The sequence below is a fragment of the Streptomyces ruber genome, assembly GCF_014648075.1.
Lineage (GTDB): Bacteria > Actinomycetota > Actinomycetes > Streptomycetales > Streptomycetaceae > Streptomyces > Streptomyces ruber.
This window is the reverse complement of sequence record NZ_BMQK01000008.1, coordinates 1-57,671: the sequence shown is the minus strand read 5'-3', so window position 1 is coordinate 57,671 and position 57,671 is coordinate 1. Positions and strand designations below refer to the sequence as shown.

General features: G+C 71.5%; 47 protein-coding genes and 1 pseudogene. 24 read left to right on the top strand and 24 right to left on the bottom strand.

Going from position 1 to position 57,671, the window contains the following annotated elements:
- Positions 1–39: 39 nt before the first annotated feature.
- Positions 40–927, bottom strand: coding sequence for a 3-methyl-2-oxobutanoate hydroxymethyltransferase (panB, locus tag IEZ04_RS18705; RefSeq protein WP_189218046.1), 888 nt, complete (start codon positions 925–927; stop codon positions 40–42).
- Between the two features lie 201 nt (positions 928–1,128).
- Here panB and IEZ04_RS18700 point away from each other — a divergent pair, with 201 nt between their 5' ends.
- The 5 genes from IEZ04_RS18700 to IEZ04_RS18680 all read left to right on the top strand — a co-directional run bounded on the left by IEZ04_RS18700 (position 1,129) and on the right by IEZ04_RS18680 (position 7,371).
- The gene (locus IEZ04_RS18700; RefSeq protein ID WP_189218045.1) at positions 1,129–2,712 is read left to right on the top strand and encodes an MFS transporter; all 1,584 of its coding nucleotides are present in this window, start codon (positions 1,129–1,131) and stop codon (positions 2,710–2,712) included.
- A 259-nt stretch (positions 2,713–2,971) separates the two neighbouring features.
- Positions 2,972–4,003 (top strand): endonuclease/exonuclease/phosphatase family protein, encoded by a 1,032-nt coding sequence (locus IEZ04_RS18695; RefSeq protein ID WP_189218044.1) that lies wholly within the window; start codon positions 2,972–2,974, stop codon positions 4,001–4,003.
- Positions 4,004–4,237: 234 nt separating this feature from the next.
- Positions 4,238–5,482 (top strand): MFS transporter, encoded by a 1,245-nt coding sequence (locus IEZ04_RS18690; RefSeq protein ID WP_189218043.1) that lies wholly within the window; start codon positions 4,238–4,240, stop codon positions 5,480–5,482.
- Between the two features lie 348 nt (positions 5,483–5,830).
- The gene (locus IEZ04_RS18685) at positions 5,831–6,595 is read left to right on the top strand and encodes a GAF and ANTAR domain-containing protein (protein WP_229821112.1); all 765 of its coding nucleotides are present in this window, start codon (positions 5,831–5,833) and stop codon (positions 6,593–6,595) included.
- Complete coding sequence (locus IEZ04_RS18680) at positions 6,595–7,371, top strand: ANTAR domain-containing protein (RefSeq protein WP_229821111.1); 777 nt, start codon at positions 6,595–6,597, stop codon at positions 7,369–7,371. Before IEZ04_RS18685 ends, IEZ04_RS18680 begins: the two co-directional genes overlap by 1 nt.
- A gap of 54 nt (positions 7,372–7,425) precedes the next feature.
- Here IEZ04_RS18680 and IEZ04_RS18675 read toward each other — a convergent pair whose 3' ends face one another.
- The 4 genes from IEZ04_RS18675 to IEZ04_RS18660 all read right to left on the bottom strand — a co-directional run bounded on the left by IEZ04_RS18675 (position 7,426) and on the right by IEZ04_RS18660 (position 11,445).
- A complete protein-coding gene (locus IEZ04_RS18675; RefSeq protein WP_189218041.1) occupies positions 7,426–8,106 on the bottom strand; it encodes a GAF domain-containing protein in 681 nt (226 codons plus the stop codon).
- Between the two features lie 174 nt (positions 8,107–8,280).
- Positions 8,281–10,035: an NAD+ synthase gene (locus IEZ04_RS18670; RefSeq protein ID WP_189218040.1), complete on the bottom strand. Its 1,755-nt coding sequence runs from the start codon at positions 10,033–10,035 to the stop codon at positions 8,281–8,283.
- 92 nt (positions 10,036–10,127) lie between these two features.
- Positions 10,128–10,751, bottom strand: coding sequence for a DUF305 domain-containing protein (locus IEZ04_RS18665; protein WP_189218039.1), 624 nt, complete (start codon positions 10,749–10,751; stop codon positions 10,128–10,130).
- A 16-nt stretch (positions 10,752–10,767) separates the two neighbouring features.
- On the bottom strand, positions 10,768–11,445 hold the full coding sequence (locus IEZ04_RS18660) for a thioredoxin-like domain-containing protein (RefSeq protein ID WP_189218038.1): 678 nt from the start codon (positions 11,443–11,445) through the stop codon (positions 10,768–10,770).
- Positions 11,446–11,670: 225 nt separating this feature from the next.
- On the opposite strand from IEZ04_RS18660, the gene IEZ04_RS18655 reads away from it, so the two are divergent.
- On the top strand, positions 11,671–12,177 hold the full coding sequence (locus IEZ04_RS18655; RefSeq protein WP_189218037.1) for an RrF2 family transcriptional regulator: 507 nt from the start codon (positions 11,671–11,673) through the stop codon (positions 12,175–12,177).
- Between the two features lie 106 nt (positions 12,178–12,283).
- On the opposite strand, the gene IEZ04_RS18650 is transcribed toward IEZ04_RS18655, so the two are convergent.
- Positions 12,284–13,483 carry a globin domain-containing protein gene (locus IEZ04_RS18650; protein WP_189218036.1) on the bottom strand — a complete coding sequence of 400 codons (1,200 nt, stop codon included), beginning with the start codon at positions 13,481–13,483 and terminating at the stop codon, positions 12,284–12,286.
- 329 nt (positions 13,484–13,812) lie between these two features.
- Here IEZ04_RS18650 and glnA2 point away from each other — a divergent pair, with 329 nt between their 5' ends.
- Entirely contained in the window at positions 13,813–15,174 is a 1,362-nt protein-coding gene (gene glnA2 / locus IEZ04_RS18645) for a gamma-glutamylpolyamine synthetase GlnA2 (RefSeq protein ID WP_189218035.1), read from the top strand.
- 151 nt (positions 15,175–15,325) lie between these two features.
- On the opposite strand, the gene IEZ04_RS18640 is transcribed toward glnA2, so the two are convergent.
- Positions 15,326–15,607, bottom strand: a complete 282-nt coding sequence (locus tag IEZ04_RS18640) for a hypothetical protein (protein WP_189218034.1) — start codon at positions 15,605–15,607, stop codon at positions 15,326–15,328.
- Between the two features lie 486 nt (positions 15,608–16,093).
- A complete protein-coding gene (locus tag IEZ04_RS18635; RefSeq protein WP_189218033.1) occupies positions 16,094–16,705 on the bottom strand; it encodes an ATP-binding protein in 612 nt (203 codons plus the stop codon).
- 143 nt (positions 16,706–16,848) lie between these two features.
- On the opposite strand from IEZ04_RS18635, the gene IEZ04_RS18630 reads away from it, so the two are divergent.
- From IEZ04_RS18630 to IEZ04_RS18615, 4 genes are all read left to right on the top strand, one after another.
- A complete protein-coding gene (locus IEZ04_RS18630; protein WP_189218032.1) occupies positions 16,849–17,715 on the top strand; it encodes a helix-turn-helix domain-containing protein in 867 nt (288 codons plus the stop codon).
- Complete coding sequence (locus tag IEZ04_RS18625) at positions 17,712–17,933, top strand: DUF397 domain-containing protein (RefSeq protein WP_189218031.1); 222 nt, start codon at positions 17,712–17,714, stop codon at positions 17,931–17,933. The genes IEZ04_RS18630 and IEZ04_RS18625 overlap by 4 nt, the downstream gene beginning before the upstream one ends.
- A gap of 60 nt (positions 17,934–17,993) precedes the next feature.
- On the top strand, positions 17,994–18,170 hold the full coding sequence (locus tag IEZ04_RS18620; RefSeq protein ID WP_373296331.1) for a PIN domain-containing protein: 177 nt from the start codon (positions 17,994–17,996) through the stop codon (positions 18,168–18,170).
- Positions 18,171–18,325: 155 nt separating this feature from the next.
- Positions 18,326–21,328: a bifunctional [glutamine synthetase] adenylyltransferase/[glutamine synthetase]-adenylyl-L-tyrosine phosphorylase gene (locus tag IEZ04_RS18615; RefSeq protein WP_189218030.1), complete on the top strand. Its 3,003-nt coding sequence runs from the start codon at positions 18,326–18,328 to the stop codon at positions 21,326–21,328.
- Here IEZ04_RS18615 and IEZ04_RS18610 read toward each other — a convergent pair.
- Positions 21,279–22,211, bottom strand: coding sequence for a phosphatase PAP2 family protein (locus IEZ04_RS18610; RefSeq protein WP_189218029.1), 933 nt, complete (start codon positions 22,209–22,211; stop codon positions 21,279–21,281). The genes IEZ04_RS18615 and IEZ04_RS18610 overlap by 50 nt on opposite strands.
- Before the next feature lie 133 nt (positions 22,212–22,344).
- A complete protein-coding gene (locus tag IEZ04_RS18605) occupies positions 22,345–23,379 on the bottom strand; it encodes a LacI family DNA-binding transcriptional regulator (protein WP_268245675.1) in 1,035 nt (344 codons plus the stop codon).
- Between the two features lie 450 nt (positions 23,380–23,829).
- On the opposite strand from IEZ04_RS18605, the gene IEZ04_RS18600 reads away from it, so the two are divergent.
- The 8 genes from IEZ04_RS18600 to IEZ04_RS18565 all read left to right on the top strand — a co-directional run bounded on the left by IEZ04_RS18600 (position 23,830) and on the right by IEZ04_RS18565 (position 38,495).
- Positions 23,830–25,098 (top strand): extracellular solute-binding protein, encoded by a 1,269-nt coding sequence (locus IEZ04_RS18600; protein WP_189218027.1) that lies wholly within the window; start codon positions 23,830–23,832, stop codon positions 25,096–25,098.
- Between the two features lie 116 nt (positions 25,099–25,214).
- Positions 25,215–26,219 carry a carbohydrate ABC transporter permease gene (locus IEZ04_RS18595; protein WP_189218026.1) on the top strand — a complete coding sequence of 335 codons (1,005 nt, stop codon included), beginning with the start codon at positions 25,215–25,217 and terminating at the stop codon, positions 26,217–26,219.
- 13 nt (positions 26,220–26,232) lie between these two features.
- Positions 26,233–27,141, top strand: coding sequence for a sugar ABC transporter permease (locus IEZ04_RS18590; protein WP_189218025.1), 909 nt, complete (start codon positions 26,233–26,235; stop codon positions 27,139–27,141).
- Between the two features lie 225 nt (positions 27,142–27,366).
- Entirely contained in the window at positions 27,367–29,079 is a 1,713-nt protein-coding gene (locus IEZ04_RS18585; RefSeq protein ID WP_189218024.1) for a glycoside hydrolase family 13 protein, read from the top strand.
- A gap of 263 nt (positions 29,080–29,342) precedes the next feature.
- Entirely contained in the window at positions 29,343–30,743 is a 1,401-nt protein-coding gene (locus IEZ04_RS18580) for an alpha-amylase (protein WP_189218023.1), read from the top strand.
- Positions 30,744–30,949: 206 nt separating this feature from the next.
- Positions 30,950–36,364: a pullulanase-type alpha-1,6-glucosidase gene (pulA, locus tag IEZ04_RS18575; protein WP_189218022.1), complete on the top strand. Its 5,415-nt coding sequence runs from the start codon at positions 30,950–30,952 to the stop codon at positions 36,362–36,364.
- Positions 36,365–36,430: 66 nt separating this feature from the next.
- The gene (locus tag IEZ04_RS18570) at positions 36,431–38,071 is read left to right on the top strand and encodes a fused response regulator/phosphatase (RefSeq protein ID WP_229821110.1); all 1,641 of its coding nucleotides are present in this window, start codon (positions 36,431–36,433) and stop codon (positions 38,069–38,071) included.
- A 67-nt stretch (positions 38,072–38,138) separates the two neighbouring features.
- Entirely contained in the window at positions 38,139–38,495 is a 357-nt protein-coding gene (locus tag IEZ04_RS18565; protein WP_189218021.1) for a 5-carboxymethyl-2-hydroxymuconate Delta-isomerase, read from the top strand.
- Between the two features lie 62 nt (positions 38,496–38,557).
- Here the strand turns inward: IEZ04_RS18565 and IEZ04_RS18560 are convergent, their stop codons facing one another.
- Positions 38,558–39,259, bottom strand: a complete 702-nt coding sequence (locus IEZ04_RS18560; RefSeq protein WP_189218020.1) for a TetR/AcrR family transcriptional regulator — start codon at positions 39,257–39,259, stop codon at positions 38,558–38,560.
- Between the two features lie 216 nt (positions 39,260–39,475).
- Here IEZ04_RS18560 and IEZ04_RS18555 point away from each other — a divergent pair, with 216 nt between their 5' ends.
- Positions 39,476–39,880: a hypothetical protein gene (locus IEZ04_RS18555; protein WP_189218019.1), complete on the top strand. Its 405-nt coding sequence runs from the start codon at positions 39,476–39,478 to the stop codon at positions 39,878–39,880.
- A gap of 77 nt (positions 39,881–39,957) precedes the next feature.
- Here the strand turns inward: IEZ04_RS18555 and IEZ04_RS18550 are convergent, their stop codons facing one another.
- The 7 genes and pseudogenes from IEZ04_RS18550 to IEZ04_RS18520 all read right to left on the bottom strand — a co-directional run bounded on the left by IEZ04_RS18550 (position 39,958) and on the right by IEZ04_RS18520 (position 47,369).
- The gene (locus IEZ04_RS18550) at positions 39,958–41,496 is read right to left on the bottom strand and encodes a DUF1996 domain-containing protein (protein ID WP_189218018.1); all 1,539 of its coding nucleotides are present in this window, start codon (positions 41,494–41,496) and stop codon (positions 39,958–39,960) included.
- Between the two features lie 189 nt (positions 41,497–41,685).
- Positions 41,686–42,339 carry a response regulator gene (locus IEZ04_RS18545; protein WP_189218017.1) on the bottom strand — a complete coding sequence of 218 codons (654 nt, stop codon included), beginning with the start codon at positions 42,337–42,339 and terminating at the stop codon, positions 41,686–41,688.
- Positions 42,330–43,613 carry a sensor histidine kinase gene (locus tag IEZ04_RS18540; protein ID WP_189218016.1) on the bottom strand — a complete coding sequence of 428 codons (1,284 nt, stop codon included), beginning with the start codon at positions 43,611–43,613 and terminating at the stop codon, positions 42,330–42,332. The genes IEZ04_RS18545 and IEZ04_RS18540 overlap by 10 nt, the downstream gene beginning before the upstream one ends.
- 112 nt (positions 43,614–43,725) lie before the next feature.
- Positions 43,726–44,698 (bottom strand): annotated as a pseudogene (locus tag IEZ04_RS18535) (NAD-dependent epimerase/dehydratase family protein); the annotation flags it as partial.
- 64 nt (positions 44,699–44,762) lie between these two features.
- A complete protein-coding gene (locus IEZ04_RS18530; protein ID WP_189218015.1) occupies positions 44,763–45,362 on the bottom strand; it encodes a winged helix-turn-helix domain-containing protein in 600 nt (199 codons plus the stop codon).
- 386 nt (positions 45,363–45,748) lie between these two features.
- On the bottom strand, positions 45,749–46,777 hold the full coding sequence (gene glnII, locus IEZ04_RS18525) for a glutamine synthetase (RefSeq protein WP_189218014.1): 1,029 nt from the start codon (positions 46,775–46,777) through the stop codon (positions 45,749–45,751).
- Positions 46,778–47,009: 232 nt separating this feature from the next.
- Positions 47,010–47,369 (bottom strand): ArsC/Spx/MgsR family protein, encoded by a 360-nt coding sequence (locus tag IEZ04_RS18520; protein WP_189218013.1) that lies wholly within the window; start codon positions 47,367–47,369, stop codon positions 47,010–47,012.
- A 162-nt stretch (positions 47,370–47,531) separates the two neighbouring features.
- On the opposite strand from IEZ04_RS18520, the gene IEZ04_RS18515 reads away from it, so the two are divergent.
- A complete protein-coding gene (locus tag IEZ04_RS18515; protein ID WP_189218012.1) occupies positions 47,532–47,840 on the top strand; it encodes a hypothetical protein in 309 nt (102 codons plus the stop codon).
- Positions 47,841–48,184: 344 nt separating this feature from the next.
- Positions 48,185–48,535, top strand: coding sequence for a hypothetical protein (locus IEZ04_RS18510; RefSeq protein WP_189218011.1), 351 nt, complete (start codon positions 48,185–48,187; stop codon positions 48,533–48,535).
- A 118-nt stretch (positions 48,536–48,653) separates the two neighbouring features.
- Here IEZ04_RS18510 and glnA read toward each other — a convergent pair whose 3' ends face one another.
- Complete coding sequence (gene glnA / locus IEZ04_RS18505) at positions 48,654–50,063, bottom strand: type I glutamate--ammonia ligase (protein ID WP_189218010.1); 1,410 nt, start codon at positions 50,061–50,063, stop codon at positions 48,654–48,656.
- Between the two features lie 197 nt (positions 50,064–50,260).
- Here glnA and IEZ04_RS18500 point away from each other — a divergent pair, with 197 nt between their 5' ends.
- Positions 50,261–50,728: an RDD family protein gene (locus IEZ04_RS18500; RefSeq protein ID WP_189218009.1), complete on the top strand. Its 468-nt coding sequence runs from the start codon at positions 50,261–50,263 to the stop codon at positions 50,726–50,728.
- 117 nt (positions 50,729–50,845) lie between these two features.
- Here the strand turns inward: IEZ04_RS18500 and IEZ04_RS18495 are convergent, their stop codons facing one another.
- From IEZ04_RS18495 to lipB, 4 genes are all read right to left on the bottom strand, one after another.
- A complete protein-coding gene (locus IEZ04_RS18495) occupies positions 50,846–51,547 on the bottom strand; it encodes a DUF4191 domain-containing protein (RefSeq protein WP_189218008.1) in 702 nt (233 codons plus the stop codon).
- A 46-nt stretch (positions 51,548–51,593) separates the two neighbouring features.
- Positions 51,594–51,800 carry an SCO2195 family GlnR-regulated protein gene (locus tag IEZ04_RS18490; protein ID WP_189218007.1) on the bottom strand — a complete coding sequence of 69 codons (207 nt, stop codon included), beginning with the start codon at positions 51,798–51,800 and terminating at the stop codon, positions 51,594–51,596.
- Between the two features lie 311 nt (positions 51,801–52,111).
- On the bottom strand, positions 52,112–53,077 hold the full coding sequence (gene lipA, locus IEZ04_RS18485) for a lipoyl synthase (RefSeq protein WP_189218006.1): 966 nt from the start codon (positions 53,075–53,077) through the stop codon (positions 52,112–52,114).
- Between the two features lie 145 nt (positions 53,078–53,222).
- Positions 53,223–54,020 (bottom strand): lipoyl(octanoyl) transferase LipB, encoded by a 798-nt coding sequence (lipB, locus tag IEZ04_RS18480; RefSeq protein WP_189218005.1) that lies wholly within the window; start codon positions 54,018–54,020, stop codon positions 53,223–53,225.
- 298 nt (positions 54,021–54,318) lie between these two features.
- Here lipB and IEZ04_RS18475 point away from each other — a divergent pair, with 298 nt between their 5' ends.
- The gene (locus IEZ04_RS18475; RefSeq protein ID WP_189218004.1) at positions 54,319–55,797 is read left to right on the top strand and encodes an NsdA family TPR-like regulatory protein; all 1,479 of its coding nucleotides are present in this window, start codon (positions 54,319–54,321) and stop codon (positions 55,795–55,797) included.
- A gap of 149 nt (positions 55,798–55,946) precedes the next feature.
- On the opposite strand, the gene IEZ04_RS18470 is transcribed toward IEZ04_RS18475, so the two are convergent.
- Positions 55,947–57,365 (bottom strand): NAD(P)/FAD-dependent oxidoreductase, encoded by a 1,419-nt coding sequence (locus tag IEZ04_RS18470; protein WP_189218003.1) that lies wholly within the window; start codon positions 57,363–57,365, stop codon positions 55,947–55,949.
- Positions 57,366–57,671 lie beyond the last annotated feature (306 nt).

Sequence of the window (57,671 nt, the reverse complement as noted above, 5' to 3'; positions counted from 1 at the left end):
GCCGGGCGGGCCGACGGGCTGCGGGGTGCCGTCACCGGCTCAGTGCACGGAGTGCTCCTCCTGCGGGAACGTGCCGCCGACGACGTCCTCGGCGAAGGCCCGGGCCGCGCCGGTCATGACCTCGCGGAGGTCCGCGTACTTCTTGACGAACTTCGGCACCCGGCCGGAGGTCAGCCCCAGCATGTCGGTCCAGACCAGGACCTGGGCGTCCGTGCCGGGACCGGCGCCGATCCCCACCGTCGGGATGTGCAGCGTGCGGGTGACCTCGGCGGCCAGCTCCGCCGGGACCAGTTCGAGGACGACCGCGAACGCGCCCGCGTCCTGGACCGCCTTCGCGTCCCGCAGCAGCTGCTGCGCCGCCTCCTCGCCGCGGCCCTGCACGCGGTAGCCCATCGCGTTGACCGACTGCGGGGTCAGGCCGATGTGGGCCATCACCGGGATGCCGGCCTCCACGAGGAGCTGGATCTGCCCGTGGGAACGCTCGCCGCCCTCCAGCTTGACGGCGCCCGCCCCGGCCTCCTTGACCAGGCGCGTCGCCGAGCGCAGCGCCTGCACGGGGCCCTCCTGGTACGAGCCGAACGGCAGGTCGGCGACGATCAGGGCGCGCCTGGTGCCCCGTACGACCGCCGAGGACAGCATGGTCATCTCGTCGAGGGTGACGGGCACGGTGGTGTCGTACCCGAGGTGGCAGTTGCCCGCCGAGTCGCCGACGAGCATGACCGGGATGCCGGCCTCGTCGAAGACGGACGCGGTCATCGCGTCGTACGCGGTGAGCATGGGCCACTTCTCGCCGCGCTCCTTGGCGGCGGCGATGTCGCGGACGGTGATGCGGCGGGTGCTCTTTCCCCCGTACAGCGCCTTGCTGCTGTCGGAGGGCTTGAGCGAGGGCTCTGCGGGCTGCTTCTGGGCAGCCGGAAGCTGCGTCATCGAAATGGCTCCTTCTGTCATCTCGAGGCGCCCTGACGGCGTCCCCGGACCGCCTTCCATGGTGGCACCTCGCCCCACGCGCGACCAGACCGGGGGAGAGGACGTGCATCACCGCGAGCCCGGCCGGGCAGCCCTTCCAAGAGGCCGTAAAGGCTGATATACGAGACGGTGCCGTATCGGAATCACTCCTAGATTGGCGCCATGACGACAACCGCTGGTGCCGCCGGGCGGCGTGGTCCCGAGACGGTGCGCCGGCGCCGTTGGGTCATCCTCGGTGTGCTGATGCTCAGCCTGCTGATCGTGGTGCTCGACAACTCGATCCTCAACGTCGCCGTCAAGACGATCTCGACCCCCGCGCCGACCGGCCTCGGAGCCACCCAGAGCCAGCTCGAATGGGCGATCAACGCCTACACGCTCGTCTTCGCCGGACTGCTGTTCACCGCCGGGCTGCTCGGCGACCGGCTGGGGCGCAAGCGGACGCTGATCGCCGGGCTGGTGGTGTTCGGCGCCGGCTCCGCGCTGGCCGCCCGCTCCGGCTCACCGGAACAGCTCATCGCCTTCCGCGCGGTGATGGGGCTGGGCGCCGCCTTCGTGATGCCCGCCACGCTCGCCGTCCTGATGAACGTGTTCGAGCGGGACGAGCAGCCGAAGGCCATCGGCATCTGGGCGGGCGGCGTGGGGCTCGGCATCGCCATCGGGCCGATCACGGGCGGGGTGCTCCTCGACCACTTCTGGTGGGGCTCGGTCTTCCTCGTCAACGTGCCGATCGTGGTCGTCGCCCTGGCCCTGATGGTGTGGCTGGTGCCCGACTCCCGAGACCCGGCCCCGGGGCGCGTCGACCCCCTCGGAGTGGCGCTGTCCGTCATCGGGCTCGTCCTGCTGGTGTACGGGATCATCGAGGGCGGCCAGTACGGCGACTTCACCCGGGCGGACGCGCTGCTGCCGATCGCCGGCGGACTGGTGGTGCTCGCCCTGTTCGTCCTGCACGAGAAGCACAGCGACCATCCCTCCATCGACGTCGCGTACTTCCGGAACAAGGTCTTCTCGGCGGCGATCGGCGCCATCGCGCTCGTCTTCTTCGCCCTGATGGGCGTGACCTTCTTCACCGTCTTCTACACCCAGAGCGTGCGCGGCTTCACGCCCCTGCAGACCGGGCTGCTGCTGCTGCCGCTGGCCCTCGCGCAACTGGTCTTCGCGCCGCGGGCCCGGCTGGTCGTGCGCCGGTTCGGCACCCGGACGGTGTGCACGGCCGGCCTGGTGGTCGTCGCGGCGGCGCTGGCCGCGTTCACCACGTTCGACGCGGACACGCCGGTCTGGGTGCTGGAGGTGGTCTTCTTCTGCATGGGCACCGGGATGGCCCACATCATGACCCCGGTGAGCGTCCTCGTGATGCAGACCCTGCCGCGGGAGAAGGCCGGCTCCGCGTCCGCGCTCAGCAACACCTTCCGCCAGGTCGGCGGCGCCCTCGGCATCGCGGTCCTCGGCTCGGTGCTGTCGGCGGCCTACCGCTCGGCCGTCGAGGGCGACCTGCCGCCCGCCGCCCGGCACGAGGCGGCCGAGTCCATCGAGGCCACCCTCGCCTACGCGGCCCGGCTCGGCGCCCGGGGCGAGGACCTGATCGGCCCCGCCCACGCCGCCTTCCTGCACGCCATGCACGTCACCGCGGTGTGCGGCGCGGGCGTGGCCCTGCTGGGCGCGGTGGTGGTGGCGCTGTTCCTGCCGGGAAGGACGCACCCGCCGTCCCGGGAGCGGGAGGAGGGCGAGCCGGCGTCGGCGTCGAGCTGATCGGCGACCTCCTCGGGCGGAGGGCCTGCGGCCGAGGAGGTCGCCGATCAGCACGGCGGGGCGGGCCGGTGAAAGGCCGTGCCGTGTGCGGGTTTCGTCACAGCGCGTGTGTTGCCGCCGCCGTCCTGGAACTCCTGACGTCGGCTTGTTCGTCCTCGTGCGAGTACGGCCGCCACCGGACGGCGGGGACGACGACGATCATCCCCTAGGGTCTTGTGGCGCGGGGACGATGTGCACGGCAGTTTGTGAGGCGACAGGTATGGCGCAGGCGTACGTGACGGAGTCGGACAGCGACGGCGCGGGGACGGGCCGCCAGGGATCCCGGCTGCGGCGCCTGCTGAACGGCTGGCGCCGCGACCGCCGCATCTGGCGCCGCGGCATCCTGACCGCCCTCGTCGCGGTGGTCCTCGCGCTGGTGATGGCGCTGCACGCGCACATCCCCAACCGGTACGGGAACCTGGGAAGTCTGACGGAGACGTTCCTCCCCTGGCTGGGCCTGCTCGTCCCGCCGCTGCTGCTCCTGGCGCTGCTCCGCCGGTCCGCGACCGCGCTGATCGCCGTGGTGCTGCCCACGGCCGTCTGGCTGAACATGTTCGGCGGGCTGCTCACCGACAAGTCCGGCACCGGCGGCGACCTGACGGTCATGACGCACAACGTCAACGCGGACAACACCGACCCCTCCGGCACGGCCCGTGCGGTGGCCGCGTCCGGCGTGGACGTGGTGGCGCTGGAGGAGCTGACGGAGACGGCGGTGCCGGTGTACGAGAAGGGCCTCGCGTCGGCGTACCCGTACCACGAGGTGGTCGGCACCGTCGGGCTGTGGAGCAAGTACCCGCTGAGCGGCACCGAGGCCGTCGACATCCGGCTGGGCTGGAAGCGCGCCATGCGCTCGACGGTGGCGGCGCCCGGCGGCGATGTCGCCGTGTACGTCGCCCACCTGCCCTCGGTACGGGTCAAGCTGGAGGCCGGGTTCACCGCGCGGCAGCGCGACAAGAGCGCGGGCGCCCTCGGCGAGGCCATCGCGGACGAGCCGATCGAGAGGGTCGTCCTGCTCGGCGACCTCAACGGCACCATGAACGACCGCGCGCTGAACGACGTCACCGCACAGATGCGCTCCACGCAGGGCGCGGCGGGCAGCGGGATGGGGTTCAGCTGGCCGGCGTCGTTCCCGATGGCCCGCATCGACCAGATCATGGTCAGGGGCGTGGAGCCGGTCGACTCCTGGACGCTGCCGGAGACGGGCAGCGACCACCTGCCGGTCGCGGCACGGGTGCGGCTCGCCGGTTCCTGACCCTCTTCTCCCTTCGGGATACGTCCTCTCCTTCGGGATACGTCCTCTCCTTCGGGATACGTCCTCTCCTTCGGGATACGTCCTCTCCTCCGGGTGCGCCATCTCTTTCGGTTGCGTCACCACATATGCTCGCAACCGCCGCGCAACCTGCTGGAATAGTCGACCGGGCAGGGTTTGTTCCGTACGTGAACATAAGCTGTACGGACGCCCCTGCTCGTGAAAGGCCCACTTCCCATGCCCCTGGCCCTGCTCGCGCTCGCCGTGGGTGCCTTCGGTATCGGCACGACCGAGTTCGTCATGATGGGTCTGCTGCCGGACGTCGCCGACGATCTGGGCATCTCCATCCCCTCCGCCGGGCACCTGGTGTCGGCGTACGCGCTCGGCGTCGTGGTCGGAGCCCCGCTGCTCGCCGCCGTGACGGCGCGGATGTCCCGCCGTACGGTGCTGATCGCGCTCATGGTGCTCTTCGTCGTCGGCAACGGGCTCTCCGCGCTCGCCCCCGACGACCACTGGCTGCTGGCCGCCCGGCTGCTGAGCGGCCTGCCGCACGGCGCGTTCTTCGGGGTGGGCGCCGTCGTCGCCACGAGCCTGGTCGCGCCCGAGCGCCGGGCCCGCTCCGTCTCGCTGATGTTCCTCGGCCTGACCGTCGCGAACATCGTGGGCGTACCCGCGGCGACGCTCATGGGCCAGCACCTCGGCTGGCGCGCCACGTTCGTCGGCGTGAGCGTCATCGGACTGGCCGCCATCGCCTCCCTCGCCCTGCTCATCCCGCGCGACAACGCGCACGCCGCGCCCGCCGGCGGCCTCCGCGGCGAACTGGCCGCCCTGCGCTCCCTGCCCGTCTGGCTGGCCTTCGGCACGACGATCGCGGGCTTCGCCGCCCTCTTCGCCGCGTACAGCTACATCACGCCCATGCTCACCGACGCCGCCGGCTTCGCGGAGACCAGCGTCACGCTGCTGCTGGCCCTGTTCGGCGTCGGCGCCACGGCGGGCAACCTGCTGGGCGGGCGGCTCGCGGACCGCGCGATGCGGGCCACCCTGTTCGGCGGGCTCGCCGCGCTGATGGTGGTGCTGGCCCTGTTCCCGCTGTTGATGCGCACCGGGGTGACGGCCGCGCTCGCGGTGCTCCTGCTCGGCACGGCGTCCTTCGCCACGAGCTCCCCGCTCCAGCTGATGGTCATGGAGAAGGCGTCGGCCGCCCCGTCCCTGGCCTCCTCCGCCAACCAGGCCGCCTTCAACCTCGCCAACGCGGGCGGCGCCTGGATCGGCGGGATCGTCCTGGCCGCCGGCCACGGTGCCACCTCCCCGGCGGTGGCCGGTGCGGGGCTCGCCGTGCTGGGCCTGGTCGTCGCGGCGGTGGCGTACGCGGTGGACGTGCGGCGCGGTGACGCCGTAGGGGCCGGTGCGGGCCGTCTGGTCGCGGCGCACGTCCCGGGGACGGGGGCGGAGGCCGGGACGAAGGCCGAGGCGCGGCACTGACGAGCGCCTCCGCGCCGGACACGGCGGCCTGAGAGGAACGCCGGCCTGGGAGGAACGCCGGCCTGGGAGGAACGCCGGCCTGGGAGGAACGCCGGCCTGGGAGGAACGCCGGCCTGGGAGGAACGCCGGCCTGAGAGGAACGCCGGCCTGAGAGGAACGCCGGCCTGAGAGGAACGCCGACTTGAGCGGCCTGAGCGGAACCCCGACCTGAGAAGGACCCCGACGCGGGGCACCCGACCGAGGTGTACAGCACCCGGTCAGGTGTCCCGCTCTCCTCGTTCCGGGCCGCGCGCCCGGGCCCTCCCCGAGGGATAGGCTGCCGTGCGGGGCGTCCCCGGCGGAGCGGCCGTGACGCGGCCGCACGGCAGCAGGGAGCGGGTGGAGCCGGTGAGCACCAGCGCGAGGATGGCCGTGGTGCTCGACGGACTGCGCCCCCGCGGCGGCACCGAACTCATCGGCGGCGACCCCGCGGCCTGCGCCGAGGCGCTCGGGGTCGACGGACTCGCCGTCTCGCTGGTGTGTGACGGGGGCGTCGGCGAACCGGTGTGGGCGACCCCCGGACCGAGCCTGCGCCTGGAGGACCTCCAGTTCACGCTCGGCCAGGGCCCCGGGGCCGACACGCTCGACTCCGCCGGCCATGTGCTGGAGCCGGACCTGGACCGGGTGGACCCGGACCGGTGGCCGGCGCTGCTGCCGGAACTGCGCGCCCTCCGCGTCAGGGCGGTCTTCTGCTTCCCGCTCCTGGTCGGCCGGGTCCGCCTGGGCGTCCTGACGCTGCACCGCCGGACCCCGGGCCCGCTCACCGACACGGCGATGGACGACGCGCTGATCCTGGTCGGCGCGCTGGTGTCCATGGTGCTGGACAACGCCGTCGGCGACACGGCGACGCGGGAAGGTCCGTCGGTCCTCTACCGGGCGGCGGTGCACCAGGCCACGGGGATGGTCAGCGTGCAGGCGGGCGTACCGCTGCCGCAGGCGATGCTGCTGCTGCGGGCCCACGCCTACCGGTGCGGCAGGCCGGTTCTCGAGGTGGCGGACGACGTGGTGGCGAGGCGGCTGCATTTTCGAGACTCTGGGGCACAGCCGGACGCGTTCGGCGGGAAGGGGAGATGATGGCCGCGGTCCAACAGGAGGGCGTGCTGCGCGCCTTCCTCGACACCGTCGACACCCTGGTCGAGGACGACTTCGATCTGATCGACGTTCTGCACCGGCTGTGTGCGCGCAGCGTCGAGTTCCTCGACGTCGCCGCGGTCGGCATCATGCTGGCCGACCCGCACGGCGACCTGCACATGCTGGCGGCCTCGGACGAGAGCGAGCGGATGCTGGCCCTGTTCGGGGCGCAGAGCCGGCAGGGCCCGTGCCCGGTGAGCTACCGCTCCGGGCAGCCCTGCCTCGACGTCGACCTGGCCTCCGACCACAAGACCGGGGAGCTGGCCGCGTTCGCCGCGCGGGCCCGGGAGATGGGCTTCGTGACGGCGCACGCGCTGCCGATGCGGCTGCGCCGGCGCACCGTCGGCGCGCTCGGCGTCCTGCACACCGCCCCCGGACCCCTGACCAGCCGCGGCACCCGGCTCGGCCAGACCCTCGCCGACGTGGCCACCATCGCCATCCTCCAGCACCGCACCATCGAGCACGGCAACGTCGAACGCGCCCAGCTGCAGAACGCGTTGACCAGCCGGATCGTGATCGAGCAGGCCAAGGGCATCCTCGCGGAGCGCTGGCAGGTGCGGGTGGACGAGGCGTTCCGGACGATGCGCTCCTACGCCCGCAGCCATCACGCCCGTCTGGACGAGGTGTCCCGGCAGGTCATCGACGGCGGCATCGACACCGAGCGGTTACGGGCGGGCGCGGCGGGCAAGGCGGGCAAGGCGGGCCGAACGGGCCGCTGAGGCCACGCCCTCCTGAGCCGAGCCGGGGTTCTCCCGCACCCGGCCAGGGAACGTTCACCCGAGGTACAGAGCCAGCACGTCCTCCGTCACCTGGGGCAGCGCCCGCCCGCTCCCCAGGGCCCGGGCGCGCAGCCGGGCCAGCGCCTCGTCCACCGTGATGCCGAGGGACTGCGCCAGCACGCCCGCCGCCTGGTGCGTCCGCTGCCAGTGGCGGCCCACCAGGGAGCCGGGCCGCCAGACCGGTACGGGCTTGCCGGTGAGCAGCACGAGCGCCGCCGCGCGCACCGCCTGCTGCGCGGCCGACCTCGTCTCCTCGTCGGGCGGTCCCGGCACGGACCGCAGCATGTCGACCGCCCCCAGTGACGTCCCGCCGTCCACCAGCGGGAACGCGTAGACCGCCGCCACCGTCGGCAACTGCTCCCGGGCAAGGCTCCCGAACAGCGGCCACTCGGTCAGCTTCGCCCGCAGATCCTCCACGAACACCGGCCGGCCGGTCTCCGAGGCCGTCAGACACGGCCCCTCCTCCAGCTCGAACTGCAGCTCCTCCAGGCGCACGGCGGCCGAGTTCGTCGCGTGCAGCATCTGCCGGTCCGGCGTGTGGGTCAGCACCGACAGGGTGACCGCGTCCACCGGCAGCTCCTCGCACAGCACCTCCGCCACCCGCCTGGGCACCCCGTCGTCCCGGCCCCTGCGCTCGGCCGCGACCGCGAGCACCGACAGTGCGGTATACGACACGTCGCCCATAAGGGCTCCCCGGGTCAGGTGCCCGCCGGACTCGGCGCACACGCGGCGTCCGGGTGTCCTGCGCAACCGCTCCCAAACCGCACGCGCACGACGAAGGCCGCCGGCTCCGTCGTACCCGGCCGGGCACGACGGAGCCGGCGGCCTGTCCTCACTCCGTCCGCGGGCTCACGCCTGCTCGCGCCACCGGTTCGTGATCGGCAGCCGCCGGTCCTTGCCGAAGCCCTTCGCCGAGATCTTCGTGCCCGGCGGGTACTGGCGCCGCTTGTACTCGGCCGTGTCCACCATCCGCAGCGTCTTCGCCACCAGCTCGCGGTCGAACCCGGCCGCCACGATCGACTCGAAGCCCTCGTCCCGGTCGACGTACCGCTCCAGGATCGCGTCGAGCACCGGGTAGTCCGGCAGCGAGTCCGTGTCCACCTGGCCGGGGCGCAGCTCGGCGCTCGGCGGCTTGGTGATGGAGTTCTCCGGGATCGGCGGGGTCTTGCCGCGCTCGGCCGCCGCCCGGTTGCGCCACTTCGCCAGCCGGAAGATCGACGTCTTGTACACGTCCTTGATCGGACCGTACGCGCCCACCGAGTCGCCGTACAGCGTCGAGTACCCGACCGCCAGCTCGGACTTGTTGCCCGGCGCGAGCACGATGTGCCCCTCCTGGTTGGAGATCGCCATCAGCGTGGTGCCGCGCAGCCGGGACTGGAGGTTCTCCTCGGCGAGCCCCGTCAGGCCGAGCGCGCCCATGTACGCGTCGAACATCGGCTCGATCGCCACGGTGCGGTAGTTCAGCCCGGTCCGGCGGGCGAGCTCCGCCGCGTCGTCCTTGGAGTGCTCGGAGGAGTACTTCGACGGCATGGAGACGCCGTACACGTTCTGCGCGCCCAGCGCGTCGCAGGCTATCGCCGCGACCAGCGCGGAGTCGATGCCGCCCGACAGGCCGACCAGGACGGAGCGGAAACCGTTCTTCGCCGCGTACGCCCGCAGGCCGACGACCAGCGCCGAGTACACCTCCTCGTCGTCGTCCAGGCGCTCGGCGTACCCGCCGGCCAGCTCCGGCTCGTAGGCGGGCAGCGGCTCCTCGGAGATCACCAGACGGTCGATGCGCAGTCCGTCGTCGACGGTCCCGGTGGGCGCGTCGGCCGCGGCGGCGGGCAGCTCCAGGTCCAGGACCACACAGCCCTCCTCGAACTGCGGAGCGCGCGCCACCACTTCGCCGTCCCTGTCCACGACGATGGAGTCACCGTCGAAGACCAGCTCGTCCTGCCCGCCGATCATGGCGAGGTAGGCGGTGGTGCAGCCCGCCTCCTGGGCGCGCTTGCGGACCAGCTCCAGCCGGGTGTCGTCCTTGTCGCGCTCGTACGGCGAGGCGTTGATCGACAGCAGCAGCCCGGCACCGGCGGAGCGGGCGGCCGGCACGCGTCCGCCGTCCTGCCACAGGTCCTCGCAGATGGCGAGGGCCACGTCGACGCCGTGGACACGCACGACGGGCATCGTGTCGCCCGGCACGAAGTAGCGGAACTCGTCGAACACGCCGTAGTTCGGCAGGTGGTGCTTGGCGAACTTCAGCGCCACCCGCCCCCGGTGCAGCACCGCGGCGGCGTTCTGCGGGGCGCCCGCGGGCTGGCCGTACTTCGGCGTGGCGGACTCGGAGTGGTCGAGGTAGCCGACGATCACCGGCAGATCCCCGAAGCCCTCGTCGGCGAGGCGCGCCGCCAGGGCCGTCAGTGCCGCACGGGAGGCCTCGACGAAGGACGAGCGCAGGGCCAGGTCCTCGACGGGATACCCGGTCAGCACCATCTCCGGGAACGCCACCAGGTGGGCTCCCTGCTCGGCGGAGTGCCGGGTCCAGCGGAGGACCGCCTCCGCGTTCCCGGCGAGATCGCCGACGGTCGAGTCGATCTGATTCAGGGCGAGGCGTAGTTGAGGCACGCATCCAGTGTAATCGTCAGAGCGACGCGATGGCGTGCCGCGCCTCCCTCAGCGGGGCTCCGCGCCTCCCTCAGCGGGGCTCCGCGCCTCCCTCAGCGGGGCTCCGCGCCCCGCTCCGCCAGCATGTCCGCCATCAGCTGGATCTCCGACTCCTGGCCCTGCACCATGCCCTGCGCGAGGCGCTTCTCCGCGCCGACCGTGCACTTGGCGACGCAGCCCTCGGCCATGTGGACGCCGCCCTTGTGGTGGGCGGTCATCAGCTGGAGGAAGAAGATCTCGGCCTGCTTCCCGTTCAGCTCGCCGAGCTTCTTCATCTCGGTGTCGGTCGCCATGCCGGGCATCAGCGCGCCGTCCTCGCCGGCCGGCATGTCGCCCATGCCCATCCAGGTCATGGGTGCGTCGGACGACACCTTCGGCAGCCCCCACAGGTCGAGCCAGCCCAGCATCATGCCGCGCTGGTTGGCCTGCGTCTGCGCGATGTCGTAGGCGAGCCGCCGCACGTCCTCGTCGTCCGTGCGGTCGCGCACGATGTACGACATCTCGACGGCCTGCTGGTGGTGGACCGACATGTCCCGGGCGAAGCCCGCGTCCGCGGAGTCGGCGGTGGGCGCCTTCGCGGCGGGGTCGTCGCCGTCGGCGACCGCGTACGTGACCGCTCCCGCCGCGACGAGCACCGCCGCGGCTCCGCCGGCGATCCAGCCGGCGTTCTGCCCCATGCTCCCCACCACCGCGTCAGGCCGTCTCGGAGATGCCGTTGGTGCAGGCCGCGCCCGGCTCGGGGGTCTGCTCGCCCTGCACGTACGTCTCGAAGAACGTGGCGACGTCCGGGTCGCTCGCGCTCTTCACCGTGCGCTGGTGGCCCCACGCGGACAGCACCAGCGGGTCCTTCTGGCCGTCGACCGGGCTCATCAGGCTGTACGGGGTGCTCCTGACCTTCTCGGCCAGCGCCTTGACGTCGGCCTCGGACGCCTGGCTGTTGTACGTCACCCAGACCGCGCCGTGCTCCAATGAGTGCACGGCGTGCTCGTTCTTTATCGCTTCGGTGTAGACGTCGCCGTTGCAGTTCTGCCAGACCGGGTTGTGGTCGCCGCCGACCGGGGGCGTCACCGGGTAGTCCACCGTCTTGTTCACGTGGTTCTGGCTCAGCGTGCCCTGCCATGTGCGTACGCCGTCGTCACCGGTGACGAACTGGCCCGACGCGTCCTTGCCCTCGCTCGCCGTCGTGTCGCCGCCCCCGTCGTCCGACTGGGAGCGGACCAGGAACGTCCCGCCGACGGCGAGACCGGCGACCACGACGACGCTCAAGCCGATCGTGAGGAACCGGTTGCGGCGCTCACGGGAGCGCTCGGCACGGCGCATCTCCTCCACACGCGCCTTGCGCGCCTCGGAGCTGTTCTTGGCGGAGCCCATGCTGAGTCCTTCGGGAGCGATGGGACGGTGGGGTCAGCTGATCGTAGTGTCAAGGGGAGGGAAAAGGGCAGGGCGGGCGCAGGAACGGCCGAGCGAAACCGGACATCCGCCGGTCCTCCGCCGCCGGCACGGCATGGGAACGTGACGTGTACGCGGCGTGCACATGGCGGGCAAGTGCCCCCCGGGTATTTGGATCCGCGGAAGGGCGTTACTTACGCTGCGGGTATGCGGCTGCTGCGTTCCACCGACCTCGCCCTGCGCGTCCTAATGCGGCTCGCCGTCCCGGGCGGGTCCGCGCCCGCGCCCTCGCCCACCCCCACGACCCGCGAGGTCGCGGCGGACATGAAGGTCCCGTACACGCACACCGCCAAGGTCGTGGCCGAGCTCCAGCACATGGGCCTGGTCGACGCGCGGCGCGGCCGGGGCGGCGGCCTCGCGCTCACCGAGAAGGGCCGTACCGCGTCGGTCGGCCAGGTCGTGCGCGCCTTCGAGGGCGACGGCGACGTGGTGGACTGCGAAGGAACGGTGGCCTGCCCGCTGGCCGGCGGGTGCCGGCTGCGCGGAGCGCTGCGGCGGGCCCAGGAGGCGTTCTTCGCCACGCTGGACCCGCTGACGGTGACGGACGTGGTGGCGACGCCGACCGGCGCGCTGCTGCTGGGGCTCTCCGGCGCGCCGGGGGCGGCGGGACCGGACCGTGGAGCCGGGGACCGGCCGGACCCGGTCCTCGACTAGTCCCGCATCGGCCCCCGACTGGTCCTGCACCAGTGCTCGACCAGCACTGGGCCAGCACCGGGCCAACCCTGGCCCAGCACCGGGCCGACCCTGGCCCAGCCCTGGGCTAGTCCTGGGCGGCGGCGAGCCAGAGATCCGGCCCGAACACCTCGTAGTGGATGTCGGCCGGCGCCACGCCCTTGCCGATGAGCTGCGCCCGTACCGCGCGCATGAAGGGCAGCGGACCGCACAGGTACGCGCGCGTGCCCGCCGGGACGTCCAGTCCGGCCAGGTCGACCAGGCCCGTGCGGTCGGCCGGGTGACCCGGCTCCGGGTGCTCGTACCAGAAGTGCACGGCGGCGTCCGGGAGCTTCGCCGCGAACCTCTCCTGGTCGGCGCGCAGGGCGTGCCCGGCGGGGGAGCGGTCGCCGTGCACGACGGTGACCGGGGCGGTGTGCCCGCTCAGCGCGAGCTGCTCCAGCATGGCGATCATCGGGGTGACCCCGATGCCCGCGGAGGCGAGCAGCAGCGGCGCGTCCGTGTCCCGGTCGAGCACCAGGTCGCCGTACGGGGCGGACAGCAGCAGCCGGTCGCCGACCCGCACGCGCGCGTGGAGGTGGTTCGAGACCTCGCCGAGGGGCCCCGCCCCCTCGTGGACCCGCTTGACGGCGATCCGGCGCACCGACGGGCCAGGCGCGTCGACGAGGCTGTACTGGCGGATCTGCCGGGCCCCGTCCTCCAGCGTGACCTGTACGGACACGTACTGGCCGGGCAGGTGGGCGGGGACGGTCCCGCCGTCGGCCGGACGCAGTTCGAGCACGATCACGTCGGCCGTCTCCTCGATGCGGCCGACGACCTCCCACGGCCTCCCGCCCAGGTGGTCGGCGCTCTCCTCGTACAGCCGCTGCTCGATCGACGTCAGGGCGTTCGCCATCAGCCAGTAGACCTCGTCCCAGGCGGCGGCGACCTCGGGGGTCACGGCCTCGCCGAGGACCTCGGCGATGGCGGCGAAGAGGTGCACGCGGACCAGTTCGTACTGCTCCGGGGCGACGCCCAGCGAGGCGTGCTTGTGGGCGATGCGGCGCAGCATCGCGTCCGGCCGGTCGTCCGGGTGCTCGACGAGGTGCGTGGCGAAGGCGGCGATGGAGCCCGCGAGGGCCTGGCGCTGGGTGCCGGCCGCCTGGTTGCCGCGGTTGAACAGGTCGCGCAGCAGCTCGGGACGGGCGTCGAACAGCCGGGCGTAGAAGCGCTCGGTGATCTCGCCGATGGCGGCGCCCACGGCGGGGAGTGTGGCGCGCACGGTGGCGGCGGACTGTTCGGACAGCATCGGCGTCTCCTCGGGCTCGGCGTCTCGGCATGCTCCGGGACCCTCAGCAAGCTAGTGAAACTTGCATCTGAGATGCAAATTAAATGGATGTATTTCGGATAGTGCGGAGGAACCGTGGCGACCGGCCATTACCCGGCGGTGAGGGAGCGGGCAAGATGGGCACCGGAGTCGTACATCCGGCGTACGCGGGATGTACGAACCGGGATCGCCGGGCCGATCAAGGTCCGCAACGCGCATGAAATGGTGTTGTGGTGGGATGCTCAGGTGCCGGACCTCTCCCGTGAACCGGGACAGGCGGTCTGACCAGCAAGGATGGGTGGAAGCTAGACATGGACAAGCAGCAGGAGTTCGTGCTCCGCACTCTGGAGGAGCGCGACATCCGGTTCGTACGCCTGTGGTTCACGGACGTGCTGGGCTTCCTCAAGTCCGTGGCCGTGGCCCCTGCTGAGCTGGAACAGGCCTTCGACGAAGGCATGGGCTTCGACGGCTCCGCCATCGAGGGCTTCGCCCGTGTCTACGAGTCCGACATGATCGCCAAGCCGGACCCGTCGACCTTCCAGGTCCTCCCGTGGCGCGCGGAGGCCCCGGGCACGGCCCGCATGTTCTGCGACATTCTGATGCCCGACGGCTCCCCGTCCTTCGCGGATCCGCGCTACGTCCTGAAGCGCGCCCTTGCCAAGGCCTCCGACCTGGGCTTCACCTTCTACACCCACCCCGAGATCGAGTTCTTCCTCCTCAAGGACAAGCCGGTCGACGGAACCCGCCCCACCCCCGCCGACAACTCCGGCTACTTCGACCACACCCCGCACAACGTGGGCATGGACTTCCGTCGCCAGGCGATCACCATGCTGGAGTCGATGGGCATCTCGGTCGAGTTCTCCCACCACGAGGGCGCCCCCGGCCAGCAGGAGATCGACCTGCGCTACGCCGACGCCCTCTCCACGGCCGACAACGTCATGACGTTCCGCCTGATCATGAAGCAGGTGGCGCTGGAGCAGGGTGTCCAGGCGACCTTCATGCCGAAGCCGTTCTCGGAGTACCCGGGCAGCGGCATGCACACCCACCTCTCCCTCTTCGAGGGCGACCGGAACGCGTTCTACGAGTCCGGCGCCGAGTACCAGCTCTCCAAGGTCGGCCGCTCCTTCATCGCGGGCCTGCTGAAGCACGCGGCGGAGATCTCCGCGGTCACCAACCAGTGGGTCAACTCCTACAAGCGCATCTGGGGCGGCTCCGAGCGCACCGCGGGCGCCGGCGGCGAGGCCCCCTCGTACATCTGCTGGGGCCACAACAACCGCTCCGCCCTGGTCCGCGTTCCCATGTACAAGCCCGGCAAGACGGGCTCGGCCCGGGTCGAGGTCCGCTCACTCGACTCCGGCGCGAACCCGTACCTCGCCTACGCCGTCCTCCTCGCCGCCGGCCTCAAGGGCATCGAGGAGGGCTACGAACTTCCGCCGGGCGCCGAGGACGACGTCTGGGCCCTCTCGGACGCCGAACGCCGCGCACTGGGCATCGAGCCCCTCCCGCAGAACCTCGGCGAGGCCCTGACCCTGATGGAACGCAGCGACCTCGTGGCCGAGACCCTCGGCGAGCACGTCTTCGACTTCTTCCTGCGCAACAAGCGGCAGGAGTGGGAGGAGTACCGGTCCGAGGTGACCGCGTTCGAGCTGCGGAAGAACCTGCCGGTGCTGTAGGGGCGGGACGCCTCCCCATCGGGCGACGGGGCTGACGGTCCTTGGCTGTCGGCCCCGTCGGTGTCTCGTCACCCTCGGGCCGTCTCCGGGCCCTCCGGCCTCTCGCGTATGAGCTGTAGCTGCACGCCGAGGTCAACGCCCGTTCTCGCTCTCAGGCCGCGCGGCGGGCTTCCGTCAGCCGCTGTTGCACGTTCAGGACCAGATGCTGCAGGCGTCCCGGTCGCACTGCCTCGCGTGCCATCCACTCGTCCAGTCGAGGCCGCAGGACCTGTGCCATCCACAGCCCGTGCCGACGCAGAGCTGAGCGGCTGACCGAGATCTCCTCCTGAATCTCCCGACGGAGGTCATCGGTCCAGCCGTCATCGATGTCGCGCTGTTCCAACGGTCGCCCGAGAGCGGCCACCGCTTCATCGAGCACGGTGAGCAGATCCATGGCTCCTCCGACGTTCACAGGGCAGGGCCGGCACCAACCCACCAGCGCGGAAGTACAGCACTGGCCGGCAACACCGGAAGCCGACCCGCTCATCGAGCAGGTGGGCAGCAGGGTGGCTGATCAACAGCCGCCCCCAGAATAGAAGCGCCCCTGTGGCACATCTCAAACGGAGGGGGCACTGCCGAGGGAGCGCGCCCTGCACTCGCGGAATGAGTTGGTCGGCGGCCCTGCTCGCGCTGTTGGGTACTTTGATCGGCGCTTCGGTCACCTTGCTGGCAGACAGGGCTCGATGGCGCCGTGACCTGACCCTTCTTTCGTATCAGGCGCGACGTGAGAGCTACGCGCTTTACCTCGCGTCGCTTCACGCCGGTAGCGAGGGCTTAAGGGCGATCATGCTTGATGGAAGTCCTGCGGCGGGTCGTCGGGCTGATGCAGGGGAAGCCTTCCGATCGGCCGGCGTCTGTCAGGCTCGCGAGCACGTGTCGCTCATAGCTCCCCAGGACGTGATGCGTGAAGCGAGCCAGGCTCTCCACCGACTGAGGGAGCTGCGCGACCTCGCATCGCAGGGCCTCTCCGTCGAATCGAGCGGGTACCAGCATGCCCTCGCCATGTACGACGAAGCGTTGACCCAGCTACGCGCGGCCATGCGAAACGATGTAGGCAGCGCATCGGTCCGCTCCGCACCTGCTTGCCGATGGCCGACTGCCGTACGTGCCACCCGGGCGCGAGCAGGTCGACCAACCGAAGTCCTCGCCCGCCCTCCGCGTCCGTGCTGTCCAGCGGCGTCTCCCGACGCCTGGGTACGATGCCGGGATTCGGGTCGTGCACGTTCACCACGACGCCGTACGACGTCACATACACCTCCACCACGAGCGGTACATGATTCCCGCAAGCCCGCACGGAGTTGCCGACCAATTCGGAGAGGACGAGCACGGCGGAATCGACGACATCGGCAGCGAGGCCCTGAGCGAGCAGGTCGGTGCGCGCCAGTTTCCTCACGGCCCGCAGGTTGGGAGACGAAGCGCAGAAGTGCACGGCGAAGCCCTGCGGATAGGGACGCAGGTAGTCGCCGGCAATCGGGGTGGGGGGACATGACATCTCCTCGACGGTGGGGCGTGGGCACGACCCCACTTTCCTCCGCTCGCACGCTTTTCTCCCTCAGGTAGAAAAATTTCGACCCGGACGAGTGAAGTACTCGCCACGGTGTGCGACAGGCACGTCGGCCCTGCCAGACTCCGGTCATGCCCAACTCGCCTCTCGTGCCGACCATTCGACGCCGCCGCCTGGGCGCATGTCTGCGAGGCTTTCGCAGCGAAGCCGGCTTGACGCTGGACAGCGCCGCAGGAGCCATGGGCTGGAAGGCGCCGAAGCTTTCGAAGATCGAAAGCGCCACCCAGTCGATCAGACCGAGCGAGGTCGGCGCCCTCCTGAGCGTGTACGGAATCGAGGACGCTCAGGTGAAAGAGGCACTGGGCGCCCTAGCGCAGGACGCGGGCAAGAAGGGCTGGTGGCAGACGTACAGCGCGATCGTGTCACCCGCCTACGCCGACTACATCTCCCTGGAAGCGGACGCCGACACCATCTGTGCCTGGTCGCCGCTGATCATCCCTGGACTGCTTCAGACAGCCGCCTACGCACGCGAAACCATCGCCGGAATCACAACGACGCGCACACCGCAAGAAGTGGCTGCCCTGACCGAGGTGCGCATGGCCCGACAGGCCGTCCTCTCCCGCCCAGGGACAGCTCTGGAATTGTGGGCGATTATCCATGAGGCCGCGCTGCACCAACGCTTCGTCGTGCGCCCCACGACCATGCGCGAGCAACTCAGGCGCCTTTTGGACGCTTCCGAGATGCCCAGTGTCACGATCCAGCTGATGCCACCGGACTCCACTGCTCACCCCGGTGTTGTCGGCGGCTTCACCGTGACGGCATTCCCTCGGCCCATGCCCCCGGTGGTGCTCTTGGAGAACCTCAACGGCGCGACGTACGTTGAGGGCGACGACGCGACGCCTTTCGCCAAGGCCTTCGAACGCATCCGCGCGGCGGCCCTTCCGGTGGAGGACTCGCTCGCGAGAATGGCCGAGTTGGAGGAGCGACACCGGAAGTGAATCACCCTCAGGCTGAGCTGTACGCGTCTGATCTCACCGAGGCGATATGGCGAAAGGCATCCGCCAGCGGAGCGGAGCACGACTGTGTCGAGATCGCCGACCTCCCCGGCGGGGCCAGGGCCGTGCGCGACTCGAAACAGCCCAACCGCAAGCCCCTGTACTTCAGCGCCTCGGAGTGGGTCGCCTTCCAGAGGAGCATCATCGTCGGCGAATTGTAGTTCGCCCAGTCTCCCAATCACTCAGAACCCGGCTGCACCAGCTGCACTGCCCACAACATCGTGCATCGGGCGCGGTACGCGTCGCTCGACCTCGCCCTGGTGGACGCGGTCAACGTCGCACTCGCCGCCGAGTACGACACGGACGCCGTGCTGACCCGCGACATCCGTGACTTCCGGACCGTGCGTCCGGTGGGTGGCGGGCGGACTCACTTCCGGATTCTTCCCGAAGATCTCTGAGCGTCCCGGGGAACGCCGGGCGGAGACTCCGTGAGCGACGTCTCCGGCTCGCCCGGCGAGGAGCGACGGCGAGACAGTGCTGCACCCACCGCTTCTCCCAGGTGGTGCGATTAGGCTCATGGCCGTACGACCTTGATCCGACAAGGAGGCCGAGCATGACGGCGCCGGGGCGCAGAAGCAGTACCTTCACTCGGCTGCTGCGGCACGGCTTCACCGATGCCTCGGCTGCCGAGCGACTGCTGGAGAGCCCGGAGCTGGCGGGCATACGGGACGACCCCGTGCTGCTCGAAGCGCTCGGCGCCACCGCCGATCCCGATCTCGCGCTGCTCGGGCTCGTACGGCTGCTGGAGGCGCAGCCCGATCCCGGTGCGCGGCGTGAGCTGCTGAGCACGCTGATCGCGGCCAAGCCGCTGCGCGACCGGCTGCTCGGGGTGCTCGGTGCCTCGGAGGCGCTGGGCGACCACCTCGCCCGGCACCCCCACGACTGGCGGGCGCTCGTCACCTACGAGGCCCGTGACCTGCATCCGGGGGTCGAGGAGTTCGAGCGGGAGCTCGCCGAGGCGGCCGACCCGGTGTCCCTGCGCGTCGCCTACCGGCGGTGTCTGCTGTCCATCGCCGCCCGTGACGTGTGCGGGACGACGGACGTCGCGCAGACCGCCGCCGAGCTCGCCGACCTCGCCACCGCCACCCTGCGGGCCGCGCTCGCCATCGCCCGTACCGCCGCGCCGGAGGACGCCGCGGTGTGCCGGCTCGCCGTCGTCGCGATGGGGAAGTGCGGGGGGCACGAGCTCAACTACGTGTCCGACGTCGATGTCATCTTCGTGGGCGAGCCCGTCGAGGGTGCCGACGAGCAGGCGGCCGTCCGCGCCGCCACCCGGCTCGCCTCCCACATGATGCGGATCTGCTCCCAGTCCACCGTCGAGGGCAGCATCTGGCCCGTAGACGCCAATCTGCGGCCCGAGGGGCGCAACGGGCCGCTCGTGCGGACGCTCGCCTCCCATCTGGCCTACTACCAGCGCTGGGCCAAGACCTGGGAGTTCCAGGCGCTGCTCAAGGCCCGGCCCGTCGCCGGTGACGAGCGGCTCGGCGCGGAGTACGTCGACACCCTCGCACCCCTCGTCTGGCAGGCCGCCGAGCGCGAGAACTTCGTCCCCGACGTGCAGAAGATGCGGCGGCGGGTGATCGAGAACATTCCCGCCGGGGAGGTCGAGCGGGAGCTCAAGCTCGGGCCCGGTGGGCTGCGTGACGTCGAGTTCGCCGTGCAGCTGCTCCAGCTCGTGCACGGGCGGTCGGACACCTCCCTGCGCAGCGGCACGACCCTCGTCGCGCTGCGGGCGCTGGCCGATGGCGGGTACGTGGGGCGGAGCGATGCCGAGCAGCTCGACCAGGCGTACCGGTTCCTGCGGTCCATGGAGCACCGTATTCAGCTGTACCGGCTGCGGCGCACCCATCTCGTGCCGCAGGACGAGGCCGAACTGCGGCGCATCGGACGGTCGCTGGGGCTGCGGCAGGAACCCGTCGAGGGGTTGCTGCGCGAGTGGAAGCGGCACGCCGCCGCCGTGCGCCGGCTGCACGAGAAGCTGTTCTACCGGCCGCTGCTCGACGCCGTCGCGCAGCTCGCGCCCGGTGAGGCCCGGCTGAGCGCCGGGGCCGCCCGGGAGCGGCTCGTCGCCCTCGGGTACGCGGACCCGGCGGCGGCCCTGCGGCACCTGGAGGCGCTCGCGTCGGGCGTGTCGCGCAAGGCTGCCATCCAGCGGACGCTGCTGCCCGTGATGCTGGGGTGGTTCGCCGACTCGGCCGATCCGGACGCCGGAATGCTCAACTTCCGGCGGGTGTCCGACGCGTTGGGGAAGACGCCCTGGTATCTGAGACTGCTGCGGGACGAAGGGGCCGCCGCCGAGAATCTGGCGCGGGTGCTCTCCGCCGGGCGGCTCGCGCCCGATCTGCTGATGCGCGCGCCCGAGGCCGTCGCGCTGCTCGGTGACGGGGACGGCAGCGGGGGAGGGCTGCGGCTGCGCGGACGCGAGCAGCTGGAGCAGGAGATCCTCGCGGCGGTCGGGCGCGCCGACGGGGCGCGGCAGGCGGTCACGGCCGCGCGCGGGGTGCGGCGGCGCGAGCTGTTCCGTACGGCCGCCGCGGACATCGTCGGCTCGTACGGTCATGACGGGGCGCCGGGCGACGTCGACCAGGCGCGGCTGGTGGACCTGGTGGGCGGTGCGGTGTCCGATCTGACGGCGGCGACGCTCGCGGGGACGTTGCGGGCCGTCGTGCGCGAGCACTACGGGGACACGCTGCCGACTCGGTTCGCCGTCATCGGTATGGGGCGGTTCGGGGGGCACGAGCTCGGCTACGGCTCCGACGCCGACGTGCTCTTCGTGCACGAGCCGCGCGAGGGCGCCGACGAACAGGAGGCCGCCCGTGCCGCGAACACGGTCGTCGCGGAGATGCGGCGGCTGCTGCAGCTGCCGAGCACGGACCCGCCGCTGCTGATCGACGCGGACCTGCGGCCCGAGGGGAAGTCGGGGCCGCTGGTGCGGACGCTGAAGTCGTACGAGGCGTACTACCGGCGGTGGTCGCTGGTGTGGGAGTCGCAGGCGCTGCTGCGCGCCGAGCAGGTCGCCGGGGACGAGGAGCTGGGGCGGCGGTTCACCGAGCTGGTCGACCCGCTGCGGTACCCGCGGCGCGGACTCGGGGACGACGCCGTACGGGAGATCAGGCGGCTGAAGGCGCGGATGGAGACGGAGCGGCTGCCGCGCGGCGCCGACCCGACGCTGCACACCAAGCTGGGGCGCGGCGGGCTGTCCGACGTCGAGTGGACGGTGCAGCTGCTCCAGCTGCGGCACGCGGCGGACGAGCCGGGACTGCGCACCACGCGGACGCGGGCCGCCCTCGCCGCGGCGCGTGACGCGGGGCTGCTCCCCGCGGAGGACGCCGCCACGCTGGACGAGGCCTGGGTGCTCGCCACGCGGGTGCGCAACGCCGTGATGCTGGTGCGGGGGCGGGCCGGGGACACCTTTCCCTCGGACGCGCGCGAGCTGGGTGCGGTGGGTCGCTACCTGGGGTACGGGCCCGGGCACGTGGGGGACATGCTGGACGACTACCGCAGGATCACGCGGCGCGCTCGGGCTGTGGTGGAGGAGCGGTTCTACGGGGCGTAGCGCTCGTCGGTTCCCCTGCCGGTTCGTCGGTCACCTGGCGCGGCAGGCGGTGCGGCAGCGCCCCGTACCAGAGGCGGACCACCGCGTAGCCGAAGGCCAGGCAGAGCAGGCCGCCCACCGCGTCGAGCCAGAAGTGGTTGGCCGTGGCGACGATGACCACCAGGGTCGCCGCCGGGTAGAGCAGGCCGAGGACCCGCACCCAGGGCACGGAGGCCAGGGCGAACAGGGTCAGGCCGCTCCACAGGGACCAGCCGATGTGCATGGAGGGCATCGCGGCGTACTGGTTCGACATGCTCTTCAGGTCGCCGGAGGCCATGGAGCCCCATGTCTCGTGCACCACGACGGTGTCGATGAAGTGGTGGCTCGTCATCAGGCGGGGCGGGGCCAGCGGGTAGAAGTAGTAGCCGACCAGGGCCACCGCCGTGGTGGCGAAGAGGACGAGGCGGGTGGCCGCGTAGCGCCCGGGATGGCGGCGGTAGATCCAGACGAGGACGCCGAGCGTCACCACGAAGTGCAGCGTCGCGTAGTAGTAGTTCATGCCGACGATCAGCCACGTCACGGAGTTCACCGCGTGGTTGACCGTGTCCTCGACCGCGATCCCGAGGTGCTGCTCCACCTTCCAGATCCAGTCGGCGTTGGCGAGCGCCTTCGTCTTCTGCTCCGGGACCGCGTTGCGGATCAGCGAGTACGTCCAGTAACTGATCGCGATCAGCAGGATCTCGAACCAGAAGCGGGGGCGGCTGGGCGTGCGCAGCCGGCGCAGCAGGGCCCTGGCCCTGTGGCCCGTCCCCATCGCCACGCCCGTGACGTCCGTGACGTCCTTGGCGGGCCGGGAAGCGGTCCGCTTCTGGCCTTCCGGCGTCGTCACGGTCGTTTCACTCATGGGCACAGAGTTTGCCAGAAAGAACCTCCACTTCAGTTCATCCCCCGGTCGGGTCCTGGACGCACCGCCTCCGTAGTGGACGGGCGGCGCGGTCTCCTGCCCGAGTAGTTCCCGGAGGCCGTGTTTCTCCTCCTCAAGGACGATTCCTGTCCCCGGGAGCCGAGGCTGTCGAACCGCGCACCACCAGTTCCGGCATGAACACGAACTCGCTGTGCGGCGCGGGCGTGCCGCCGATCTCCTCCAGCAGCGTGCGCACCGCCGCCTGGCCCATGGCCGGAACCGGTTTGCGGACCGTGGTGAGGGGCGGATCGGTGAAGGCGATGAGCGGGGAGTCGTCGAAGCCCACGACGGAGACGTCCCGGGGGACGTCCAGGCCCCGCTGCCGGGCCGCGCGGATCGCGCCCAGCGCCATCATGTCGCTCGCGCACACCACCGCCGTGCAGTCCTTGTCCATCAGCGCGACGGCCGCCGCCTGACCGCCCTCCAGGGTGTAGAGGGAGTGCTGCACCAGTTCCGACTCGACGGTGTCCGCGGGCAGGCCGAGCTGTTCCCGCAGGGCGTGGACGAAGCCCTCGATCTTGCGCTGCACGGGCACGAAGCGCTTCGGGCCGAGCGCGAGACCGATGCGGGTGTGGCCGAGGGAGACCAGGTGGGTCACCGCCAGGTTCATCGCCGCGCGGTCGTCCGGCGAGATGAACGGGGCCTGCACCTTCGGCGAGAAGCCGTCCACGAGGACGAACGGCACGCCCTGGGCGCGCAGTTGCTCGTAGCGCTGCATGTCGGCGGTGGTGTCCGCGTGCAGTCCGGAGACGTAGATGATGCCGGCGACCCCGCGGTCCACCAGCATCTCCGTCAGCTCGTCCTCGGTGGAGCCGCCCGGGGTCTGGGTGGCGAGCACCGGGGTGTAGCCCTGCCGGGTCAGCGCCTGGCCGATCACCTGGGCCAGGGCCGGGAAGATCGGGTTCTCCAGCTCGGGGGTGATCAGGCCGACGAGGCCCTCGCTGCGCTGCCGCAGCCGTACGGGGCGCTCGTAGCCGAGGACGTCGAGGGCGGCGAGGACGGACTGGCGCGTGGTCGCGGCGACGCCCGGCTTGCCGTTCAGCACCCGGCTGACCGTCGCCTCGCTGACCCCCGCCTGGGCCGCGATGTCGGCAAGCCGTGTGGTCACGGCACCGGACTGTACCGGGCGGTTGCCCGCTTGCCCACCGGTCCGGCGCCGGGTGGGCGCGGGGGTGCGGCCCTTCGCGGGCTGCTGCGTCATCGAGGTCCCTCGTGATTCTGGTCGGTGTGCGGTCGGCGTCCGGCCGGTGTGCGGTGCCTGCCGTGATGATTCCCGCACGGGGGAAGCCTTGGCAAGAGCTTGCAGAGTCTTGCACAACTGTCCGGTCCCCCGCCGAGCGGCACGTCATCGCGGTTTTCGAGAGGTCGCGGGAGGGTCACGTTCGGGTAACCGATCCGGTTCCTTGCACTTTTTTTCTGCAAGACCTTTCGCAGCTCTTGCATCGCTGTTACGTTCACGTCGCCCGGCGGCGGCGATGGCGCGGTCGGCACTCGTCAGGAGCGACGGATCTTCGGCCGCCTCCTGAGTGGAACGGGCTTCTCACCTCAAGGAGATCTCATGCGGCGTGGCATAGCGGCCACCGCGCTGGTGGCGTCCGTCGCCCTCACGGCGACGGCCTGCGGCGGAAGCGACAGCGGCGACAGTGCCGACGGTCCGGTGACCATCACCTACTGGGACACGTCCAACGCCACCAATGAGGCGCCCGCGTACAAGGCCCTGGTCGAGGAGTTCGAGGCGGCCAACAAGGACATCAAGGTCGACTTCGTCAACGTCCCCTTCGACCAGGCGCAGAACAAGTTCGACACCGCCGCCGGCGCCTCGGGCGCGCCGGACGTGCTGCGCGCCGAGGTCGGCTGGACCCCGGCGTTCGCGAAGAAGGGCTACTTCCTGCCGCTGGACGGCACCGAGGCCCTCGCCGACCAGGACAAGTTCCAGCCGAGCCTGATCGAGCAGGCCCGGTACGAGGGCAAGACGTACGGTGTGCCGCTGGTCACCGACACCCTCGCCTTCGTCTACAACAAGGAACTGTTCGAGAAGGCGGGCGTCGAGGTCCCCAAGACCTGGGACGACCTGAAGAAGGCCGCCGCCACCATCAAGGACAAGACCGGCGTCGACGGCTACCTGGGCTCGGCCGCGGGCTACTACGGGCAGCCGTTCCTGCACGGCGAGGGCACCGACACGGTCGACGCCGAGGGCAAGAAGATCACCGTCGCCTCGGCCGAGGCCAAGAAGGCGTACGAGACCTGGCTCGGCCTGTTCGACGGCAAGGGCCTGGGCAAGGCCGACACCACCGCCGACGCCTACGCCCACAAGCAGGACGCGTTCGTCAACGGCGAGGTCGCCTCGATCATCGAGGGCCCCTGGGAGATCACCAACTTCTACAAGGGCCCGGCCTTCAAGGACAGGAACAACCTCGGCATCGCCACCGTCCCGGCCGGCTCCACCGGCAAGGCGGGTTCCCCGACCGGCGGCCACAACCTCTCGGTGTACGCGGGCTCGGACAAGGCGCACCAGGAGGCGGCGCTGAAGCTGGTGAACTTCATGACCTCGGCGAAGTCCCAGGAGACGATCGCCCTGAAGAACTCCACGCTGCCCACCCGCGAGGACGCCTACACCGACAAGGTGAAGGCCGACCCGGGCATCGCCGGCTACCAGGGCGTGCTCGCCGCGGCCCGGCCGCGCCCGGCGCTGCCCGAGTACAGCTCCTTCTGGACCCCGCTCGACGACGAGCTGCCCGCCATCGCGAGCGGCAAGAAGTCCCTCGACAAGGGCCTGAGCGACGCGGAGACCGCGATCGCCAAGCTGGTGCCGGACTTCGGCAAGTGATCCGCGCGGCCGCCGCGTCCCGGGCGGAGTACCGGGGAGACCCGGAAGACCGGGAAGGACGCGGCGGCCCCGGGCCGACCCCCTGAACAGCAGGACTTCACAAAGGTTGTCGAACCATGACAGTCGCCATCGACCGAGCGACCGGCAAGCGGCGAGGTGAGCCGGACCCGCGCCGCGGCCCGTTCCAGCGCCTGAGACAGGGCTGGCAGAAGTACTGGTACGCGTACGCGATGATCGCCCCGGTGGTCGTCGTGATCGGCGTCCTGGTGCTGTACCCGCTGGCCCGGGGCTTCTACCTGACGTTCACCGACGCCAACAGCCTCAACTCCGCCCGCACCATCGGCGTGAACGAGATCGAGGCCACCTACGAGTGGATCGGCCTCGGCAACTACGCCGACATCCTGTGGGGCCCGACCGCCTACGACCGGTTCTGGTCGCACTTCATCTGGACGATCGTCTGGACGGTGCTCTGCGTCACCCTGCACTACGTCATCGGCCTCGGCCTCGCGCTGCTGCTCAACCAGAAGCTGCGCGGCCGCACCCTGTACCGGCTGATCCTGGTGCTGCCGTGGGCGGTGCCCACCTTCGTCACCGTCTTCGGCTGGCGCTTCATGCTCGCCGACTCCGGCATCATCAACAACGCGCTGGACTCGATCGGCCTGCCGACGCCGCTGTGGCTGGAGGACAGCTTCTGGCAGCGGTTCGCCGCGGTCATGGTCAACACCTGGTGCGGTGTGCCGTTCATGATGGTCTCGCTGCTCGGCGGGCTCCAGTCCATCGACTCCTCGCTGTACGAGGCCGCCGAGATGGACGGCGCGAACGCCTGGCAGCGCTTCCGGTACGTCACCCTGCCGGGCCTCAGGTCGGTCAGCTCCACCGTCGTGCTGCTCGGCGTGATCTGGACGTTCAACCAGTTCGCGGTGATCTTCCTGCTCTTCGGCAACACCGCGCCCGACGCGCAGATCCTCGTCACCTGGGCCTACCAGCTGGGCTTCGGCCAGCAGCCGCGCGACTACGCGCAGTCGGCCGCCTACGGCATCCTGCTCCTCTCCATCCTGATCGTCTTCACCTCCGTCTACCGCCGCTGGCTGGCCCGCAATGAGCAGCAGCCCGCGCTCTGAGGCAGGAGTCCCCATGAGCACCACGACCCTCCCGACCGCCGCGCCGGTGGACCAGGCACCCGCGAGCACCCCGCCGGGCAAGGCGGGCCGGCGCGGGCGGCGCGGCCTCGCCGGCTCGTTCGTCTCGCACGCGATCCTGATCGTGGCGAGCTTCACCGCGCTCTTCCCGATCGCCTGGCTGGTCTTCCTGTCGCTCGGCCCCGACAAGGACGACTATCTGCACCCCGAACGCATCTTCGGCAAGATGACGTTCGACAACTACACGTTCGTGTTGACCGAGACGAACTTCACCGACTGGCTGGTGAGCACGCTCATCGTGTCGCTCGGCACCACCGTGATCGGCGTGCTGGTCGCCGCCACCACCGGTTACGCGGTCTCCCGCATGCGCTTCCCGGGCTACCGCAAGTTCATGTGGGTCCTGCTGGTCACGCAGATGTTCCCGGTGGCCGTGCTGATGGTGCCGATGTACGAGATCCTGTCCGAGCTGCGGCTCATCGACAGCTACCTCGGCCTGATCCTCGTCTACTGCTCGACCGCCGTGCCGTACTGCGCCTGGCTGCTCAAGGGCTACTTCGACACCATCCCGTTCGAGATCGACGAGGCCGGGCGCGTCGACGGGCTGACGCCCTTCGGCACCTTCGCCCGGCTGATCCTGCCGCTCGCCAAGCCGGGCCTGGCCGTCGCCGCCTTCTACAGCTTCATCACCGCGGTCGGCGAGGTCGCCTTCGCCACGGTGTTCCTGCTGTCCGACACGAAGTACACCTTCGCCGTCGGCCTGCAGAGCTTCGTCAGCGAGCACGACGCCCAGCGGCAGTACATGGCCGCGACCGCCGTGCTGGTCGCCGTCCCGGTGTCCGCCTTCTTCTACCTTGTGCAGAAGAACCTGGTGACCGGCCTCACCGCGGGCGGCACGAAGGGCTGACGACCCGGGGCGATCCTCCGGGAGGACGCCCCGCCCGGGTTCCCGCGCGCACCGTCGCGCGGGTGGCGGCCGCGGTGCCCTCGTACGCCCGGAGCGGCGAGGGACTCGTGACCCCGCTGCCACCGCGGCCGCCTCATCACCCCGACCCGAGACACCGATGACCATAATCCCGCCCCCGTTCCCGGATCCGCCGGGGCGGGGGACCCCCACCGCATCAAGGACGTCATGAGTCAGCATTCCGCAGAACCGGCCCCGACCTCCGCACTCGCGACCGTCGCCGCCCGCCGCGACTGGTGGCGCGAAGCGGTGATCTACCAGGTGTATCCGCGCAGCTTCGCCGACAGCAACGGCGACGGCATGGGCGACCTGGAGGGCGTACGTTCCCGGCTGCCGTACCTGCGCGACCTCGGCGTCGACGCCGTGTGGCTCAGCCCCTTCTACGCCTCGCCGCAGGCCGACGCCGGCTACGACGTGGCCGACTACCGGGCCGTCGACCCCATGTTCGGCAACCTCCTGGACGCCGACGCCCTGATCCGCGACGCCCACGTGCTGGGGCTGCGCGTCATCGTGGACATCGTCCCGAACCACTCCTCCGACCAGCACGAATGGTTCAAGCGCGCCATCGCCGAGGGGCCGGGCTCGCCGCTGCGGGACCGCTACCACTTCCGCCCCGGCAAGGGCGCCGACGGCTCGCTGCCGCCCAACGACTGGGAGTCCATCTTCGGCGGGCCCGCCTGGACCCGGGTCACCGAACCGGACGGCACCCCCGGCGAGTGGTACCTGCACCTCTTCGCCCCCGAGCAGCCCGACTTCAACTGGGAGCACCCGGCGGTCGGCGACGAGTTCCGCTCGATCCTGCGGTTCTGGCTGGACATGGGCGTCGACGGGTTCCGCATCGACGTGGCGCACGGACTGGTGAAGGCCGAGGGCCTGCCCGACCTGGGATCCCATGATCAGGTCAAGCTGCTGGGCAACGATGTCATGCCGTTCTTCGACCAGGACGGCGTGCACGAGATCTACCGCGAGTGGCGCAAGGTGCTCGACGAGTATTCCCCCAAGCCCTCAGAGCAGGGGGCACCCCCGGACCGCATCTTCGTCGCCGAGGCGTGGACCCCGACCGTCGAGCGCACCGCGAACTACGTGCGCCCCGACGAGCTGCACCAGGCCTTCAACTTCCAGTACCTGAGCACGCACTGGGACGCGCCCGAGCTGCGCGAGGTGATCGACCGCACCCTCGACGCGATGCGCCCGGTCGGCGCCCCCGCCACCTGGGTGCTCTCCAACCACGACGTGACCCGGCACGCCACGCGCTTCGCCAACGAGGCCGGTCTCGGCACGCAGATCCGCAGCGCGGGCGACCGCGAGCTCGGGCTGCGCCGGGCGCGTGCGGCCACCCTGCTGATGCTGGCGCTGCCCGGCTCCGCGTACATCTACCAGGGCGAGGAACTGGGGCTGCCCGACGTGGTCGACCTGCCCGACGAGGTGCGCCAGGACCCGGCGTACTTCCGGGGCGAGGGGCAGGACGGGTTCCGCGACGGCTGCCGGGTGCCGATCCCGTGGACGCGCACGGGCTCGTCGTACGGCTTCGGCGACGGCGGCTCCTGGCTGCCGCAGCCCGACGGCTGGGGCGAGCTGAGCGTCGAGGCGCAGACCGGCGACCCGGACTCCACCCTGGAGCTGTACCGCACCGCGCTGGCCGTGCGCCGCGAGCAGGCCGGTCTCGGCGCCGGTGACGCGGTGGAGTGGCTCAAGGCGCCCGAGGGTGTCCTCGCCTTCCGGCGCGGCGAGTTCGTGTGTGTGGCGAACACCACCGGCGAGGGCGTACGCATCCCCGCCTACGGACGGGTGCTGGTCAGCAACGGTGAGGTGGCCGTCGCGGGCGACGAGGCGAAGCTGCCCGCGGACACCACCGTGTGGTGGACCACAGCCCGGGACTGAGGTTTTCAGCCAGTTTGCAGGGGCTCGCCGCCCGTTCGGGGCGGCGGGCCCCTGCTGTCGTCCGCCTGGGCGGGACAGCAGGTCGAGGGCTGCCTCGACTCGCTGTAGTAGGTTCCGGATCGGCGCCCGGAAAGGTCGGGGTCCCAGAGGGTTGACCGATCGTTGACGCGTTCGTACGGTCTGGTCGTCTGCAAGTTTTCAGTCTCCTTGCAGCAAAAACCTTCGCTTGCCATGTGCATGGCAGTAGAAAGAAGGGCCCCCACATGTCCCACAGACGCAAGAGATCCATCGCCGGCGTGGTCGCCCTCGCGGCCACCGCGTCGGTCGTCGCGCTCGCCCTCCCCACGGGCGGCAGCGCCGAAGCCGCTCCGCCCGGCGACAAGGATGTCACCGCCGTCCTGTTCGAGTGGAAGTTCGACTCGGTCGCCAAGGAGTGCACCAACCGGCTCGGTCCCGCCGGGTACGGCTACGTCCAGGTCTCGCCGCCCGCCGAGCACATCCAGGGCGAGGCGTGGTGGACCTCGTACCAGCCGGTCAGCTACAAGATCGCCGGGCGCCTCGGCAACGAGACCTCCTTCCGCAACATGGTGAACACCTGCCACAACGCGGGTGTGAAGGTCGTCGTCGACGCCGTCATCAACCACATGTCGGCCGGCAACGGCACGGGTACCGGCGGCACGTCGTACACCAAGTACGACTACCCGGGCCTTTACTCCGCGTACGACTTCGACGACTGCACCACGCAGATCGGCAGCAACTACCAGGACCGCTGGAACGTCCAGCACTGCGAACTGGTCGGCCTGGCGGACCTCGACACCAACGAGGAGTACGTCAGGAAGACCATCGCCGGCTACCTCAACTCCCTGCTCGCGATGGGTGTCGACGGCTTCCGCATCGACGCGGCCAAGCACATGGACGCCGCGGACCTCGCCAACATCAAGTCCCGGCTGAGCAACCCGTCGGTGTACTGGAAGCAGGAGGTCATCCACGGCGCCGGTGAGGCCGTCCAGCCGGCCGAGTACACGGGCAACGGCGACGTGCAGGAGTTCCGGTACGCGCGCGACCTCAAGCGCGTCTTCAACAACGAGAACCTCGCCTACCTCAAGAACTACGGTGAGGGCTGGGGCTACCTGAAGAGCAACCAGGCGGGCGTCTTCGTCGACAACCACGACACCGAGCGCGAGGGCACCACCCTCAACTACAAGGACGGCGCCAACTACACCCTGGCCAACGTCTTCATGCTCGCCTGGCCGTACGGCACGCCCGACATCAACTCGGGCTACGAGTGGACGAACAAGGACGCGGGCCCCCCGAACGGCGGCACCGTGAACGCCTGCTGGCAGAACGGCTGGAAGTGCCAGCACGCCTGGCCGGAGATCCAGTCCATGGTCGGCTTCCGCAACGCCACCCGTGGCCAGGCGGTCACCAACTGGTGGGACAACGGAGGCGACGCGATCGCGTTCGGCCGCGGGAACAAGGGCTTCGTGGCCATCAACCACGAGTCCGGCTCCCTGAACCGCACCTTCCAGACCTCGCTCCCGGCCGGCACCTACTGCAACGTGCAGAACGACACGACCGTGTCGGTCAACGGCTCGGGCCAGCTCACGGCCACCCTCGGCGCCAACACGGCGCTGGCGGTGTACGCGGGCAGGTCCAGCTGCTGAGGCGGCACCCGCTCGCTTCCCTCTCGCCCCGGGCGCACCAGCGCCCGGGGCGTTCATGCAAGTTCTTACTCGGCGTTGCACAACTCTTGCTGTAAGGCTTTCACCGGCGGTACGGTCACGCCGGCGCACCGGCAACGGAGCCGCGCCGCGGCGCACGGGACGCGAGTGATTCCCGTACGTGCCGCCATCGCAAGGAGTCCACGCCTGTGATACCGAGATGGCCGGCGCCCGGAGTGCGCCGTACCACCCCGCGCGGACGGGTCGCGGCCGTCGCCGCGGCCGCCGTCGCCGCGACGCTGGTCCAGCCCGTCGCGGCCACCGCCGCCGCCCCGCCCGCACCCCCCTCGGACAGGAAGCTCGCGGCGGAGGCGTCCCGCCACGAGCTCACCCGCGAGCAGTTCTACTTCGTCCTGCCGGACCGTTTCGCCAACGGCGACACGTCCAACGACCGGGGCGGACTGACGGGCACCCGCCTCGACCACGGGTACGACCCCACCGACAAGGGCTTCTACCAGGGCGGCGACCTCAAGGGCCTGACGAAGCGGCTCGACTACATCAAGGGCCTCGGCACCACCGCCATCTGGCTGGCGCCCATCTTCAGGAACCAGCCCGTGCAGGGCACGGGCGAGAACGTCTCCGCCGGGTACCACGGGTACTGGATCACCGACTTCACCCGGGTCGACCCGCACTTCGGCACCAACGAGGACCTCGAAACCCTCATCGACAAGGCCCATGCCAAGGGCATGAAGGTCTTCTTCGACGTCATCACCAACCACACCGCCGACGTCGTCGACTACGAGGAGAAGTCCTACGGGTACCTGTCCAAGGGCGCCTTCCCGTACCTGACGAAGGACGGAAAGCCCTTCGACGACGCCGACTACGCGGACGGGAAGCGCGGATTCCCGCCCGTCGGCACCGGCTCCTTCCCGTACACGCCGTCCGTGCCCGCCGACAGGAAGGACGTCAAGGTCCCCGCCTGGCTCAACGACCCGGCGATGTACCACAACCGCGGCGACTCCACCTGGGCCGGCGAGTCCGCCACGTACGGGGACTTCAGCGGGCTCGACGACCTGTGGACCGAGCGTCCCGAGGTCGTCGAGGGCATGGAGAAGATCTACCAGCGGTGGGTGAAGGACTTCCGGATCGACGGCTTCCGGATCGACACCGTGAAGCACGTGAACATGGAGTTCTGGACCCGGTGGGCCACCTCCCTCGACGCGTACGCCGCGAAGCGGGGCCGGGACGACTTCTTCATGTTCGGCGAGGTGTACTCCGCCGACACCTCCGTCACCGCGCCGTACGTCACCGAGGGCCGGCTCGACTCCACGCTGGACTTCCCGTTCCAGGACGCGGCCCGCGCGTACGTTTCGCAGGGCGGCAGCGCCAAGAAGCTCGCCGCGGTCTTCGGTGACGACTACAAGTACACGACCGACAAGGCCAACGCGTACGAGCAGGTCACCTTCCTCGGCAACCACGACATGGGCCGCATCGGCACCTTCCTCAAGCAGGACGACGCGGACGCCACCGACGCCGAGCTGGTGAAGAAGGCGCAGCTCGCCAACGAGCTGATGTTCCTCAGCCGCGGCAACCCGGTGGTCTACTACGGCGACGAGCAGGGCTTCACCGGCGCGGGCGGCGACAAGGACTCCCGTCAGACCATGTTCGCCTCGGAGGTCGCCGACTACCTGGACGACGACCGGCTGGGCACCGACCGCACCCACGCCGAGGACGCCTACGACACCAAGGCGCCGCTCTACCGCCAGATCGCCGCGCTCGCCAAGCTGCGCAAGGCCCACCCGGCCCTCGCCGACGGCGTGCAGACGGAGCGGTACGCGGACGACGGCCCGGGTGTGTACGCCGTCTCCCGCACGGACGCGAAGAGCGGCACCGAGTACGTGGTCGCCTTCAACAACGCGGACGGGGCGCGGACGGCGACGTTCGCGACCGGGTCCGCGGGCATGACGTTCCGGGGCATCCACGGAACCGACGCCACGGTGCGGAGCGGCAAGGACCGGCAGCTCACCGTCACCGTCCCGGCCGGATCGTCGGTCGTGCTCAAGGCGGCCGGCCGGCTGGGCGAGCCCGCCGTCGAGCCGTCCGTGACCCTGGAGGCCCCGGAGACGGGCGCCACCGGCACCGTCGAGCTCACGGCGGACGTCGAGGGCGGACAGCTCAACCGCGTCGTCTTCGCCGCCCGGACCGGCAACGGCAAGTGGCGCACCCTCGGCTCCGCCGACCACGCCCCGTACAAGGTCACCCACACCATCGGCGAGGACGTCCCGGCCGGGACCGCCCTGCGCTACAAGGCCGTGGTGGTCGACTCGGCGGGCCGTACCGCGAGCGCGACCGCCGCCTCCACCACCGGCGCCCCGCCCGCCGAGGAGGTGCCGACGGCGGTCTCGCGGGACTACGCGGTCGTCCACTACCAGCGTCCGGACGGCGACTACGACGACTGGGGCCTGTACGCCTGGGGCGACCTGGCGGACGGCGAGGCGACCGAGTGGCCCGCGAGCCACCCGTTCACCGGCCGTGACGCGTACGGCGCCTTCGCGTACGTCAAGCTGAAGCCGGGCGCGACGAACGTGAACTTCCTGGTGGTCGACGAGGAGGGGAACAAGGACGTCGCGGCCGACCGGACCATCGACGTCACGGAGACGGGTGAGGTCTGGATCGAACAGGGGAAGGAGACGGTCCGCACAGAGCGCCCCGACCACCCCGAGCAGGACAAGAGCAGGGCCGTCATCCACTATCACCGTGCCGACGGGGACTACGACGGCTGGGGACTGCACGTCTGGGGCGGCGCGGCGAACCCGACCGACTGGGCGAAGCCGCTGGAGCCGGTGGAGACTGACCCCTATGGAGCCGTCTTCGAAGTACCGCTCACCGAAGGTGCCACCAGCCTCAACTACATCGTCCACAAGGGCGACGAGAAGGACCTCCCCACCGACCAGGTGCTGGACCTCACGACGGCGGACGGCCACGAGGTGTGGCTGTTGAGCGGCCAGGAGAAACTGCTCCTCCCACAAGCGCCGGGCAGCGCGGCGGACGTGGACCTGAGCACCTCCGAGGCGGTCTGGATCGACCGGGACACGGTCGCGTGGGACGGCGCCCCGGGCGCCGCGTCGACCCAGCTGCTGTACGCGCGTGACGGCTCGATCACGGTGGAGAACGGCACGCTCACCGGTGACGCGAAGTGGCTGCGGCTGTCGGGGTCCGAGCTCACCGACGCGCAGCGGGAGAAGTTCCCGCACCTGGCCGCGTACACCGCCTGGACCGTCGACCCGCGCGACCGCGACCGCGTGCGCGAGGCGCTGCGGGGGCAGGTCGTGGCCGCGCAGCGGGCCGCCGACGGCGCGGTGCTCGCGGCGACCGGCGTCCAGATCGCCGGGGTGCTCGACGACCTGTACGACGCGACCGGGGCGGACCTCGGGCCGACGTTCGACCGCGACGGCCGCCCCACACTGGCCGTCTGGGCGCCCACGGCGCAGTCCGTCGCCCTGGAGCTCGACGGCAGGACCGTCGCCATGGAGCGGGACGGCGCCACCGGCGTCTGGTCCGTCACCGGCACCAAGGGCTGGAAGAACAAGCCGTACCGGTACGTGGTGAAGGTGTGGGCTCCCGCCGCCGGTGAGGTCGTCACCAACCGGGTCACCGACCCGTACTCGGTCGCCCTCACCGCCGACTCCGAGCGCAGCCTGGTCGTGGACCTGGGCGACGCCTCCCTCGCCCCGCGCGGCTGGTCCCGGCTCACCAAGCCCGAGGCCGTGCCGCTGAAGGACGCGCAGATCCAGGAGCTGCACGTCCGGGACTTCTCGGTCGAGGACAAGACCTCCCCGGCCGGGCACCGGGGCACCTACGCCGCCTTCACCGACAAGGGCAGCGACGGCTCGAAGCACCTGCGGAAGCTCGCGGAGTCGGGCACGTCGTACGTGCACCTGCTGCCCGCCTTCGACATCGCCACCATCCCGGAGCGCAAGGAGGACCAGGCGACCGTCGACTGCGATCTCGCCTCCTACCCGGCCGACTCCGACAGGCAGCAGAGCTGCGTGGCGAAGGCGGCGGCGAAGGACGCGTACAACTGGGGCTACGACCCGTACCACTACACGGTCCCCGAGGGCTCCTACGCGACCGACCCCGACGGCACCCGGCGCACGGTCGAGTTCCGCGAGATGGTCAAGGCGCTCAACGAGGACGGTCTGCGGGTGGTGATGGACGTGGTCTACAACCACACCGCCGCCGACGGCCAGGCCGCCACCTCCGTGCTCGACAGGATCGTGCCCGGCTACTACCACCGGCTCCTCGCCGACGGCTCGGTGGCGACCAGCACCTGCTGCGCCAACACCGCCCCCGAGAACGCCATGATGGGCAAGCTGGTCGTCGACTCGGTCGTCACCTGGGCGAAGGAGTACAAGGTCGACGGCTTCCGCTTCGACCTGATGGGCCACCACCCGAAGGCCAACATCCTGGCCGTGCGGAAGGCGCTCGACGCGCTGACCGTGGCGGAGGACGGCGTGGACGGGAAGTCGGTCGTTCTGTACGGCGAGGGCTGGAACTTCGGCGAGGTCGCCGACGACGCCCGGTTCCCGCAGGCCACGCAGGCGAACATGGCGGGGACGGGAATCGCGACCTTCTCCGACCGCGCCCGGGACGCCGTACGCGGCGGCGGCCCGTTCGACGAGGACCCGGGCGTGCAGGGCTTCGCCTCCGGGCTGTTCACCGACCCCAACCCGGCGGCGGACAACGGCACCGAGGCCGAGCAGCGGGCCCGGCTGCTGCACTACCAGGACCTGATCAAGGTCGGGCTGAGCGGCAACCTGAAGTCGTACACCTTCACCGACAGCGGCGGCCGGCAGGTCAAGGGCTCCGAGGTCGACTACAACGGCGCGCCCGCCGGGTACGCGGACGCGCCCGGCGACGCCCTCGCCTACGTCGACGCCCACGACAACGAGGCGCTGTTCGACGCGCTGGCCTACAAGCTGCCGAAGGACACCTCGCCGGACGACCGGGCCCGGATGCAGGTCCTCGCCCAGGCCACGGCCACCCTGTCGCAGGGCCCCGCCCTGTACCAGGCGGGCACCGACCTGCTGCGCTCCAAGTCCCTGGACCGCAACTCCTACGACAGCGGCGACTGGTTCAACGCGATCCACTGGGACTGCCGGGACGGCAACGGGTTCGGGCGCGGACTGCCCCCGGCGGCCGACAACGAGCCCAAGTGGCCCTACGCCAAACCCCTGCTGACCTCGGTGAAGGTCGGCTGCGAGCAGATCGGGGGCGCCTCGGCCGCCTACCGCGACCTGCTGAGGATCCGCACGACGGAGCCGGACTTCTCGCTCGGCTCGGCGGACGAGGTGCAGGCGAAGCTGTCCTTCCCGCTGTCCGGGGCGAACGAGACGCCCGGCGTGATCACCATGCGCCTCGGGGACCTCGTCGTCGTCTTCAACGCCACGCCCGAACAGCGCGAGCAGAAGGTCGACGCGCTGGCCGGTGCGTCCTACGCGCTGCATCCCGTGCAGGCGGCGGGCTCCGATGCAACCGTCACCTCCGCGACGTACGAAAAGACGACAGGAACGTTCACCGTTCCGGCGCGGACGGTCGCGGTGTTCTCCCGGGGCGCGCAATAGGACGCTAGCGTGGATGGTGCGGGTACGAGGAGACCCGCACCACCCTCGTCCAAGGGTCATCCGTGTATGAACTTCATGGCCGAACGGGCCGAACGGGCCGACCAGACGAACACCACCATCCTCGTCGTCGATGACGCGGCGGCGAGCCGCTGCGCGTTGGGCGCCGTGCTGCGCCGGGCGGGTCACCGCGTGGTGCCCGTCGCCACCGCCGGTGAGGCGCTCTCCGAACTCGACGTGAGGCTGCGCGCGGGCGCCCTGCCCGACGTCGCCCTCGTCGACGTCGGGCTGCCCGACATGAGCGGCTTCGAGCTGTGCCGCAGGCTGAAGGCGCTGCCGCTCATGGCGAGCCTGCCCGTCGTCCACTTCTCGGCCGCCTCCGTGGCGCCCAGCGACCGCTGCCGGGGGCTCGACGCGGGCGGCGAGGCGTATCTGACCGTGCCGGCCGAACCCGAGGAGATCCAGGCCGTGGTGCGGGCCGCCGTGCGCGGCGCCCGGATGCGCAGCGGCGCCGAGAACCGCGCACAGGACCTGACGCTGCTGTCCGAGACGATCGTCCCCGTGCAGACCGCGCACAGCCCGAGCGCGCTCGCCCGGGCCGCCGCCGAGGGCACCGCCCGGCTCACCGGCGGCCCGGCCGCCGTGTTCGTCGTCGGCGAGGGCGGTGCGGTGTACTGCGGTGCCCACAGCGGGCGGAAGGCCGAACGGCAGCCGGACGCCGTCGCGCGCGAGGCCGTGGCCCGGCTGGTCCGGCGGGTGACCGTGACGGCGGCCGAGGACTCGGTGCTCGACACCGTCGTGCCCGCGCCGCTGTGGCCGCCGGGGATCTTCCACCTCCGCGCGACGGAGGACGTGCGCATGGTGGTCACGCGCACCCGCGACGCCAGGGCGGCCGTCTGCCTGACCGTGCCCAAGCCCCGGTACGGGGACCGGGCGCCCGGCACGGCGGCCCTGGTCGCCCGGCTCGCCCAGGCCACCGCGTTCGCCGCGCAGCCGCTGCTCATGTACCAGGCGGAACGGCGCGTCGCGCTCACCCTCCAGCACAGCTTCCTGCCGAAACGGCTGCCCGAACTGCCGGGCGTCGACGTCGTCGTACGGTACGAGCCGGCCTCCCGCGAGACCGAGATCGGCGGTGACTTCTACGCGGCCCTGCGTACCGGCGCGGGCGTCCTCACCGCGGTCGGGGACGTCGTGGGGCACTCGCTGGACGCGGCCACCGTGATGGTGGAGATCCGGCATGCGCTGCGCGCCTACTGCGTCGAGGAGCCCGACCCGGGCGCGCTCGCCCGGCGGCTCGACCGGATGCTCCAGCACTACCATCCCGAGATCACCACCACCCTCTGCCTGGCCCTCGTCGACCCGGTCACCGGGCGCACCCGGATCGCCAACGCGGGCCACATACCGCCGCTGGTCGTGCGGGACGGGGTCGGCGCCGCGTACGTGCCGGCGGCCGGGCCGCTGCTCGGTCTGGGACTGGAGCGGCCGGTGCCGACGGAGATCGTGCTGGAGCCCGCCGATCGGCTCCTCATGGTCACCGACGGCCTCATAGAGACCCGGGGCACGGACCTCGCCGTGTCCATGGAGCAGCTCCGCGTCTCCGCCGAGGACGCCCCGCTCGGCACGGCCGGGCTCTGCGACTCGCTGCTGGACCGCTTCGGCCGGGACCGGGAGGACGACATCGCGCTGCTGGCGCTGCGGCTCACGGACTAGGGTGAGATCACCGCCCCGGACACCCGCTCCGGGGACACCAGGTGGCCGTGTCCGAACAGGAGTCCCCATGCCGCAGATCACCGTCGACTACTCCGCCGCGCTGGCCGACACCTTCGACCGCCGTGCCTTCGCCGAGGCGCTGCACGCGGAGGTGGTGGAGACGGCGGCCGCACGGCTCGAGGCGTGCAAGACGCAGTTCCGGCCGACCGAGGACACCACCGTGGGCGGCGACGCGGACGGGCACGCCGTCGTGCACGTGACGCTGGGGCTGCTGGCGGGGCGGACCGAGGAGACCAAGGCCAAGCTGACCGAGGGGGTGCTGGAGCTGCTGCGCACCCATGTGAAGCCGGCGGACGGGCTGATGCTGCACGCGTCGGCCGAGGTACGGGACCTGGACGCCTCGTACCGGAAGTTCGAGGAGTAGACCGAGCGGACCGGGCCGATCGAGCGGACCGAGCAGGTCGAGCGACCGGACGGCGTCGGGTGTCAGGCGGCGGGCGGGGAGGCCAGGGTGAGCAGGCGCCCCGCCAGTTCGGCGAACGGACCGTCGGCCGGCTCGTCCTCGACGAGGCGGCGCACCAGCGCCCCCATCTCGTCGTCGTACGCCGCGGCCACCGCCGCCAGCGCCCCGAAGTCGTGCACGAGCTGTACCTCCAGCTCCCGGCGCGGGACGCGGCGGCCGTCCAGCCAGAGCAGCGCCGTCGACTCGGCGAGCGAGATCCAGGAGCGGATGACCAGCTCCAGCCGGGCGGACGGCCTCTCGACCTCCAGATGCCCGACGATCTGTACGTACGCGGCCTGCCGCACCCCGTCGATGAGCGCGTTGGCCCGCGAGGAACCGGCCGCCGGGCCGCCGCGCATCAACGCCGAGAAACCCGGGCCGTGCTCGTCGACGAAGTCGAAGAAGCGGTGCATCACCCGCAGCAGCCGCTCGCCCAGCGGGCCCTCCCGCGGCTCCACGAACCGCTCCGCCAGGTCGTCCGAGGCACGCTTCAACGCGGCCTCGTACAGGCTGAGTTTGCCGGGGAAGTAGTGGTAGACCAGCGGCCGCGAGATGCCCGCGGCCGCGGCTATCTCGTCGATCGACACCTGGTCGGGCGAGCGCTGGCTGAACAGTTCAAGGGCGACGCCGATCAGCTGCCGCCGCCGCTCCTCGACACCCATTCTGCGGCGAACACCGGTGGTCATACGGACACTTTACCGATCGATTCCGGCCGCCAGCGGTCGGATCGATCAATTCCGTTCACATTTCGAGCACGACTTCCTCACCCCTGTGGGCGCTGTGGGCGCGGCGGGCTCAGCCGGCGACGCCCCGCCCGTTGAGTGCGAAGCGCACGGGAGCCGTATCGAAGGCGGACGGCACGGCGAGTCCACGTCGCCGAGGAGACCCGGAGGTGGGTACGGATGAGGTTGACGCGCGGGACCCCGGCGGTGACGGCCGGCGCGGTCGCCGCCCTGCTGGCGCTGACCGGCTGCGGTGCGGACGACGGGGGAGCGGGGGAGCCCCGGACGGTGACGGGCAGTCTGGAGCAGCTGGCGGGCGAGGCCGGCTGCGAGCCGGACATGCAGACGGACGCGGACGAGATCCGCCAGGCGCTCTGCGAGAACACCGACGGGAAGTTCGTGCTGGCGACCTTCGCCACCGACCGGGGGCAGCGCGAGTGGCTGAACGCGGCCAAGGACTACGGCGGCCACTACCTCGTCGGCCGCAAGTGGGTCGCCGTCGGCGGGACCGAGGTGGTCACGGCGCTGCACGGCCGGCTCGGCGGAACCATGGAGGAGGGGGCCGCGCACGCCGGCCACCGCTGAGGGAGACACCGAGGGGCGGCGGCGGGAACTCCCGCCGCCGCCCCTCGGCCCCCTACGACCTCCCGCGACCGTCCGCGTCAGGTGCACTTCCTGCCGCTGTTGATGCACTTAACCATCTGGTTCATCAGGTCCTCGTCGAAGACGTTGATGAAGTCGTCGTGGTCGGTGATCGGCTTGTGCAGCTGCTCGGGGAACCCGTCGACCGCGAACGGCTGCCGCACCTGGCCGTTCTCGATCGTCGGCCGCGGCACGTCGTAGACCAGGTTCATCGTCAGCTGCGGGATGGCCTGGAACCCCTGCGGGCAGGCGCCCGTGTCCGGGTCCGCGAAGGCCACGTGGTCGCGGTGGTTGGCGCTGTCGATGTTCTGGCCGTCCCAGCAGCTCTGGAAGTCGAAGGTCCGCACGACCTTGCTGCCGTCGGGGCACAGCGGGTACTTGTCCGTCAGCACGCGGTCCGTGAACCCGGTGCAGGTCCAGCCGGAGTTGGCGTTCGCGGTGCCGTTGGTGAAGGCCTTGGCGTCACCGGTGATGATGCGCAGGAACCTGGGCATCGCGACGACCTTGCTGCGCGGGTTGCCGACGAACTTGATCTCGGCGCTCTCGGCCTGCACGATCCGGCCGACGTTGCCCTCGGCACCGCCGCCCTGCTCGTTCGCGTCGAACTCGGCGGTGCCGTCCTGGACGCGGATGACCGGCCAGTAGTACGTCGACCGGTCGCCCTGGTTCTGGCACGTGGTGTCCGCGTTCGCCAGGTCGTCGTCGCTGGCGAAGGCGTCGTTGCCCTGGTTGCCCACGTAGTCGTGGGTGTGGTGGGCGCCGTTGTCGACACCGGGCGCCACGATCAGGTTGTCCGTGTTGAACAGCTTGTTCTCGTTGACACCGCACACCGAGGTGAACGTGCCCGACGAACCGCCGCGCCTGGTGCGTGTCTTGCGGACGTTCGGCTGGACGGTGGTGATGTCGGCGAAGTCGTCGGCGAACGGGCCCGCGGCGCCGTTGCCGTTGTCCCCGGCCTGACCCTGACCGCCGTCCTGACCGGTGTCCTGACCGCCGTCCTGGCCGTCACCGTTCTGGCCGTCGTCCTGCCCCTGGTCCTGCCCCTGGTCCTGGCCGTCGCCCTGGCTCTCGTCGGCGTCCGGCTGGCCGACCGTCTTCCCGGCGCAGCCGGCGAGCCGGTCGATCCCGCCCGGCGCGGCACCGCCGACACGCTTGATGTTGATCGCGATGCGGTCGATGGTCGCCGTCCGCTTGGACCGCAGCGGGCCGAGAATGGCGTTCTGCACATAGCCGGCGTCACCGGCCTGCGCGTCCCGGGTGGACGCGAGACGCGCGTAGGCCTCGGTGATCTGCTCGTCGAGCAGCGCCAGCTCCTTGTCGACGCCCGCCCGCGCGCCGTCCGGCACGTCGCGGAGCTGCTGGCCGACGTCCGGGCAGTCGATCGTCGCGACCTGGGCCGCGGCGGCGGCGCGGGTGCCGGCCCGGTCCGCGTGCGGCTCGCCCGCCGAGGCGTAGAAGTTCGCCCAGACCAGCCCGCCCCCCGCGACGGCCAGAGCCGCGGAGGCGGCCACGGCGCGGACGGCCAGCGGCGAACGGCGTTTTCGTGTGTTGCGTCCCATGGAACTCCTCTGACTTCCTTGCGGGGCAGCGAGACGCCCGACAGGAGTGAAGCGGCTCCCTCCCTTACGCACGTGGCTGGTGTGGTGTTCAGGGAACCCGGGAATTCTTCGGGATTCTCAACGACGCTTCGGGGATCCTCAACGACGCTCTCGACGACGCGGAGCGACGCGAGACCCGGAACGCCGCCGTCAGCGACCGTGATCGAGGTGGGCGAGCACCGCGAGCACCCGCCGGTTGTCGTCGTCCGACACCTCCAGGCCCAGCTTGGCGAAGATGTTGGACGTGTGCTTGGCGACGGCCCGCTCCGTCACGACCAGACGCTCGGCGATCGCCGTGTTCGACCGGCCCTGCGCCATCAGCTCCAGCACCTCCAGCTCGCGCGGGGTGAGCCGGGCGAGCGGCCGGTCGTCCGCCGCGCGCCGCGCCAGCAACTGCTGGATCACCTGCGGGTCCATCGCCGTCCCGCCCGCCGCGACCCGCCGCACGGCGTCCACGAACTGCTCCGCGTCGAACACCCGGTCCTTCAGCAGGTACCCGACCCCGCCCGCGCCGTCGGCGAGCAGCTCCCGCGCGTACAGCTGCTCCACGTGCTGGGAGAGCACCAGCACCGGCAGCCCCGGCCGCTCCCGGCGGGCCCGCAGGGCGCACTGCAGGCCCTCGTCGGTGTGCGAGGGCGGCAGCCGGACGTCGACGACGGCGACGTCCGGCCGTGACTCGGCCAGGGCGCGGGTCAGTTCGGGGCCGCTCTCGACCGCGGCGGCGATCTCGAAGCCGTACGCCTCGAGGAGCCGCACCAGCCCGTCGCGGAGCAGGAACAGGTCCTCGGCCAGGACTACGCGCAAGGGATCTCCACAGTGACCAGGGTGGGGCCGCCCACGGGCGAGCTGACGGCCAGGACGCCGTCGAATGTACCCAGCCGCCGCTCGACACCGGACAGCCCCGAGCCCGCGCCGACCCGGGCCCCGCCCTTGCCGTTGTCGGTGACCGTGGCCCGCAGCACGCCGCCGGCGCGGTGCAGGTCGACCCAGATCCGGTCCGCGCCGGAGTGCTTGACCGCGTTGGTGAGCACCTCGCTGACGGCGAAGTACGCGGCGGACTCCACGGGCGCGTCGGCACGGCGGCCGTCGAGCTCCACCGTGACCTCGGTGGCGACCGGCAGCCGCAGCGCCAGCGCCCGTACGGCGTCCCCGAGTCCGCGCTCCGCGAGCACCGGCGGGTGGATGCCGCGCACCAGGTCGCGCAGCTCGGTGAGCGCCTCGGCGGAGGACCGCCGGGCCTGTGCGAGGAGCTTCTTCGCGGTCTCCGGGTCCTTGTCGAGGAGCGCCTCGGCGGTGCCGAGGTCCATGCCCATGGCGACGAGCCGGGCCTGCGCACCGTCGTGCAGGTCGCGCTCGATGCGGCGCAGTTCGGCGGCCGAGACGTCCACGGCGTCGCGCCGGGTCTCGGTGAGGACGCGGACGCGCTCGGCGAGCTGGGACCGGTCCGGGCCGAGTACGGCGCGGGTGAGGACGAAGTGCGCGTGCAGGACGCGCGGTGCGAGGAAGTACGCGGCCACCAGCAGGACGGCGCCGAGGGCGCCCGCGGCGAACGCGGTCCGCTGTCCCTGCACGGGCACGAAGCCGTACCAGTAGGGGCCGTGGTCGAAGTGCGGCCCGGCGACGGCCCACCACAGCCCGGCCGGCATCAGCAGCCCTTCAAGCGCGTACAGGGGCAGCACGGCAGCCAGCAGGGCGGTGACGAACCCCGCCGTCATGTCGACGTACAGCCACCCCAGGTCCCGCCAGGTCGCCGGGTCCCGCAGCATGCCGGAGGTGCGCGCCCACGGGTTCGCGTCCTCGGCGACCGGCCGGTACGCCGGCGGGATGCGCTGCCCGCCCCACTCCGCCGCGAGGACCCGCCGCCAGTTCGCCCAGGTCCGTACGCCGTTCAGCACCCACGGCGTCGTGACGAGGCCGACCCCGACCGGTACGAGCGCGATGGAGACGAGGGAGAGGGTGAGGCACAGGACGGACACCGGCAGGGCCGTCAGGGCCAGCGCGAGCCCCCGCCCGGCGGCCACCACCACGCCGCACGCCCTCTTCGTGACGTGCCCGCTCTTCCCGGTGTCGGTGTTCATGGCGCCAGTCTGGCCGAACAGGCGTCGTGCGGCACGGGGGTTGGGGCCCGGGCAGGGGGTGGTGCCAGGTACACCGTGGGCCGTCAGGCGCCGGCGGCGTCGGTGCCCAGCACCTTCCCCTCACCGCCGGGTCCAGGCCCACCGGGGGCCGGTCCGGCCGCCGGGGCGCGGACCCGCCGAGGTCCGCCAGCCACGCCCACGTGACGGCCACGCCCTCCTCCACCGGGCGGCAGCGCAAGCCCTTCCGTACGGCCCGGAAGACGTCCCCGCCGTGCAGGGCGCCGTACAGCTCGCTGCCCGGCGGCGCCCACACCGGGAGCTGCGTCCACGGTTCGATCCCCGCCCCCAGGACCACCTCCGGCGCGGTCCAGCGCGGTTCGGCCGCGTCCCCGGTGACCCGTGCGCATGCGTCGAGGAGCGCCCCCGTCGTCGTGTGCCCCCGCGGGCCCACCAGGTCGTACGGTCCGCTCAGCCACGCCGCCGCGCCGAGGACCCACTCGGCGAGGTCACGGACGCCGATGTACTGGAGGGGCAGGTCCCGCGGCCCCGGCGCCAGGACCGGGCCGCCGCGCGCCATGCGGGTGAGACACCACGGGAGGCGGTCGGCGTTCTCGTACGGCCCGAGGATCGGACCCGCCCGCACGAGCAGCGGGCGTGCGGCACCGAAGGCCTCCACCGCCGCCGGCTCACCGCCCCGCTTGTCCCGCGCGCAGTCGGTCTGCTCCGCGTCCGCCGGCGCCCCCTCCACCAGGGGCGCGCTCTCGCCGGACCCGGCGGCCAGGCGTACACGGAGCGGCTCGACACGTACACGGACCGGCCCGCCGTGCCGGCCGGCAGCCGGGCCGCGTCCCGTACGGCCCGCGGCGCCGCCGACCAGGTGCCGACGACGACGTCCCACGCGTGGGCGGCACCGGCGAGCGCCGCGAGCCCGTCGGGGGCGGTGCGGTCGCCCGTCAGCGCCCGCGCTCCCGGGGGCGCCGGGTGCCGCCCCGGTGGAAGACCGTCACGTCCCGGCCGTGGGCGAGCGCCGCCTCGACGACGGCGCGTCCCAGGAACTCCGTACCGCCCAGCACCAGAAGTCTCATACCGCCGGCTCCGCCCGCTCGGCGGCCGGAGCACGAGGGGATTCCGCTGTCCGGCGACCCGCCGTCAACGGCGCACCGGAGGCGTGTACTTGTACCCCACCCGCCGTACCGTCTGGATCGCCGTGCGGTGCTCGGCGCCCAGCTTGCGGCGCAGCCGGGCGATGTGGACGTCGACGGTACGGCCGTCGCCCACGTGCCCGTAGCCCCACACGGTGGTGACCAGCTGGTCGCGGGTGTGCACCCGGTTCGGATGCGCGACCAGGTGCGCGAGCAGCTCGAACTCCAGGTACGTGAGGTCGAGCGGACGTCCGTCGACCTGGGCGGTGCGCTGCACGGTGTCGACGCGGACCAGGGTGTCGTCGTCCCGCCGCTCCTCGTCCCCCGGCCGGTCCGGCACGGCGAACGGCAGGACGGGCGGCTGCTGGTCGGCCGGTACGAGCACCAGGTAGCCGACCATCGGCGGGTGGCCCGGCAGCGTGGGCAGGGTGTGCTGGGGCGCGGGCAGCCAGGTGGCGCCCGGCGGCAGGAAGCCGGCCACGTCGACGGTCTCGTCCCGGTCGACGGCGCGGAGCCGGTGCCGTGCGGTGCCGGACGGGGAGGGGTCGGGGGCGGTGAGGGGAGCGGTGGTCAGGGCGGCGGTGGAGCGGGAGCGAGTGGTCGCCATGAGAGGTCAGCTCTTTCGCGCGAAGGGTTTCGACGGAAGGGCGACGGCCGCGATTCGTGGTCGGGCTCGCCGGGACGTACGTCGTGCGCGCGGGCCGAAGGCCGGGGTGTACGGCTTTAGAGGGCCGGCGCGTTCATCGCGCGACAACACACCCGGTCGAAGTCGTGGTGCTGACGGGAAGGCCAGAAGGGCTCGAGGTCATGGCGACCCGTCGCGAGGTACTTCCGGAAGCTGGCCATGGCCCCATTGAAGCAGACACCGGGTGCCACCCGGGAGACTTCTCTCACTGCGTGGACAGCCCGGCCTTCCGCGCGGAGGTCCGGCGGTACGCGAGAAGGGGCGCCCACCATGACGGCGGGCGCCCCTTCCTGGTGCGGGGGAGCGGGTCAGACCTGGCCGGCCTTCTCCAGCGCGGAGCAGCAGGTGTCGACCAGGAGACGCGTCACGACGTACGGATCGACGTTGGCGTTCGGGCGGCGGTCCTCGATGTAGCCCTTGCCGTCCTTCTCGACCTGCCACGGGATGCGGACCGAGGCGCCGCGGTCGGAGACGCCGTAGGAGAACTTGTCCCACGGGGCCGTCTCGTGCAGGCCGGTGAGGCGGGTGTCGATGCCGGCGCCGTAGTGCTTGACGTGGTCGAGCGGCTTGGAGCCCTCGCCGAGCGCCTCGCACGCGGTGATGATCGCGTCGTAGTTCTCGCGCATCGCCTTGGTGGAGAAGTTGGTGTGCGCGCCGGCGCCGTTCCAGTCGCCCTTGACCGGCTTCGGGTCGAGGGTGGCGGAGACGCCGAAGTCCTCAGCGGTGCGGTAGAGCAGCCAGCGGGCCACCCACAGCTGGTCGGCGACCTCCAGCGGGGCGAGCGGGCCGACCTGGAACTCCCACTGGCCCGGCATGACCTCGGCGTTGATGCCGGAGAGGCCGAGACCGGCCTTCAGGCAGTTCTCCAGGTGGGCCTCGACGATCTCCCGGCCGAAGATCTCGTCCGCGCCGACACCGCAGTAGTAGCCGCCCTGCGGGGCGGGGAAGCCGCCGGCCGGGAAGCCCAGCGGACGGCCGTCCTGGAAGTACGTGTACTCCTGCTCGATGCCGAAGAGCGGCTCCTGCGCGGCGAACTTCTCCGCGACCTCGCGCAGCGCGGCCCGCGTGTTGGACGCGTGCGGGGTCATGTCGATGTCGAGGACCTCGCACAGGACGAGGACGTCGTCACCGCCGCGGATGGGGTCGGGACAGGTGAAGACCGGCTTGAGCACACGGTCCGAGGAGTGGCCCTCGGCCTGGTTGGTGGAGGACCCGTCGAAGCCCCAGACCGGCAGCTCGGCGCCCTTGGCGTCGTCGGCGAGGATCTTCGTCTTGGAACGCAGCTTGGCCGTCGGCTCGGTGCCGTCGATCCAGATGTACTCAGCCTTGAACGTCACGGGGCCTCATCCTTCGGTGGGTCTTCGCATCGCGGTCGTGCGGGGCCGGCGGCGCTGCGGCACTGGGGCGCCGCGCGGGATGCCCGCAGCTTGTCAACGGGCGGTTTCCCGGCCGTTGCCCGGCTGTGAAGGCCGTGTTACCCGCGGCTTCGCGGGGCTCCGGCGCGCCGTGAGGTGCCGGGGCGGGGCGGCGGCTCGTATGCGATGGGCGCGGCCGCGCCCACCCCGCACGTCACCGGGACAGGGCGTCGCGCACCGCCTCCTCCGTGCGGGCCACCAGCGCGGTGCCGTCGTCGGCGGTGATGATCGGCCGCTGGATGAGCTCCGGGTGCCCGGCGAGCGCCCGTACCCACCGGTCCCGTGCGCCGGCGTCGCGGGGCCACTCCTGCATCCCGAGCTCCTTCGCGGCGGCCTCCTGGAGCCGGGTGATGTCCCACGGCTCCAGTGACAGACGCCCGAGCACGTCCCGGATCCCGTCCTCGCCGGGCACGTCCTCGAGATACCGGCGCACGGTGTACTCGGCGCCCTCCGCGTCCAGCAGACCGATCGCGCCGCGGCACTTGGAACAGGCCGGACTGATCCAGATCTCCATGCGCACACGGTACGGGAGGACCCGCCCTGCACTTCTGTCACGCCACTCCCAAATGCCCTCTGAGCAGGGGCGATTGTCAGTGGGGGGCAGTAAAATTGAAGCAGTGTCCGAGGGAGTTGCCGGGGTTTCCGGTGGCTCCCTGACCGCGACAGGAGGATGCCCGTGCCCGCTGCCGCACTCAAGCCGCTGCCCACCCAGTCCACGGCCCGGAGGCCGGTTCTGCTCGACCTTCCGTACGCACCCGTCGAGAAGAGCCCGCTGCCGCCGGGCCGCCCCCGCGAGTGGTACATCACCCACAACCGCCGGCTGAAGGCGATGCGCCTCGCCATCGCCCTGCTGGACTCCGGCGTGTACGTCCCGAACCAGGCCCGCAACGAGACGATCCGCAGCACGGCCGAGCTCATCGGCGTCCACCCGCCGTCGGACACGACCTGCCACATGGTCCGGGCCTTCATGCGGTACAGCCGCTGAGGGAACCTGGGCCGCAGCCCGGAGGTCCGGTGCCGTCCGCCCCACGGGGCGGACGGCACCGCCGCGTCCGGGGGCCGTACGGCCGGGCGGATTCCGTGACTCCGTGTAAGCGCTCCCACAGCCGGCCACCTCGACCGGAACACCGTCCATTGCACAGGATGGACAGGCGGGGCCAAGCTGCCCGGCACTCTTTTCCGCAGGACAGGCGCCATTCGCCGGGAGTGGAGCTACCCTCGACGCACCGACGGCCGGCACCTTCGGACTCCGGCGGTTGCCGGCATCCGTCAGCAGGCGAGACCGCAGACTGCACGCTCAGTCATCGTCACGTCCCTGGGAGGCCTGTCATGGCAACCCTGCTCCTCACCGCGACCGTGGTCCTGGTCGTCCTGGGCTTCGGCAACCACGTCCTCTGGCTCGCCGCGGTCGGTGTGCTCTTCCTGTACGTCAGGTACTACGGCCTCTGGGAGGGATCGGACACGTCCTCGGGCGGTTCGAGCGGCGGCGGTGGTGGCGGCGGTGGTCGTGGCAGCCTGCCGTCCACGTACCAGGCCTATCGCGAACGCCGCGACCGCGAGGCCAGGTGGCAGCGCCGCTACCGCCGCGAGCGGCCCTTCGAGACCCGCCGTCAGGCCCGCGAGAAGGCCCGCGAGAAGGCGATGCAGAAGGCGTACGAGGAGAGGGAAGGCGCCGTGTGAACCGCCGCGTGAGCCGCCGTGCGGTACATGCGGGAACGGCGGAGCCCCGCCACCGCCCGAGGGCGACGGCAGGGCTCCGCCGGACCTGTCCGGCCTGTCGTCCGTGCGGACGGTCGGCTCACACGTCGAAGTACAGCTCGAACTCGTGCGGGTGCGGGCGCAGCTGGAGCGGGGCGATCTCGTTGGTGCGCTTGTAGTCGATCCAGGTCTCGATCAGGTCGGGCGTGAACACGTCGCCCTGGAGCAGGAACTCGTGGTCCCGCTCCAGCGAGTCGAGGACGGCCGGGAGCGAGGTCGGGACCTGCGGGACGCCCGCGTGCTCCTCGGGGGCGAGCTCGTAGAGGTCCTTGTCGATCGGCTCGGCCGGCTCGATCTTGTTCTTGATGCCGTCGAGGCCGGCGAGCAGCAGCGCCGAGAAGGCCAGGTACGGGTTGCCGGAGGAGTCCGGGGCGCGGAACTCGACGCGCTTGGCCTTCGGGTTGGAGCCGGTGATCGGGATGCGCATGGCCGCGGAGCGGTTGCGCTGCGAGTACACCAGGTTCACCGGGGCCTCGAAGCCGGGCACCAGGCGGTGGTAGGAGTTCACCGTCGGGTTGGTGAAGGCCAGCAGCGACGGGGCGTGCTTGAGGATGCCGCCGATGTAGTAGCGGGCGGTGTCCGACAGGCCCGCGTAACCGGCCTCGTCGTAGAACAGCGGGTCGCCGTTGCTCCACAGGGACTGGTGGACGTGCATGCCCGAGCCGTTGTCACCGAAGATCGGCTTCGGCATGAAGGTCGCGGTCTTGCCGTTGCGCCAGGCGACGTTCTTCACGATGTACTTGAAGAGCTGGAGGTCGTCGGCGGCGGCGAGCAGCGTGTTGAACTTGTAGTTGATCTCGGCCTGGCCCGCGGTGCCCACCTCGTGGTGCTGGCGCTCGACCTTCAGGCCGTTCTTCTCCAGCTCCAGGGAGATCTCGGCGCGCAGGTCGGCGAAGTGGTCGACCGGCGGGGCCGGGAAGTAACCGCCCTTGTAGCGGACCTTGTAGCCGCGGTTGTCCTCGATCGCGCCGGTGTTCCAGGCGCCCGCCTCGGAGTCGATGTGGTAGTACGACTCGTTCTCGGCGGTCTTGAAGCGCACGCTGTCGAAGACGTAGAACTCGGCCTCGGGGCCGAAGTACGCGGTGTCGGCGATGCCGGTGGAGGCGAGGTAGTCCTCGGCCTTCTTCGCCACGTTGCGCGGGTCGCGGGAGTACTGCTCGCCCGTGATCGGGTCGTGGATGAAGAAGTTGATGTTGACCGTCTTGTCGCGGCGGAAGGGGTCGACGCGCGCGGTGGAGAGGTCGGCGCGGAGCGCCATGTCGGACTCGTGGATGGCCTGGAAGCCACGGATCGAGGACCCGTCGAAGGCGAGCTCCTCGTCCGGGTCGAACGCCGTGGCCGGGATCGTGAAGTGCTGCATCACGCCCGGCAGGTCGCAGAACCGGACATCGACGAACTTGACGTCCTCGTCCGCGATGAACTTCTTGGCGTCGTCGGCGTTCTGGAACATCCAGCTCCTCCTACTCCCGGCCGTCCGAGCCGGGGTGGTAGTTCGTTCGTGCGGCCAGTGCGGTGGCACACGCTGGTCCCGACCATAGGGAGGGGTGATTTCTCGTGCGTGACCCATTTGTTTCGCTCAAGTTAACCGGAGGGCGGCCGACCGACCCGCCTGTCGGGCACGGGTCGCCCGCCCAGTACGGTGGACGGGTGGACAAGAGGCAAGCAATCGGTTCGTGGCTCTCCGGCCCGCGCGCGGCCGCGGAGGAAGCGGGTGTCGACTTCGGCTACCGCGGCGAGCAACTGGGTCTGCCGGAGTCCGGTCCCGGCTCGATCGCCCGCCCCGGCCGGCGTCTCGGGGCGCTCGCCGTGGACTGGGGCCTGTGCCTCTTGATCGCATACGGTCTGATCACGGACGGCTACGGCCAGGCGACCGGCAACTGGGCCCTGCTCGTCTTCTTCGTGCTCCACGTCCTGACGGTCGGCACGGTCGGCTTCACGCCGGGCAAGCGCCTCTTCGGCCTGCGAGTGGTCGGCGAGGGCACCGGCACGGCCGCCCCGCTGCGGGTCGTGCTCCGCACGGTCCTGCTGTGCCTGGCGATCCCGGCCCTGGTCTGGGACCGCGACGGCCGCGGGCTGCACGACCGCCTGGCCCGCACGGTGGAAGTACGCATCTGACCGTGGAAGTGCGCATCTGACCGCGGCGCGCCGGCCGGTGAGAACGGTCTGCGGGGTGCCGGAACCCCAAGGTTCCGGCACCCCGCAGACGTACGGCCGTGCAGCCCGGCGGCAGCGTCAGCGCATCTTCGGGCCGCCCCGCGGCATCCGCATGCCCTTCGGCATGGGCCCCTTCGGCAGCGGCATGTTGCTCATCAGGTCCCCCATCGCCCGCAGCCGGTCGTTGGTGGCCGTGACCTGCGGGCCCGTCAGGACGCGCGGCAGCTTGAGCATCGTCGTGCGGAGCTTCTTCAGCGGGATCTGGTCCTCGCCGGTGCCCACCACCAGGTCGTGCACCGGGACGTCCGCCACGATGCGGGCCATCTTCTTCTTCTCGGCGGCCAGCAGGCTCTTCACCCGGTTCGGGTTGCCCTCGGCGACCAGCACGATGCCCGCCTTGCCGACGGCACGGTGCACCACGTCCTGGCTGCGGTTCATGGCCACCGCCGGAGTGGTCGTCCACTGCCGGCCGATGTTGTCGAGCACCGCCGCCGCGGCCCCCGGCTGCCCTTCCATCTGCCCGAAGGCCGCCCGCTCGGCCCGGCGTCCGAAGACGATCGCCATTCCGAGGACGGCGAACAGGAAGCCGGCGATACCGAGATAGACCGGGTGGCCGACCAGGAAACCGATCGCGAGGAAGACACCAAAGATGGCGATTCCGACAGCCGCGAGCACAAGACCGATCTTCTTGTCGGCCCTGCGGGTCATCTTGTAGGTCAGGGCGATCTGCTTGAGTCGCCCGGGGTTCGCAGCCTCCGCTGCGTTGTCCTTCCTCGCCATGACCCGAAGTCTACGTGGCCAGGGAAGCGGGTACGACGGCGGGCGGCTACGGCAGGCGCGGGGCGACGGCGGCCGCGTCGAGGACGCGCTGCGCCTCGACCCGGTCACGGGCCCGGCGGCGGTCCTCCATCACGGAGGTCCAGGCGTTGCGGCGGGCCGTGCGCTGACCGCTGCTCATGAGCAGCGACTCGACGGCACGCAGTGCATCGGTGAACGAAGGGATTGCGGTGGCGCGGACGGGCGCGGCCTGCATGATGGAGGTCCCCCCTCGGGATGGCGGCTCTGGCCGGGGCAGTACAACCTGTGAAACCAGGGTCACTGATTGGTGTTACCAGGGCGTGACCGACCGGTCAAACCCGAATGAAGGTTTGATTTGTAGGGCCCCAACTGCGGCGCGCCCCTGACGCTGCCCTCATCTGCGGGGACGGTGCGGGCCGCACCGTACCGGCCGTCGTCGCCCGGTGGCGGCTGTGCCGGGATTCACACCAGGGAAGTGGCACGCAATGCCATCCGTGCCGTGGTGCGCCACGCGGAGGGTCGGCCGCGTGGCGCCCGCACGTACGGTCAGACGGCCTGCGAGGCGACGTACGCGCCCCGCTTCTCCACGGCCATCTGGTACAGCCGGCCGGCCCGGTACGAGGAGCGCACCAGCGGGCCCGACATGACACCGGAGAAGCCGATCTGCTCGGCCTCCTCCTTCAGCTCCACGAACTCGTTCGGCTTGACCCAGCGCTCCACCGGGTGGTGGCGGACGCTCGGCCGCAGGTACTGCGTGATGGTGATCAGCTCGCAGCCGGCCTCGTGCAGCTGGCGCAGCGCCTCGCTGATCTCCTCACGGGTCTCGCCCATGCCGAGGATCAGGTTCGACTTGGTGACCAGGCCGTAGTCGCGGGCCTCGGTGATGACCTTCAGGGAGCGCTCGTAGCGGAAGCCGGGGCGGATGCGCTTGAAGATCCGCGGGACCGTCTCGACGTTGTGCGCGAAGACCTCGGGGCGGGAGGCGAAGACCTCCGCCAGCAGCTCCGGGACGGCGTTGAAGTCGGGGGCGAGCAGCTCGACCTTGGTGCGGCCGCCCTCGCGGCCCGCGGTCTGCTCGTGGATCTGGCGCACGGTCTCGGCGTACAGCCAGGCGCCGCCGTCGGGCAGGTCGTCGCGGGCGACACCGGTGATCGTCGCGTAGTTCAGGTCCATCGTGACGACGGACTCGCCCACGCGGCGCGGCTCGTCGCGGTCGAGCGCCTCGGGCTTGCCGGTGTCGATCTGGCAGAAGTCACAGCGCCGGGTGCACTGGTCGCCGCCGATGAGGAAGGTCGCCTCGCGGTCCTCCCAGCACTCGTAGATGTTGGGACAGCCGGCTTCCTGGCAGACCGTGTGCAGACCCTCGCTCTTCACGAGGTTCTGCATCTTGGTGTACTCGGGACCCATTTTCGCCCGGGTCTTGATCCACTCGGGCTTGCGCTCGATGGGGGTCTGGGCGTTCCGGACCTCCAGGCGCAGCATCTTGCGTCCGTCGGGTGCGACTGCGGACACATCGGCTCCCTGTAACTTCGATTCGTGGGCGTGTATCAGCCTACGCCCGATGATTGTGGGGCCGGGCGGCCGGGTGGCGGCCGCCAGTGCCCTCCGGGGCAACTCCGGGCGGGCGGAGTGCATTCCCCGCCCGCCCGGACAGCGGTCACGCCGTGGCGCGCTCGATCTCGCGCGGCTTGAGCTCGGCGTTCTCCAGGATGTCGCGCAGATGGCGCTCGGCGACCGGCAGGACCTCCTCGATGGTGACGTCCCGGCCCAGCTCGGCCGCGATCGACGTGACGCCCGCGTCGCGGATGCCGCACGGGATGATCCTGTCGAACCAGGTGGCGTCCGGGTTCACGTTCAGCGCGAAGCCGTGCATCGTGACGCCCTTGGCGACGCGGATGCCGATGGCGGCGATCTTCCGGTCCTCGCGCCGCTGGCCCGCGTTGGAGGGTGCGTACTCCGGCCCGTTGAGGCGCGGGTCGAACTCCTCGTCGGTCAGCCGCGGGTCGAAGTCCAGGGAGAGCCCGCCCGGCGACGGGCGCCGCTCCACCGGGTCGCCGAGGACCCACACCCCGCTGCGGCCCTCCACCCGGCTGGTCTCCAGGCCGAACTCCGCGCACGTGCGGATCAGGGCCTCCTCCAGCCGGCGCACATGGGCCACCACGTCGACCGGGCGGGGCAGCTTCTGGATCGGGTAGCCGACGAGCTGGCCCGGGCCGTGCCAGGTGATCTTGCCGCCGCGGTCCACGTCGATGACCGGCGTCCCGTCCAGCGGGCGCTCCTCGTCGGCCGTGCGCCGGCCCGCCGTGTAGACCGGCGGGTGTTCGAGGAGCAGCACGGTGTCGGGTGCCTCGTCCGCGAAGCGCGCCGCGTGCACGCGGCGCTGCTCGTCCCACGCCTCCCGGTACTCGACGGCCCGGTCACCGAATCCCATGCGGACGAACCGGAGTTCACTCACGGCTGTGCGCCTCCCTGGAAGCAAGAGCACTGGTTGCGATCGACTGCGACCGGTCGCGATCGACTGTGATGGCCGCGTTCGTCAGGCGCGTTCTGCGCCCACGCCACTGTACGTCCGGCCGAAACCCGTCAGCCGCGCGGCCAATTCTCACACGATCGGATGAATGGACGGCGGAATGTGCGATCGGATGCTCACGCTCCGCTACATTCGCGCCGTTCACGAGGCAAAAGGGCTGCTCACAGGCAATCCACGCACCTCACCCAAAAGAAGTCGGGGAAGGCAGGAGACCGCACCGCAGATGACGGAACGACCCGTGCAGCGCACTCCCAACCGTCAGCTCGCCGCTCTCATCGCAGAAGCGGGGTTCTCCAACGCGGGGCTCGCGCGCCGCGTGGACCAGCTCGGCCTCGAACACGGACTTGATCTGAGATACGACAAGACATCGGTCACCCGGTGGCTCCGCGGCCAGCAGCCCCGGGGCACGACGCCCGCGCTCATCGCCGAGGTGTTCACCCGCCGCCTGGGCCGCCGGCTGACCGCCCAGGACCTCGGCCTGGACGCCTGCGCGCCCGTCTACGCGGGCCTGGAGTTCGCCGCCGGCCCCGAGGAGGCCGTCGACATCGTCAGCGGGCTGTGGCGCAAGGACTCGGGCAGCCACGCCGAGCTCCGCAAGATCGCGTTCACCCCGGCCGGACTCGTCGTCCCCAGCCGGGACTGGCTGATCGGCCGCGCCGACGACCGGGTGAGCCGGGGCGACCCCGGCCCCGCCCGCATCCCCGCCCAGGGCCGCCCGGTGCCCCCCAGGATCCCGGCCCAGCTCGAGAAGGGCGTCCCGCCGCCCCGGCAGCGCGGCCAGACCGAGCGCGGCCCCGGTCAGCGGGTCACCGGCGGCGACATCGCCGCGCTGCGGTCCGTGGGCGAGCTCTTCCGCGCCCTCGACCACGCCTACGGCGGCGGCCACGCCCGCCAGGCCCTCGTGCGCTACCTGGAGCACGAGGCCGAGCCGATGCTCCGCGGTACGTACGGCGAGCAGACCGGGCGCCGCCTCTTCGCGGCCGCCGCGGACCTCACCCGGCTGGCCGGCTGGACCTCGTACGACATCGCCGCCCACGGGCTCGCCCAGCGGTACTTCGTCCAGGCGCTGCGGCTCGCCCAGGCGGCCGGGGACCGGATGTACGGCGCCTACGTCCTCGTCACGATGAGCCGGCAGGCCGTCTACCTCGGGCACGGACGCGAGGCCGTGCAACTGGCGCGCGTGGCCCAGCAGGGCGTGGGCACGTCCGCGCCGCCCGTCGTGCAGGCACTGCTGCACGCCGTGGAGGCCCGCGGGCACGGCGTGCTCGGCGAGGTGCGCGCCTGCACCGCCGCGCTCGTCCGGGCCGAGCGGGCCCTGGAGTCGGCCCGGACGGAGGACGACGTGCCGTACTGGGCGCGGTTCTTCGACGAGGCGCAGCTCGCCGACGAGTTCGGGCACTGCCACCGCGACCTCCAGCAGTACCGGGCCGCGGCCCAGCACGCCGAGCGCTCGCTGCAGCTGCGCGCACCGGCCTTCGCCCGCAGCCGGCTGTTCTGCCGGGTCGTCCTCGCCTCCGCCCGTCTCGGGCTCGGCGAGCTCGACCAGGCGTGCCAGCTGGGCGCGGAGGCCGCGGCGCAGGCGGCGGAGATGCGGTCGGTGCGGGCGATCGAGTACGTCCGCGACTTCGAGCGCCGGCTGGAGCCGTACCGGGACGCGGCGCCCGTACGCGGCTACCGCGACCGGATCGCGGCGCTCGGGTGAACGCTCCGCGGGGAGTCCGGTGCGCCGTCCGCGGGTCCGTCGCGGCTGGTCGCACGGTTCCTCGCGCGGGGCGCTGCCGGTGAGACCGGGGCGTCCGGTGGCCGGGGACACGGCCGCCGGGCGCCCCTTTCCGTGGACGCGCGACGCGCTCACGCCGCCGCTTCGAAGTGCTCCTCCAGCGGGGCCGGACAGGCGTCGAGGTCCTTGAGGACCGCGTGGGCGGCCCGCCGGGCCGAGTGCAGGGCGCCCTGGACGGAGCTCGTGTCGCGGTGGTCCCCGCAGACGTACAGGCCCGCCAGCAGCCGCACCGGGCGGCGCGGGTCGTGCGGCGCGGGCATCGCGGGCACCGCCTCGGAGTCGTGGTGGACCGCGAGCAGCTCCCAGCGGGCCGTCGACGTCCCGTACAGGCGGGCGAGCTGGGCGCGGACCGTGGCGTCCAGGTGCGCCGGGGCCGGGGGCGTGCCCAGCACGGTCGACGAGATCAGCGCCCGGCCGGCGGGGGCACGCGTCGGGTCGACCTGGCTGACGACCGCCGTGTGCGACACCGGCCCGCTGCGGTCGGCGTCCAGGACCAGCGCGGGACCGGTGAGCGGGGGCCGTTCGTCCGTGGTGTGGTGCAGCACCGTCACCGGGTGGAAGCCGGGCACGCGCAGCCCGGGGAGCAGCTCGGCCGCGGTGCGCGCACCGGTGGCCAGCAGTACGGCGCGGCAGGAGAGCTCACCGTGCTCGGCGGTGGTCACCGAGGTGGTGCTGAGGGACAGGACGCGTACGCCGGTCCGTACCGTGCCCGGCGGGAGCGCGGCCGCGAGGAGGTCGGGGACGGTGTCCGCGCCCCCTTCCGGCAGGCTCAGGCGGCCGGTCGCGAAGAAGCGCAGGGCCAGGTCGGCGCTGCGGCTGGAGGTGAGGAGCGCGGGGTCGCCGAGCAGCGCGGTGAGGAGGGGGCGCAGCAGCCCGTCGACGGCGCGCGCCGGGAAGCCGCGGTCGGCGAGGGCCTGGGCGGCGGGGAGTTCGGGGCGGGCGAGGAGCCGTTCCGGCGGTGTGGCGGCCAGCCGGGCCCAGGCGGCGGCCAGCCGGGACTGGTCGGCGGCGGTGCCGAGGGGCCCGGGGCGCGGCGCGCGGACGGCGCCCTGCGCACGGGGCAGCCGGGGGACGCTCGCCAGGGCGCGCACGGCTGTGAGCGCGCCCCGGGTACCGCGGACGCCGGCGAAGGCGGCGGGGGCGGCGGGACCGGGATGCAGCCGGCCGTCCGCGTGCAGCAGGACGGCTGGCGAGAAGGGCCGCAGGACCAGGGGGGCCAGGGCCGGGGTGCGGCGGAGTTCCGGATAGGAGCTGAGGAGCAGCGGGGCCGTGCGGTCGAGGCGGAAGCCGTCGACCTTCTCGGTGGCCATCCGGCCGCCGGCCCCGGGCGCGGCCTCCAGCACCGTGACGGACAGCCCGGCTCTGGACAGATGATGGGCGGCCGCGAGGCCGGACACCCCCGCTCCCACGACCACTACGTCGACGTCTGCTGCGCTCGCTGTGTCCGCTGCGTTCCTTGCGTCCGCTGCCTGGTGCACCGACTCAAGCACGTGCCCCTCCCGAGGGTCGCGCGGCTGCTGGCGTACTGGGAAGTGCTGGAGACGTCATGCCCCCAACAAGCTTCCGAAATACCCGAGTTCGGCACGAGGCTGGGTGCCGGTCCGGCCACGGGGAGACGCGCATGGCCCTCGCACGGGCGCACGGCCGGACACGGGCGTGCGCCGGGTGCGGAAGGCGGTGCGGCCGGCACCGCGGGGGACTAGGGCCTGTTGTGAAAGTGCTGGTCACAGCCACTCGTTGATGGCTGCGACCAGCACGGTCGCTTGGTAGCGGACGGCGAGTTTGTCGTACCGGGT

What these genes read in the sequence shown, in the direction of transcription:
- IEZ04_RS18540 (WP_189218016.1), bottom strand. Translation starts at nt 43,613, where the DNA reads ATGAACACCGACACCGGGAAGAGCGGGCACGTCACGAAGAGGGCGTGC.
- IEZ04_RS18510 (WP_189218011.1), top strand. Translation starts at nt 48,185, where the DNA reads ATGGCAACCCTGCTCCTCACCGCGACCGTGGTCCTGGTCGTCCTGGGC.
- IEZ04_RS18490 (WP_189218007.1), bottom strand. Translation starts at nt 51,800, where the DNA reads ATGCAGGCCGCGCCCGTCCGCGCCACCGCAATCCCTTCGTTCACCGAT.
- IEZ04_RS18585 (WP_189218024.1), top strand. Translation starts at nt 27,367, where the DNA reads ATGAGTCAGCATTCCGCAGAACCGGCCCCGACCTCCGCACTCGCGACC.
- IEZ04_RS18660 (WP_189218038.1), bottom strand. Translation starts at nt 11,445, where the DNA reads ATGGGCTCCGCCAAGAACAGCTCCGAGGCGCGCAAGGCGCGTGTGGAG.
- IEZ04_RS18655 (WP_189218037.1), top strand. Translation starts at nt 11,671, where the DNA reads ATGCGGCTGCTGCGTTCCACCGACCTCGCCCTGCGCGTCCTAATGCGG.
- IEZ04_RS18640 (WP_189218034.1), bottom strand. Translation starts at nt 15,607, where the DNA reads ATGGATCTGCTCACCGTGCTCGATGAAGCGGTGGCCGCTCTCGGGCGA.
- IEZ04_RS18555 (WP_189218019.1), top strand. Translation starts at nt 39,476, where the DNA reads ATGAGGTTGACGCGCGGGACCCCGGCGGTGACGGCCGGCGCGGTCGCC.
- IEZ04_RS18570 (WP_229821110.1), top strand. Translation starts at nt 36,431, where the DNA reads ATGAACTTCATGGCCGAACGGGCCGAACGGGCCGACCAGACGAACACC.
- IEZ04_RS18695 (WP_189218044.1), top strand. Translation starts at nt 2,972, where the DNA reads ATGGCGCAGGCGTACGTGACGGAGTCGGACAGCGACGGCGCGGGGACG.
- IEZ04_RS18610 (WP_189218029.1), bottom strand. Translation starts at nt 22,211, where the DNA reads ATGAGTGAAACGACCGTGACGACGCCGGAAGGCCAGAAGCGGACCGCT.
- IEZ04_RS18580 (WP_189218023.1), top strand. Translation starts at nt 29,343, where the DNA reads ATGTCCCACAGACGCAAGAGATCCATCGCCGGCGTGGTCGCCCTCGCG.
- IEZ04_RS18495 (WP_189218008.1), bottom strand. Translation starts at nt 51,547, where the DNA reads ATGGCGAGGAAGGACAACGCAGCGGAGGCTGCGAACCCCGGGCGACTC.
- IEZ04_RS18680 (WP_229821111.1), top strand. Translation starts at nt 6,595, where the DNA reads ATGGCCGCGGTCCAACAGGAGGGCGTGCTGCGCGCCTTCCTCGACACC.
- IEZ04_RS18530 (WP_189218015.1), bottom strand. Translation starts at nt 45,362, where the DNA reads ATGGCGACCACTCGCTCCCGCTCCACCGCCGCCCTGACCACCGCTCCC.
- IEZ04_RS18565 (WP_189218021.1), top strand. Translation starts at nt 38,139, where the DNA reads ATGCCGCAGATCACCGTCGACTACTCCGCCGCGCTGGCCGACACCTTC.
- IEZ04_RS18635 (WP_189218033.1), bottom strand. Translation starts at nt 16,705, where the DNA reads ATGTCATGTCCCCCCACCCCGATTGCCGGCGACTACCTGCGTCCCTAT.
- panB (WP_189218046.1), bottom strand. Translation starts at nt 927, where the DNA reads ATGACGCAGCTTCCGGCTGCCCAGAAGCAGCCCGCAGAGCCCTCGCTC.
- IEZ04_RS18690 (WP_189218043.1), top strand. Translation starts at nt 4,238, where the DNA reads ATGCCCCTGGCCCTGCTCGCGCTCGCCGTGGGTGCCTTCGGTATCGGC.
- IEZ04_RS18650 (WP_189218036.1), bottom strand. Translation starts at nt 13,483, where the DNA reads ATGCTGTCCGAACAGTCCGCCGCCACCGTGCGCGCCACACTCCCCGCC.
- IEZ04_RS18665 (WP_189218039.1), bottom strand. Translation starts at nt 10,751, where the DNA reads ATGGGGCAGAACGCCGGCTGGATCGCCGGCGGAGCCGCGGCGGTGCTC.
- IEZ04_RS18700 (WP_189218045.1), top strand. Translation starts at nt 1,129, where the DNA reads ATGACGACAACCGCTGGTGCCGCCGGGCGGCGTGGTCCCGAGACGGTG.
- IEZ04_RS18520 (WP_189218013.1), bottom strand. Translation starts at nt 47,369, where the DNA reads ATGGAGATCTGGATCAGTCCGGCCTGTTCCAAGTGCCGCGGCGCGATC.
- IEZ04_RS18475 (WP_189218004.1), top strand. Translation starts at nt 54,319, where the DNA reads ATGACGGAACGACCCGTGCAGCGCACTCCCAACCGTCAGCTCGCCGCT.
- IEZ04_RS18590 (WP_189218025.1), top strand. Translation starts at nt 26,233, where the DNA reads ATGAGCACCACGACCCTCCCGACCGCCGCGCCGGTGGACCAGGCACCC.
- IEZ04_RS18595 (WP_189218026.1), top strand. Translation starts at nt 25,215, where the DNA reads ATGACAGTCGCCATCGACCGAGCGACCGGCAAGCGGCGAGGTGAGCCG.
- IEZ04_RS18560 (WP_189218020.1), bottom strand. Translation starts at nt 39,259, where the DNA reads ATGACCACCGGTGTTCGCCGCAGAATGGGTGTCGAGGAGCGGCGGCGG.
- IEZ04_RS18550 (WP_189218018.1), bottom strand. Translation starts at nt 41,496, where the DNA reads ATGGGACGCAACACACGAAAACGCCGTTCGCCGCTGGCCGTCCGCGCC.
- glnA (WP_189218010.1), bottom strand. Translation starts at nt 50,063, where the DNA reads ATGTTCCAGAACGCCGACGACGCCAAGAAGTTCATCGCGGACGAGGAC.
- IEZ04_RS18600 (WP_189218027.1), top strand. Translation starts at nt 23,830, where the DNA reads ATGCGGCGTGGCATAGCGGCCACCGCGCTGGTGGCGTCCGTCGCCCTC.
- IEZ04_RS18630 (WP_189218032.1), top strand. Translation starts at nt 16,849, where the DNA reads ATGCCCAACTCGCCTCTCGTGCCGACCATTCGACGCCGCCGCCTGGGC.
- IEZ04_RS18615 (WP_189218030.1), top strand. Translation starts at nt 18,326, where the DNA reads ATGACGGCGCCGGGGCGCAGAAGCAGTACCTTCACTCGGCTGCTGCGG.
- glnA2 (WP_189218035.1), top strand. Translation starts at nt 13,813, where the DNA reads ATGGACAAGCAGCAGGAGTTCGTGCTCCGCACTCTGGAGGAGCGCGAC.